General features: G+C 71.3%; 51 protein-coding genes, 1 other RNA gene and 2 pseudogenes (2 of these 54 only partly in view). 18 read left to right on the top strand and 36 right to left on the bottom strand.

All coding sequences use genetic code 11. From position 1 onward, the window contains the following. On the bottom strand, nt 1-719 hold the 5' portion of the coding sequence (locus ACH5AC_RS08845) for a DEAD/DEAH box helicase (RefSeq protein WP_398861022.1). Its footprint begins 1,084 nt before the window's first position; only the first 719 of its 1,803 coding nucleotides appear in the window; the start codon lies at nt 717-719; its stop codon lies beyond the left edge, outside the window. 43 nt (nt 720-762) lie between these two features. Here ACH5AC_RS08845 and ACH5AC_RS08840 point away from each other — a divergent pair, with 43 nt between their 5' ends. Next, entirely contained in the window at nt 763-966 is a 204-nt protein-coding gene (locus ACH5AC_RS08840) for a hypothetical protein (protein WP_398861021.1), read from the top strand. Here ACH5AC_RS08840 and ACH5AC_RS08835 read toward each other — a convergent pair. Then, nucleotides 935-2,764 carry an MFS transporter gene (locus ACH5AC_RS08835; protein ID WP_398861020.1) on the bottom strand — a complete coding sequence of 610 codons (1,830 nt, stop codon included), beginning with the start codon at nt 2,762-2,764 and terminating at the stop codon, nt 935-937. The two genes, ACH5AC_RS08840 and ACH5AC_RS08835, sit on opposite strands and share 32 nt — an antisense overlap. 262 nt (nt 2,765-3,026) lie before the next feature. Here ACH5AC_RS08835 and ACH5AC_RS08830 point away from each other — a divergent pair. Continuing rightward, nucleotides 3,027-3,256, top strand: a pseudogene (locus ACH5AC_RS08830) (IS3 family transposase); the annotation flags it as partial. An 85-nt stretch (nt 3,257-3,341) separates the two neighbouring features. Here ACH5AC_RS08830 and ACH5AC_RS08825 read toward each other — a convergent pair. The 3 genes from ACH5AC_RS08825 to ACH5AC_RS08815 all read right to left on the bottom strand — a co-directional run bounded on the left by ACH5AC_RS08825 (nt 3,342) and on the right by ACH5AC_RS08815 (nt 5,577). Beyond that, the gene (locus ACH5AC_RS08825) at nt 3,342-4,523 is read right to left on the bottom strand and encodes an SUKH-4 family immunity protein (RefSeq protein WP_398861019.1); all 1,182 of its coding nucleotides are present in this window, start codon (nt 4,521-4,523) and stop codon (nt 3,342-3,344) included. Between the two features lie 273 nt (nt 4,524-4,796). Then, entirely contained in the window at nt 4,797-5,105 is a 309-nt protein-coding gene (locus ACH5AC_RS08820; RefSeq protein ID WP_398861018.1) for a beta-Ig-H3/fasciclin, read from the bottom strand. 76 nt (nt 5,106-5,181) lie between these two features. After that, a complete protein-coding gene (locus tag ACH5AC_RS08815; protein WP_398861017.1) occupies nt 5,182-5,577 on the bottom strand; it encodes a peptidoglycan-binding protein in 396 nt (131 codons plus the stop codon). Between the two features lie 164 nt (nt 5,578-5,741). Here ACH5AC_RS08815 and ACH5AC_RS08810 point away from each other — a divergent pair, with 164 nt between their 5' ends. Next, nucleotides 5,742-6,734: a helix-turn-helix domain-containing protein gene (locus ACH5AC_RS08810; RefSeq protein ID WP_398861016.1), complete on the top strand. Its 993-nt coding sequence runs from the start codon at nt 5,742-5,744 to the stop codon at nt 6,732-6,734. 52 nt (nt 6,735-6,786) lie between these two features. On the opposite strand, the gene ACH5AC_RS08805 is transcribed toward ACH5AC_RS08810, so the two are convergent. The 6 genes from ACH5AC_RS08805 to ACH5AC_RS08780 all read right to left on the bottom strand — a co-directional run bounded on the left by ACH5AC_RS08805 (nt 6,787) and on the right by ACH5AC_RS08780 (nt 14,925). Next, nucleotides 6,787-9,096 (bottom strand): xanthine dehydrogenase family protein molybdopterin-binding subunit, encoded by a 2,310-nt coding sequence (locus ACH5AC_RS08805; RefSeq protein ID WP_398861015.1) that lies wholly within the window; start codon nt 9,094-9,096, stop codon nt 6,787-6,789. After that, complete coding sequence (locus ACH5AC_RS08800; RefSeq protein WP_398861014.1) at nt 9,093-11,063, bottom strand: 2Fe-2S iron-sulfur cluster-binding protein; 1,971 nt, start codon at nt 11,061-11,063, stop codon at nt 9,093-9,095. Before ACH5AC_RS08800 ends, ACH5AC_RS08805 begins: the two co-directional genes overlap by 4 nt. Further along, entirely contained in the window at nt 11,060-11,953 is an 894-nt protein-coding gene (locus ACH5AC_RS08795) for an FAD binding domain-containing protein (protein ID WP_398861013.1), read from the bottom strand. Before ACH5AC_RS08795 ends, ACH5AC_RS08800 begins: the two co-directional genes overlap by 4 nt. A gap of 278 nt (nt 11,954-12,231) precedes the next feature. Beyond that, the gene (locus tag ACH5AC_RS08790; protein ID WP_398861012.1) at nt 12,232-13,878 is read right to left on the bottom strand and encodes a beta-N-acetylhexosaminidase; all 1,647 of its coding nucleotides are present in this window, start codon (nt 13,876-13,878) and stop codon (nt 12,232-12,234) included. Between the two features lie 126 nt (nt 13,879-14,004). Further along, a complete protein-coding gene (locus ACH5AC_RS08785; protein ID WP_398861011.1) occupies nt 14,005-14,301 on the bottom strand; it encodes a DUF3039 domain-containing protein in 297 nt (98 codons plus the stop codon). Nucleotides 14,302-14,352: 51 nt separating this feature from the next. Continuing rightward, entirely contained in the window at nt 14,353-14,925 is a 573-nt protein-coding gene (locus ACH5AC_RS08780; RefSeq protein ID WP_398861010.1) for a YqgE/AlgH family protein, read from the bottom strand. A gap of 243 nt (nt 14,926-15,168) precedes the next feature. Here ACH5AC_RS08780 and murA point away from each other — a divergent pair, with 243 nt between their 5' ends. Next, complete coding sequence (gene murA / locus ACH5AC_RS08775) at nt 15,169-16,509, top strand: UDP-N-acetylglucosamine 1-carboxyvinyltransferase (RefSeq protein ID WP_398861009.1); 1,341 nt, start codon at nt 15,169-15,171, stop codon at nt 16,507-16,509. A gap of 187 nt (nt 16,510-16,696) precedes the next feature. On the opposite strand, the gene ACH5AC_RS08770 is transcribed toward murA, so the two are convergent. The 10 genes from ACH5AC_RS08770 to ACH5AC_RS08725 all read right to left on the bottom strand — a co-directional run bounded on the left by ACH5AC_RS08770 (nt 16,697) and on the right by ACH5AC_RS08725 (nt 28,581). After that, on the bottom strand, nt 16,697-16,978 hold the full coding sequence (locus tag ACH5AC_RS08770; RefSeq protein WP_004000874.1) for an HU family DNA-binding protein: 282 nt from the start codon (nt 16,976-16,978) through the stop codon (nt 16,697-16,699). Between the two features lie 292 nt (nt 16,979-17,270). Then, nucleotides 17,271-18,686, bottom strand: coding sequence for an NAD-dependent malic enzyme (locus ACH5AC_RS08765; protein ID WP_398861007.1), 1,416 nt, complete (start codon nt 18,684-18,686; stop codon nt 17,271-17,273). Nucleotides 18,687-19,020: 334 nt separating this feature from the next. Next, nucleotides 19,021-21,957, bottom strand: coding sequence for a HelD family protein (locus tag ACH5AC_RS08760; RefSeq protein ID WP_398861006.1), 2,937 nt, complete (start codon nt 21,955-21,957; stop codon nt 19,021-19,023). A gap of 64 nt (nt 21,958-22,021) precedes the next feature. Further along, a complete protein-coding gene (locus tag ACH5AC_RS08755) occupies nt 22,022-22,798 on the bottom strand; it encodes an anti-sigma factor family protein (RefSeq protein ID WP_398861005.1) in 777 nt (258 codons plus the stop codon). Nucleotides 22,799-22,848: 50 nt separating this feature from the next. Then, nucleotides 22,849-23,370 (bottom strand): sigma-70 family RNA polymerase sigma factor, encoded by a 522-nt coding sequence (locus ACH5AC_RS08750; RefSeq protein ID WP_010039908.1) that lies wholly within the window; start codon nt 23,368-23,370, stop codon nt 22,849-22,851. 288 nt (nt 23,371-23,658) lie between these two features. Further along, nucleotides 23,659-24,261 (bottom strand): CGNR zinc finger domain-containing protein, encoded by a 603-nt coding sequence (locus ACH5AC_RS08745; RefSeq protein WP_398861615.1) that lies wholly within the window; start codon nt 24,259-24,261, stop codon nt 23,659-23,661. Between the two features lie 119 nt (nt 24,262-24,380). Then, nucleotides 24,381-25,532 carry a uroporphyrinogen-III synthase gene (locus ACH5AC_RS08740; RefSeq protein ID WP_398861004.1) on the bottom strand — a complete coding sequence of 384 codons (1,152 nt, stop codon included), beginning with the start codon at nt 25,530-25,532 and terminating at the stop codon, nt 24,381-24,383. Between the two features lie 141 nt (nt 25,533-25,673). Then, complete coding sequence (locus ACH5AC_RS08735; RefSeq protein WP_398861002.1) at nt 25,674-27,053, bottom strand: nitrate/nitrite transporter; 1,380 nt, start codon at nt 27,051-27,053, stop codon at nt 25,674-25,676. A gap of 151 nt (nt 27,054-27,204) precedes the next feature. Continuing rightward, the gene (locus ACH5AC_RS08730; protein WP_398861001.1) at nt 27,205-27,723 is read right to left on the bottom strand and encodes a PT domain-containing protein; all 519 of its coding nucleotides are present in this window, start codon (nt 27,721-27,723) and stop codon (nt 27,205-27,207) included. Nucleotides 27,724-28,074: 351 nt separating this feature from the next. Next, nucleotides 28,075-28,581 (bottom strand): ATP-binding protein, encoded by a 507-nt coding sequence (locus tag ACH5AC_RS08725; protein WP_398861000.1) that lies wholly within the window; start codon nt 28,579-28,581, stop codon nt 28,075-28,077. A gap of 233 nt (nt 28,582-28,814) precedes the next feature. Between ACH5AC_RS08725 and ACH5AC_RS08720 the strand changes: the two genes are divergently transcribed. The 8 genes from ACH5AC_RS08720 (at nt 28,815) to ACH5AC_RS08685 (ending at nt 32,957) form a co-directional block, all read left to right on the top strand. Then, nucleotides 28,815-29,669, top strand: a complete 855-nt coding sequence (locus ACH5AC_RS08720) for a helix-turn-helix domain-containing protein (RefSeq protein WP_398860999.1) — start codon at nt 28,815-28,817, stop codon at nt 29,667-29,669. Between the two features lie 12 nt (nt 29,670-29,681). After that, entirely contained in the window at nt 29,682-29,876 is a 195-nt protein-coding gene (locus ACH5AC_RS08715) for a DUF397 domain-containing protein (protein WP_398860998.1), read from the top strand. Nucleotides 29,877-29,965: 89 nt separating this feature from the next. After that, complete coding sequence (locus tag ACH5AC_RS08710; protein WP_398860997.1) at nt 29,966-30,193, top strand: hypothetical protein; 228 nt, start codon at nt 29,966-29,968, stop codon at nt 30,191-30,193. A 43-nt stretch (nt 30,194-30,236) separates the two neighbouring features. After that, complete coding sequence (locus tag ACH5AC_RS08705; protein WP_398860996.1) at nt 30,237-30,695, top strand: DUF6879 family protein; 459 nt, start codon at nt 30,237-30,239, stop codon at nt 30,693-30,695. 6 nt (nt 30,696-30,701) lie between these two features. Then, a complete protein-coding gene (locus ACH5AC_RS08700) occupies nt 30,702-31,553 on the top strand; it encodes a helix-turn-helix domain-containing protein (RefSeq protein ID WP_398861614.1) in 852 nt (283 codons plus the stop codon). A gap of 93 nt (nt 31,554-31,646) precedes the next feature. Beyond that, nucleotides 31,647-31,838, top strand: a complete 192-nt coding sequence (locus ACH5AC_RS08695) for a hypothetical protein (protein ID WP_398860994.1) — start codon at nt 31,647-31,649, stop codon at nt 31,836-31,838. A 283-nt stretch (nt 31,839-32,121) separates the two neighbouring features. Further along, on the top strand, nt 32,122-32,355 hold the full coding sequence (locus tag ACH5AC_RS08690; protein ID WP_398860993.1) for a DUF397 domain-containing protein: 234 nt from the start codon (nt 32,122-32,124) through the stop codon (nt 32,353-32,355). Between the two features lie 83 nt (nt 32,356-32,438). Beyond that, complete coding sequence (locus ACH5AC_RS08685) at nt 32,439-32,957, top strand: hypothetical protein (RefSeq protein WP_398860991.1); 519 nt, start codon at nt 32,439-32,441, stop codon at nt 32,955-32,957. Between the two features lie 93 nt (nt 32,958-33,050). Here the strand turns inward: ACH5AC_RS08685 and ACH5AC_RS08680 are convergent, their stop codons facing one another. Both ACH5AC_RS08680 and ACH5AC_RS08675 read right to left on the bottom strand, forming a co-directional pair. After that, complete coding sequence (locus tag ACH5AC_RS08680) at nt 33,051-35,300, bottom strand: FG-GAP repeat domain-containing protein (RefSeq protein WP_398860990.1); 2,250 nt, start codon at nt 35,298-35,300, stop codon at nt 33,051-33,053. A gap of 26 nt (nt 35,301-35,326) precedes the next feature. After that, complete coding sequence (locus ACH5AC_RS08675; RefSeq protein WP_398860988.1) at nt 35,327-37,588, bottom strand: VCBS repeat-containing protein; 2,262 nt, start codon at nt 37,586-37,588, stop codon at nt 35,327-35,329. Nucleotides 37,589-37,689: 101 nt separating this feature from the next. Between ACH5AC_RS08675 and ACH5AC_RS08670 the strand changes: the two genes are divergently transcribed. Further along, nucleotides 37,690-38,226 carry a hypothetical protein gene (locus tag ACH5AC_RS08670; RefSeq protein WP_398860986.1) on the top strand — a complete coding sequence of 179 codons (537 nt, stop codon included), beginning with the start codon at nt 37,690-37,692 and terminating at the stop codon, nt 38,224-38,226. Nucleotides 38,227-39,119: 893 nt separating this feature from the next. Here ACH5AC_RS08670 and ACH5AC_RS08665 read toward each other — a convergent pair. Beyond that, nucleotides 39,120-40,127 (bottom strand): LysR family transcriptional regulator, encoded by a 1,008-nt coding sequence (locus ACH5AC_RS08665; protein WP_398860984.1) that lies wholly within the window; start codon nt 40,125-40,127, stop codon nt 39,120-39,122. A 111-nt stretch (nt 40,128-40,238) separates the two neighbouring features. Between ACH5AC_RS08665 and ACH5AC_RS08660 the strand changes: the two genes are divergently transcribed. Both ACH5AC_RS08660 and ACH5AC_RS08655 read left to right on the top strand, forming a co-directional pair. Then, nucleotides 40,239-41,621, top strand: a complete 1,383-nt coding sequence (locus ACH5AC_RS08660; protein ID WP_398860983.1) for an MFS transporter — start codon at nt 40,239-40,241, stop codon at nt 41,619-41,621. Between the two features lie 8 nt (nt 41,622-41,629). Next, a pseudogene (locus ACH5AC_RS08655) lies at nt 41,630-41,743 on the top strand (LacI family transcriptional regulator); the annotation flags it as partial. A gap of 95 nt (nt 41,744-41,838) precedes the next feature. Here the strand turns inward: ACH5AC_RS08655 and ssrA are convergent. The 6 genes from ssrA to ftsE all read right to left on the bottom strand — a co-directional run bounded on the left by ssrA (nt 41,839) and on the right by ftsE (nt 47,676). Beyond that, nucleotides 41,839-42,207, bottom strand: a transfer-messenger RNA (tmRNA) gene (ssrA, locus tag ACH5AC_RS08650). A gap of 115 nt (nt 42,208-42,322) precedes the next feature. Continuing rightward, a complete protein-coding gene (smpB, locus tag ACH5AC_RS08645) occupies nt 42,323-42,865 on the bottom strand; it encodes an SsrA-binding protein SmpB (protein ID WP_398861613.1) in 543 nt (180 codons plus the stop codon). Between the two features lie 67 nt (nt 42,866-42,932). Then, nucleotides 42,933-44,561, bottom strand: a complete 1,629-nt coding sequence (locus tag ACH5AC_RS08640; protein ID WP_398860982.1) for an IS200/IS605 family accessory protein TnpB-related protein — start codon at nt 44,559-44,561, stop codon at nt 42,933-42,935. Between the two features lie 219 nt (nt 44,562-44,780). Then, nucleotides 44,781-45,962 (bottom strand): S41 family peptidase, encoded by a 1,182-nt coding sequence (locus tag ACH5AC_RS08635; RefSeq protein ID WP_398860981.1) that lies wholly within the window; start codon nt 45,960-45,962, stop codon nt 44,781-44,783. A 68-nt stretch (nt 45,963-46,030) separates the two neighbouring features. Then, nucleotides 46,031-46,948 (bottom strand): permease-like cell division protein FtsX, encoded by a 918-nt coding sequence (gene ftsX / locus ACH5AC_RS08630; RefSeq protein ID WP_398860980.1) that lies wholly within the window; start codon nt 46,946-46,948, stop codon nt 46,031-46,033. A 38-nt stretch (nt 46,949-46,986) separates the two neighbouring features. Further along, nucleotides 46,987-47,676, bottom strand: a complete 690-nt coding sequence (ftsE, locus tag ACH5AC_RS08625; protein WP_398860978.1) for a cell division ATP-binding protein FtsE — start codon at nt 47,674-47,676, stop codon at nt 46,987-46,989. A gap of 237 nt (nt 47,677-47,913) precedes the next feature. On the opposite strand from ftsE, the gene ACH5AC_RS08620 reads away from it, so the two are divergent. Continuing rightward, a complete protein-coding gene (locus tag ACH5AC_RS08620; RefSeq protein ID WP_398860977.1) occupies nt 47,914-48,105 on the top strand; it encodes a hypothetical protein in 192 nt (63 codons plus the stop codon). 79 nt (nt 48,106-48,184) lie between these two features. On the opposite strand, the gene ACH5AC_RS08615 is transcribed toward ACH5AC_RS08620, so the two are convergent. From ACH5AC_RS08615 to ACH5AC_RS08600, 4 genes are all read right to left on the bottom strand, one after another. After that, nucleotides 48,185-48,955 (bottom strand): hypothetical protein, encoded by a 771-nt coding sequence (locus ACH5AC_RS08615; RefSeq protein WP_398860975.1) that lies wholly within the window; start codon nt 48,953-48,955, stop codon nt 48,185-48,187. 293 nt (nt 48,956-49,248) lie between these two features. Further along, nucleotides 49,249-50,355 (bottom strand): peptide chain release factor 2, encoded by a 1,107-nt coding sequence (gene prfB, locus ACH5AC_RS08610; protein ID WP_398860973.1) that lies wholly within the window; start codon nt 50,353-50,355, stop codon nt 49,249-49,251. Between the two features lie 51 nt (nt 50,356-50,406). Beyond that, nucleotides 50,407-50,523, bottom strand: a complete 117-nt coding sequence (locus tag ACH5AC_RS08605) for a DUF397 domain-containing protein (protein WP_398861612.1) — start codon at nt 50,521-50,523, stop codon at nt 50,407-50,409. Beyond that, nucleotides 50,486-51,430 carry a Scr1 family TA system antitoxin-like transcriptional regulator gene (locus tag ACH5AC_RS08600; RefSeq protein WP_398860972.1) on the bottom strand — a complete coding sequence of 315 codons (945 nt, stop codon included), beginning with the start codon at nt 51,428-51,430 and terminating at the stop codon, nt 50,486-50,488. Before ACH5AC_RS08600 ends, ACH5AC_RS08605 begins: the two co-directional genes overlap by 38 nt. 113 nt (nt 51,431-51,543) lie before the next feature. On the opposite strand from ACH5AC_RS08600, the gene ACH5AC_RS08595 reads away from it, so the two are divergent. Beyond that, nucleotides 51,544-52,176, top strand: coding sequence for a hypothetical protein (locus tag ACH5AC_RS08595; protein WP_398860970.1), 633 nt, complete (start codon nt 51,544-51,546; stop codon nt 52,174-52,176). A gap of 48 nt (nt 52,177-52,224) precedes the next feature. Here ACH5AC_RS08595 and ACH5AC_RS08590 read toward each other — a convergent pair whose 3' ends face one another. Together ACH5AC_RS08590 and ACH5AC_RS08585 are read right to left on the bottom strand one after the other, a co-directional pair. Next, on the bottom strand, nt 52,225-53,466 hold the full coding sequence (locus tag ACH5AC_RS08590) for a serine/threonine-protein kinase (protein WP_398860969.1): 1,242 nt from the start codon (nt 53,464-53,466) through the stop codon (nt 52,225-52,227). A 122-nt stretch (nt 53,467-53,588) separates the two neighbouring features. Further along, the gene (locus ACH5AC_RS08585) at nt 53,589-55,337 is read right to left on the bottom strand and encodes a serine/threonine-protein kinase (protein ID WP_398860968.1); all 1,749 of its coding nucleotides are present in this window, start codon (nt 55,335-55,337) and stop codon (nt 53,589-53,591) included. Nucleotides 55,338-55,728: 391 nt separating this feature from the next. Here ACH5AC_RS08585 and ACH5AC_RS08580 point away from each other — a divergent pair, with 391 nt between their 5' ends. Further along, on the top strand, nt 55,729-57,065 hold the 5' end (the start) of the coding sequence (locus ACH5AC_RS08580; RefSeq protein ID WP_398861611.1) for an FHA domain-containing protein. Its footprint extends 2,149 nt past the window's final position; the window shows 1,337 of its 3,486 coding nt (coding positions 1-1,337); it begins with the start codon at nt 55,729-55,731; its stop codon lies beyond the right edge, outside the window.

Raw genomic sequence — 57,065 nt, 5'->3', positions numbered from 1 at the left:
TCGTCACCGGCCTTGGTGCGCCAGCGCATGTTGCCGCTGTAGGAGAGGAAGATGACCGGACGGACGACGTGGTCGGCGAGCGCGTTGCCGTACCCGTAGGTGTAGTCGGCGGAGGAGCGGCGGATCCCGTCGGCCCCCTCCTCGTACGCCACGAAGGGGATCGGGTTGGTGTCGGACCGGAACGGCGTACCGGTCAGCGCCAGCCGCCGCGTCGCCGGCTCGAACGCCTCAAGACACGCCTCGCCCCACGACTTGCTGTCCCCGGCGTGATGGATCTCGTCCAGAATGACCAGCGTCTTGCGCTGCTCACTGCGATTGCGGTGCAGCATGGGCCGCACGCCGACACCCGCGTACGTCACCGCGACACCGTGGTACTCCTTGCTGAGCGGCCCGGCGCTGTACTCCGGGTCCAGCCGGATCCCTATCCGGGCCGCGGCCTCCGCCCACTGCTTCTTCAGGTGCTCGGTGGGCGCCACCACGGTCACCTGCTGCACGACGTGGTGGTGCAGCAGCCACGAGGCCAGGGTGAGCGCGAAGGTCGTCTTGCCGGCGCCGGGCGTGGCGACGGCGAGGAAGTCACGCGGCTGCTCCTGGATGTACTTCTCCATCGCCCCCTGCTGCCAGGCCCGCAGCTTGCTGGCGGTACCCCAGGGAGCGCGGCCGGGGAAGGCCGGGGAGAGGTGGTGGGAGTGGGAGGAGGAAGCGGCGGTGGTAGTCACGGTCTCCGGGTTCGGTGGGTCTGGGCCGGGCTCTCGGCTACGTATGACAACCGGGCCACCCTACCGGCGCCCCGACGATGCCACCGCGCGGACGCCCCCGCGCCACCACCGGGTGGGACCCACATCACAGCCCCCGCTGGTTCCGGTCGACAAGCGGATGATGCGCGGCGAGGGCATGCAGCAGGGCCGCGGCCTGCTGCCGCTGTCGAGGAACGTCACCTGGTGCGGTCCCGCAGCCGCCGCGTGACCCACGCGCCCAGCAGGGCCACGCCCGCCATCGGCAGGAAGACGGCGACGAAGGCGGTGGGGTGGGAGCCGGAGGCGGCGGCTTCCGTGGCTGTGTGGGCGATGGAGCCGCCGCCCAGGGCGGCGAAGGCGGCGCCGCCCGCGGCGAGGAGGAGGACGTTGGAGAGGGCGTCGGAGATCTGGAGGGCGGCGGAGTTGGTGCCGGCCTCCTCGGGGGCGGACAGCTGGAGCAGGAGCACGCTGACGGAGGAGATGACCAGCCCCATGCCGAAGCAGCCGAACCCCCAGGCGACGGCCACGGTCCACACCGGTACGGAGTCGATGAGCACGCTCGGCGCGGCGACGATCGCGGCGGCGGTCAGCAGCATGCCGGCGGTCATCAGCCGCTCCCGGTACGGCGCCACGCGCGGCCGCGCCTGCACCCAGGAGCCGAGCGCCCAGGTCGCCCCGCCGGCCGCGAGCGAGAACCCGGCGAGGGTCGGGGACAGCCCGCGCTGGGTGACCAGCATCAGCGGCACGAAGGACTCGGCGGCGATGAAGGACCCGGCGGCCAGCCCGCGCAGGAGCACGACGGAGGGCAGCCCGCGGGCCGCCCGCCAGGTGCCGCGCGGGAGAAGCCCGAGGACGGCGGGGACGAGCAGGGCGGCTCCCACCACCCCGGGCAGCAGCGACAGCGGGCGGAGGTCCTGCGCGGCGTACTGCAGCAGCCCCGCGCCGAGGGACACGGCGAGGGCGAGCCGAATCCGACGCCGGTCGACGGAGCCGGACGGGGAGTCGGTGTCAGCACCGGCCAGGGAACCGGCCGAGGAGCCGACGCCAGAACCGGCCGACGAACCACTCGGCGAACCCCCATCGGAACCGACCGAGGAACCGACCCCAGAGCCGACCCCAGAACCCGCCGAAGAACCAACACCAGAACCGGCCAACGAACCAGCCGGCGAACCCCCATCGGAACCGACCGAGAAACCGACCCCAGAGCCGACCCCAGAACCCGCCGAAGAACCGGCCGCGGAAGCGACGTCGGCGCCAGCCGAGGAACCAACGCTGGTGCCAGCCGCGGAATCAACGCCAGAGCCAGCCGAGGAGTGAGCCGTGGGACCGGGCGAGGAGCCGATGACGCCCGAACCAGTCGAGGCACCGCCCCCGGCCCCGCCCCTCGCTCCGTCCCCGCCCCCCACCGGACCCCCCGCCCGCCGTCGTATCTGCGGCAGCGCAAGGGCGAGGGGGAAGACGACGAGGGCCGGGATCCCCAGGAAGACCCAGCGCCAGCCGGCATGCTCGGTGATGGCGCCGGATGCCAGGGGGCCCACGACCGACGGTACGACCCAGCTCGCCGCGAAGGCCGCCATGATCGCCGGGCGGAGCGGCTCCGGGTAGGCCCGCCCGACGACGACGTACAGGGCGACGATGACCAGCCCGCCCCCGAGCCCCTGGACGGCCCGGCCGGCGATGAAGACCCACATGGCGCCGGCGGTCCCGCACAGCACCAGTCCGCCCGCGAAGGCGCCGATGCCCCAGGTCAGCGGGGAGAGCGGGCCCCGCCGGTCCGACCACTGCCCGGCGAGAACCATCCCGAAGAGGCTGGTGGTGAAGAACCCGGAGAACGCGAAGGCGTACACCGACACTCCGTCCAGCTCCCGGGCCACCACCGGCATCGCGGTCCCCACCGCGGTCGCCTCGAAGGCGATCAGCAGCACGACGGACACGATGCCGACGCTGAGCGCCCGGTACGTGCGCCCGAGCACGGTCACGGCAAGGTCATCGGCGACGGCGGCGGGGCTGGGCTTGAGGACAGTCACGCCCGCCAGAGTAAGGCCCGAACCCGGCTTTGACCCCTGTCGGAGGACGGGGCCTCAGCTCCACCGTTGGTCCTAAGCCCTCTCGGCTACCGGGATTTCGTTCGCAGTGCGTCGGCTTGAAGGACTCTGCTGGGAAAGCCGTGATTCGAGCTGTCAGGCCGCGAGCATGAGGGCTTCGAGGCGGGAGGTGCGGGTGCCGCAGAGTGGGGTGCCGGGCAGGTTGCGGTAGCGGGTGCGGCGCAGGCCGGTGACACGCACGTCCGCCCGGATCAAGGCGCTAAAGCAGGAGAACGCCGAACTCAAGCGGGCCAACGAGATCCTGAAGGCCGCGGCGAGTTTCTTCGCGGCCGAGTTCGACCCGCCACACACACGCTCGTAGCGTTCATCGACGAGCACCGGGACCGCTTCGGTGGCGTCGAGCCGATCTGCAGAACGCTCACCGAGCACGACTGCAAGATCGCCCCTTCCACGTATTACACCCACAAGAAACGCCTTGGAGCCCCCTCCGCCCGTTCCGTGCGCGACGAGAAACTCAAACCAAACCCGGGGCAGTTCAGGGACGTGGTTGGTCTCACCGTCAAGCGTACAGCCCGCCCCCCGCCTCGTCCTCGAACATGCCCGGCCAGTAGCGCCAGCCGTCGTCCGTCGGGCTGGTCGGGGTCGGGTCGCAGGCTATGCGGTCGACCGTGGCGAGGGTGCGGGTCATGGTGTCGGCGAGTTGGTCGTAGGTCTCGGTGAGGTCGTGGAGAGCGTCGAGGGAGCGCTCGCGGTGGATCAGCCAGAGAGTGAAGGCGAGGGTGGAGACGTCGGCGTTGAGGGGGCGCAGGACGGCCTCGGGTTCGCTCCAGGCGAGGACCGCGCCGGTCGCGCCGTCCACGACCAGGCCGGTGTCCTCCAGCAGGTGGCCGAGGCGGATCAAGGTGTCGGCCCGGGGCGGGAGTTCGACGGTCGGGTCGTCGCAGTAGTGCTCGGCGAGGGTCGGCAGCGGGGCGTCGGTGTCCAGGGAGAACCAGACGCACTCCTCGGGCAGCCCGACCTCCCGCAGGAAGCGGCGGGTCGGCTCGTGCGTGAGCGTGGACGGGAAGTCGACGTCCTCGAAGCGGACGATCGCGCGGACACCGAACTCCTCGTCCAGGAGGCGAGGCGGGAGGTCCAGGGCCAGCTCGGAGCGGGTGCCCGGGCCGGCCATGAGCGCCAGCGGGCGGATGACGGCGGTCAGGCGCCAGAACGGCGGCACGTCACCCTCCGCACCCGCCTCGTACAGCGCGAGGAGCTGCGCCGACGCCCTGTCCACCACCTCGGGGCCGAACCGGCCCGCGTACGCCGCGAACTGGCCGCGCAGCGCCGCCAGCTCGTCGGCCGCCGTGGCGAACCGGACCAGCTTCTCCAGGGACGGCGCGAGCGGGCGGCGGTCCATCAGGTCGGGGCGGTCGTGGAAGAAGTACGTGGTGGTGACCTCGCCGGTCGCGCCGTCCAGCAGCACCGACTCGGTCTGCGGGCCCTCGACGCCGATCAGCCCGCCTATCACCAACTGGTCGCGCAGCTGCGCGGGCAGACGGTCCGTCGGGTGATCGGCCGTGGCGTCCGCGACCCTGCGCAGACCGTCCACGCGCAGCGCCTCGAACGTCACCAGACCGCCGACGCCCGGCAGTCCGGGACCGGTCAGCCAGCGGCGCGTCGGGGGGTGGGTGACGAACGGGTCGAGGTCGGCCTCGGTCAGCGTGATCACGTTCGTACCGGCCATGTCGGTGCTGGTCATCGCTCCCCCGTGCATGAAGTTCACCCGTCCCGGGCAGGCTGTCCCACTGCCCGAAACACTACGCGCCACCACTGACAACGGCCCCCGAACACCCGTGAACACCAACGGCCCCTGCAATGAAGACGTCAGACCACCCGCGCGCGTTCCCGTCCCGGCGGAATCACCTCCACCACAGCGCGAAGTGGCCACCGCAGACGCCCCGCCTGCCGGACGGGCCGGCCGAGCCCGTCCGGCAGGCGGGGCCGCTCACCGCCGTACCGCCGGGGTCCGCCGTCAGCAGACGGCCGTGCGCTCGTACGAGCCGAGGCCCCAGTACGTGTACACCTTGACGGACCTGTCCGGCATGACGTAGCAGGGGCTGTCCGTGCCCGAGGCTATGACGACCTGAACCCGCATCGTCCGCTGGCAGTAGTTGGTGAGGTGCACCTTCAGGGAGCCGTCGTCCGCGCCGTGCACGTACCGCATGATGCAGGCCGGAGCGGTGCCGCCGGCTGCGTGAGCCACGGGAGCCGCGGCCACGGAGAGACCGCCGGCCGCCGCTGTGACAGCGGCAGCAGCCGCGAGTGTCTTGCGAAGAAACATGATCACGCACTCCTTGGATCTCTTGGTCGTAGGGTCCGCTCGCACAGGCGTGAGCGGTGGGGACACGGCGGATGGTCTACGCGCTCGGCGTGCGCAGGTAGGACCAGGTGGTCGGGCCGACGATGCCGTCCACACCGATCCCCCTGGACCTCTGGAAGCGCTCGACGGCCCGCTCGGTGCCGGCTCCGAAGACACCGTCCACGCCTGAAGAGCCCACGGAGAATCCCTTGAGGACGAGAAGCGCCTGGATCTCCTTGACCTTCGCTCCGCGGTCGCCGCGGTCGGCGTAGGTGTTCTGGATGTGGTATCCGCAGTACCAGCCGACGAAGTCCACGAGCCGGCACCTCACGGTGCTCACCTCCGAGGCCCATGTCGCCGGTGCGGCGGTCGCCGTCCCCACCGCGGGCACCGAGAGCGCCCCGGCCGCTCCCAACGTGACTGCTGCCACGGCCATTCCGAGCCTTCGTCTCATCACCGTCTCCTGCTTCTGGGGTGCGATTCCTTTGGCGCGAATGACTCTTGCCGTGCCCCGAGGCGGACAACAAGGGTGAACGTCGTCCGAGACATGTCCCGGACACGACAGGCTGGATGACGTGCGGCTTTGCTGGTGACCGGGACACAAGGAGGCAGCGGTACATGGGGGAGCGGTCCCTTCCACCGGACCCGGCGACAGCCAGCGACGCGACGGAGTACGTGGCGCTGTTGCGCGCGCTGAAGGAGTGGTCCGGCGTGACCTACCGGCAGTTGGAGACCCGGAGCGAGGCGCTGGGGAGAGTCCTTCCGCGCAGCACCGTGGCGAACATGCTGCAGCGGCCGGTCCTGCCGAACGAGGACCAGACACTGACGTTCGTACGCGCCTGCGGCTGCTCCCCGGCAGAGACGACGGAGTGGCTGACCGTGTACAAGCACATCGCCTCTTCCCAGGGCGCCCGCGCGCGTGCCGAGCCGGAGGTACTGCTGCGGAAGGACGACGACGCGACGACCGCGCCGCGGTCCGCGCCAGGGTCGTTCACCCACCGTCGACGGCCGCGCTCCGGTGTCGTGATCGCCGTCCTGGCGGCGTTGGTGATCACCCTGGCCGGGGTGATCGTCGGCCTTCAGGTCACGGGCGACGACGAACGCCCCCGAGCGGGAGAGAACGCGTCGCCGACCGTGTCCGCATCCACCGACGCATCGCAGCTTCCGAAGCCCGGGCCCTACAGGGTCCGTGTCGCCCACTCCGGGCTATGTCTCACCGAGAAGGCCGGCACGGATCATGGGCGGGTCTTCCAAGCCTCCTGCACGAACACGATTCCTCGCTTCTCACTGGAAGCCGCGGACAACGGCAGCTGGCGCATAGCCACCGACCACCCGGAGTTCGGCCTCGGCTGCATGGGCGTGCGAGGGCAGGACCACGCGATCGGCGCGTCAATGGAGAACGCGGTGTGCGGCGAGCGAGGCGACGCCGAGGCTTTCGACCTGGAACGGACCACCCACCCGGCTCGCGGTTTCCGACTGCGCCCCCAGCACACCGACCTGTGCCTCGGCATCCGCGACGGATCGCGAGATCCCTGGGCGGAGCTCCTCCAACTGCCTTGCTCGGGTGAGGACGTGGGGCAGGTCTTCGTGTTCGACGCGGCCAGGAATTGAGCGGCCGAGGCCGCTTGCGAGGAGGAGGGCAGCCCCGTTCACCCGGAAGCCGTCACCGCGCCGTCACCACCGCCGCCTGCGGGCGGATCGGGAGGCGGTTGACCGGGCGGCCGGTCGCGGCTCGTACGGCGGAGGCGACGGCCGCCGGGGAGGTCACCACCGGTACCGCGCTGACCGCCTTCGCGCCGAAGGGGGCCACCACGTCCCGCTCCTCCACCAGCTTCACGATCTGGATGTCCGGTACGTCCAGGGCCGTGGGGAGGGCGTAACCCGTCAGGTCGGGATGGCGGATCACCCCGCGCGCGGTGCGCAGGTTCTCGGTGAGCGCGATGCCCACGCCCTGGGTGACACCCGCCTCGATACGGGCCGCCAGCTGGGTCGGGTTCAGGATCCGGCCCACGTCCTGGGCGACCGCCAGCTCCACCACCCGTACCGAGCCCAGCTCGATGTCGACGTCGACCACCGCGCGGATCGCGCAGAAGGCGAGGCCCACGAAGGCGTCGCCCTGGCCGGACTCGTCGAGCGGCTCGGTGGGGTGGGGGCGGCACTGGGCCGTCGCCCACAGCTCCTTGCCGTGCATCTCCTCGGTGACCGTGGTCGACAGGACGCCGTCGTACGACGTGATCTTGCCGTCCGTGATCTGCAGCAGCTCGGTCGACATGCCGAACTTGTGGGCCAGGGGCTGCAACAACTGCGTGCGGACCATCTTCGCCGCGCGCTCCACCGCACCGCCGGAGACCCAGGTGTGGCGGCCCCGGCAGCCGGCGCCCGCGGGGGGCTGGTCGGTGTCCACGGGCGCGACGTGCACCTCGTCGATCCCGAGGATCTCCTGGACGATCTGGCGGGCCAGCGTGCTGAAGCCCTGCCCGGTCTCGACGGCCGCGCACAGCACGGTCGCGACCCCGTCCTGGACCTTCACGGTCGCCGTGGAGACCTCGTCCGCGCCCTCCGCGCCGAGCATGTGCACCATGCCCAGCCCGTAGCCCACGCCCCGGCGCACCGCGCCCGGTTCACCCGCGCCCTCGGGGCCGCCGGGCAGCAGCCACTCCTCCTCGGGCGTGTCCTTGGGGAGGGGCGGCAGGGGGAAGTCCCGTACGGCCTGGAGCAGTTCCGCGACCGGCGCCGGGCAGGTCACCGTCTGGCCCGTCGGGAGCACGTCTCCCGTCGCCAGCACATTCCGCAGCCTCAGCTCGGCCGGATCCAGGGCGAGTTTCTTCGCCAGCTTGTCCATCTGCGCCTCGTAGGCGGCGCACACCTGCATCGCGCCCTCGCCGCGCACATGGCCGGAGGGCGGGTTGTTGGTGCGTACGGCCCAGCCCTCGATGAAGGCGTTCGGGACGACGTACGGGCCGCAGGCGAAGGAGACCGCGGCGGCGAGCGCCTCCGCCGAGGTGTCGGCGTACGCGCCCGCGTCCAGCAGGATCTGCGCCTCGACCTTCACCAGCCGGCCCTCGGTGTCCGCGTGGTGGCGGTAGCGCAGCAGGGTGGGGTGGCGGTGGACGTGGCCGAGGAAGGACTCCTCGCGGGTCGCCGTCAGCTTCACCGGGCAGCCGGTCCGCAAGGCCAGCAGACCCAGCGGGAGTTGGAAGCCCTGGTCCTCACGGTCGGCCGTCGCGCCCGGCACGCCGGTGACCACGATCTTCACGTGCTCGGGCGGCAGACCGTAGACGGCCGCGGCCGTGTCGCGGTCGGTGTGCGGGTCGGTGGAGGCCAGGTACAGCTCCACCCCGCCGTCGGGACGGGGCACGGCGAGACCCGCCTCGGCGCCGATGGGGGCCGGGTCCTGGCGGCCGATGCGGTACAGGCCCTCGACGACGATCTCGGCGGCCGCCGCCGGGTCGCCGTGCCGCAGCGGGATGTGCCGGATCAGATTGCCGTCGGGGTGCAGCGGCTCGGCCTCGAACGCCTGCTCGGGGTCGGTGACCGGGTCGAGGACCTCGTACTCGACGATGACGGCGGCCGCCGCCATCCGCGCGGTGTCCGGGTGGTCGGCGGCGACGGCGGCGATGGGCTCACCGTGGTGGCGTACGACGTCGGAGGCGAACACCGGGCGGTCCGCCGTGCCACGCCCGTGCAGCGCGCTGCCAGGCACGTCCTCGTGGGTGATGACGGCCCGTACGCCGGGCATCTCACGCGCGTGGGACGTGTCGATGGACACAATGCGCGCGTGCGGGTGCGGCGAGCGCAGCACCGCCGCCCAGAGCAGGCCCTCGGCCCACAGGTCCGCCGCGTACGGGAAGGTGCCCTCGGTCTTGGCGCGGGCGTCGGCGGGCGGCAGGGAGGAGCCGAGCCCGTGCGGGAGCGACTCGGGGGCCGGGGCGGCCTCCGCCGCGGTCGTCGCGGTGGCGGCTTCGTTGCTCACGCCTGGCCTCCGTCCGTTCCGTACGACTGGTCGGGCGCCTCCATGGCGCCGGGCGCCTCGAAGACCGAGGGTCCGCCCTGGTGGGGGATACGCACCTCGTCGCCGTCCTGTTCGCCCTCGCCGGCCGCCGTGTGCTGTGTCTCCCGCTCGGCGACGACCTCCTTGACGGCCCGCAGGACGCCCCGGTAGCCGGAGCAGCGGCACAGGTTGCCGCACAGCGCCTGGCGGGTCTCCAGCTCGGTCGGCGCCGGGTTGCCCTCCAGCAGGTCGTGCAGGGTCATCGCCATGCCCGGCACGCAGAAGCCGCACTGCACCGCGCCGCACCGGGCGAGCGCCCGCTGTACGTCCGACGGCTGCCCGTCGGCGGCCAGGCCCTCCACGGTACGGACCTCGCTGCCGGCCGTGGTGACCGCCGGGACCAGGCAGGACGCGACCAGACGGCCGTCCACCTGCACGTTGCAGGCCCCGCACTCGCCCTGCGAGCAGCCGTCCTTCGCACCGGCCAGCCCGAGCCGCTCACGCAGCACGTAGAGCAGCGACTCGCCGATCCAGGCGTCGGTGACGGGGCGGTCGGAGCCGTTCACGCGCAGGACGTACGAGGCGAGGGGGTGCTCGTCGGCGAGGGGCGCCGGGACGTCGGCGGCACCCTGATCCGCCTGGCCCGCGCGCGGGTCGGCCGCCTCGGTCGCGGTGCCCTCGGGGGAAGCGGGGTCCTGCGGGGCGTCGGCTGGGGGCGCGTCCGTGCTGTCCGCGCCGTCCGTGGTGTCCGGCACGCGCGCGTGGGCGGTGTCGGGCGTGGCCTCCGCGGTCTCCGGGGTCTCCGCGGTTCCCGTCGTGGCGGCGGTCTCGGCGGCCCCGTGAGCCTCCTCGGCGGCCTCTCGGGGCCCGCGTACGTCGTCGTCCGCCCGAGGGGCCTCAGCGTCCCCGGGGGCGTGCTGGACGGCCTCTACGGCGGCGGGGGCGGGCTCGTACGACGGCTCGGGCGCCGGGGGCGCGGCAGCGGCCGGGTACGGCGGCTCCTGGTGCCCCTCGCCGGCAGGCTGCGGCGCGTCGCCGGTCGAGTGAGGCACGCCGGAGCGCTGCTCTCCCATGCCGTGCGGCGCGGCCCCGTGATCCGGGCCGCCCGGGTGCTGTGCCTCGCCTGCGTGCTGTGCCCCGCCGGCGCCCAGCGAGTCACCCGCGTGCGGCGGCTCCCCGGGGTGCCCGAGATGTCCGGGGTGCCCCGGCGCCAAGCCCTGCTCACCGCCGTACGCGCCCGCGTGGCCTTCCTCGGCACCGGCGTCACCGCCGCCGTACTCACCACCGCCGTACTCACCGCCCGGCCCCTGCTCGGCCACGGGTTCCTGCCCCCACGGCCGACCGGAGGCCCCGGTGGCCCACGGTGCCGGTGCGCCGCCCGGCAGCGTGGCCGGCGGGGTGCCGCCCCACTGGTCGATCAGGGAGGAAGTGGTGAACTCGCCGGATTCGTCCGGAAGGTCACCCCCGGCGACGGGGATGGACCACTGCCCGGTCACGTCCTGGCCGGGCGGGGATGCCGATGCGGCGGGCTCCTCGAAGGTCCACTGCCCGGTGGCGCCGGGGTTGTACGTGAAGCGGTCGTCACCGGTGGGCTGCCCCGCGGCGCCGGCGGGCTCGGGCCACTCCGCGCCGCCCGCCGGCATCGCCCACGAGCCCGTGGCGGCCGCCGCCGGGTCGGTCGCGCCGGACGGGGCGGGGGCCACCGTTATCTGCGGCGGCACATACCCGTGGCCGGGCGCCGCGAGCGGGCTGTCCCCGGAGAGCAGGGCGTCGATGCCGCCCTCGGGGAGCTCCACGAAGGCGGTGGCGCCGTCGTCGTAGTCGCCCTGGGGCAGCGGGTCCCAGCGGCCACCGCTCGGCGGCGGTGTGCCCTGGCCCGGCTGACCCGGCTGACCGGGCCGGCCCGGCCGGCCCTCCCGCCCATGCTGTCCGTGCTGGTCGTCGGTCACGACAGCGCCCTCCCCAGTGCTCGTCGGGCCAGCGCGGCGACGGTGCGCCGCAGGTGCAGTACGGCGGGCGGCAGCTCCGCCACGGAGCCGTCCTCCGCCGGGGGCTGGTCGGGGATGCAGGCCGCGGCGACGTACTCCCCGAAGGCGGTCAGTGCCTCGGGGACGATGGTGCGGCTGTTGTCCCAGTCGATGAGCCGGGCGACCCACTGCTCGGCGTCCAGCGGCCGCAGCGGCATGGGCGCTATGGCGCCGACCGCGCACCGCACCCCGCGCCGGGCGGGGTCCAGGACGAGCGCGACGGAGGCGACGGCGCGCCCGGGGCCGGTGCGGCCGGTGGCCTTGAGGAAGACCTGGGGGGCGTGCAGCAGCGGCACGCGCACGTATCCGATGAGTTCGCCGGCGCGCAGCCCTTCCATGCCGGCCAGCAGGTGCGAGACGGGGATCTCCCGGCGGGCGCCGTTCGGGCCCGCGATGATCAGGGTCGCCTCCAGGGCGGCCAGCACGGGCAGCGCGTCGCCGGTGGGAGCCGCCGAGGCGATGTTGCCGCCCAGGGTGCCCGCGTTGCGGATGTGCGGCGGTCCGGCGGCGCGGGCGGCGGCGGCCAGCGCGGGGATGAGGGCGGCGAAGTCGGGGCGGCCCATACGCGCGTGCGTGAGACCGGCGCCGAGCAGGGCGTGTCCGTCCTGGTACTGCCAGCCGCGGATCTCGCTGATGCGGCCGAGTCCGACCAGGGCGGCGGGTCTGAGCTGCCCGGAGTTGACGGCGGCCATCAGATCGGTGCCGCCCGCGACGGGCACGGCGGCGGGCATGGCCGCGAGGGCCGCCACGGCCTCGTCCAGTGTCGTGGGCAGCGTGACGGCCTGCGCCGCCTGCGGTGCGTGCGTGGTCAAAACCGGCTGCCCCTTCCCGCTGCCCCACCTGGTCCCACCTGTTGCGCCGTACGGTACGTGCTGACAGGGCGGACGTGGCAACTCTGGCACATCTTCGCGACACCCGAAGACGGGGGTCCGCTAGGAGGCATTCGCCCACCTCACCGGGGAGATGGTCCGATTTCGCACGGCATCACCGGTCCGTGCGAATTGCCACTCTTCGGTGACCCTGCCGGGGTTTTTCCAGTGCCTGTTCGGGACCTGTAGTACGACCTCCGCGCACCCGACCGCTCCGGCACCTACCGCTCGGGCGGCGGCCCCTGCTTCGGCCGCCCCAGCACCCCCGGCCGCTTCTGCCACGGCTTCGGCCCGTCCGGCGGGCGGTAGCCGACACCGAGCGCGTCAAGGCGCGCGTAGTGCGCGGTCATCCGCCGCTCGAAGTCGGCGAAGTCCCGTTCCTCGGGCGCCGGCAGGTCGCTCCACGCCACCTCCGCGAAGGCGGCGAGCCTGGGGAAGGTCTGGTAGTCCACGCGCGCGTGGTCCTCCGTCACCTCGGTCCAGACGTTGGCCTGCGTGCCCAGCACATGGCGGGCCTGTTCCTCCGTGAGGTCCGGCGGCACGGGCTCGAAGCGGTAGACGTCCTCCAGGGTGCGCACATGGCCGATGGGGACGGGCTCGTCGTCGCCGTCGGCCTGCCGGTGGTCCAAGTACACGTGCTCCTCGGGGCACATGACGACGTCGTGCCCGGCCCGCGCGGCGGCGATCCCGCCCGCGTAACCCCGCCAGGAGGACACGGCGGCACCGGGCGCGAGCCCGCCCTCCAGAGTCCCGCCCTCCAGGATCTCGTCCCAGCCGATCAGCCGCCGCCCGCGCGCGCAGAGCCACGCGTCGAAGTGCCGGACGAACCACGCCTGCAGTTCGTCCTCGTCCGCCAGCCCGAGCTCCTTGATGCGGGCCTGCGCGGCGGGCGAGGCCCGCCACTGGTCCTTGGGGCACTCGTCACCGCCGATGTGCACGAACTCACCCGGGAAGAGTTCCAGGATCTCCTCGAAGACGTTCTCGTAGAAGCGCAGGGTGGTGTCAGTGGGGGCGAGTACGTTGGGGCTGATTCCCCAGTTGTCCCAGACGGTGAGGGCGGTGGTGTCGATGACATCGGTGTTGCCGAGTTCCGGATACGCGGCGATGGCGGCCTGCGAATGGCCCGGTACGTCGATCTCGGGCACCACGGCGATATGCCGCTCGGCGGCGTAGGCGACGATCTCGCGCAGGTCGTCCTGGGTGTAGTAGCCGCCGTGGGGCCGCTCGTCCCACAGCGGTGAGGCCCGGTGTCCGACCTTGGTCCGCGGCCGCCAACTCCCCACCTCCGTCAGCCGCGGATAGCGCCGGATCTCCACCCGCCAGCCCTGGTCGTCCGTCAGGTGCAGGTGGAGCACGTTGAGTTTGTGCGCGGCCATCAGGTCCAGGTAGCGCAGCACACCGTCCTTGGGCATGAAGTGCCGGGCCACGTCGAGGAGCAGCCCGCGCCGGCGAAAGCGGGGCGCGTCCTCGATGACCTGGTGCGGGATGCCGTAGCGGATGCCGGGCCGTACGGGGGCGCGGCGGAACGCCTCCGGGCCGAGGAGCTGACGCAGGGTCTGCGCGCCCCGGAAGACACCGGCCGCGTCCCCGCCGCGGATCTCGATGCCCCGGGCGGCGGTGGCGGTCAGCCGGTACGCCTCGGGCCCCAGCCTGTCGTCCAGCAGCAGCTGTATGGAGTCGCGGGCGCCCCGCGGGCCGGGCCGCAGCGGCATGCCGAGGGCGGCGCCGAGCGTGGCGCGCAGCCAGCGCTCCGTGGTCTGCGTGCCGGGCGCGGCCCACAGCGTGGTGGAGTCGTCCACCACCGCCCCGCCCGGCAGGGGCCCCTCGATCGTGCGCGGTGCCGGAATCAGATCGCTCGGTTCGCTCACGTCGCTCCCCCGGGCCGGGCTGAACAGGCGGACGGCACGAAGACCTCCGGGGCGCGCCACGACAGCGCGCCCCGGAGGCCGTAAGACACAGCAGACGAAAGAGATGAAAGGGGACGAAAGGAACGGCTACTTCTTGCCGTCGCCCTTGCCGCCCTTGCCCTTGTCGTCGCCACCGGAGCCCATGGACTCGTAGATCTCCTTGCACATGGGGCACACGGGGTACTTCTTCGGGTCGCGGCCGGGCACCCAGACCTTGCCGCACAGCGCCACGACGGGCGTCCCGTCGAGGGCGCTCGCCATGATCTTGTCCTTCTGGACGTAGTGGGCGAAGCGCTCGTGGTCACCATCGCCGTGCGACACCTGTGGCGTCGGCTCTACGAGGGTCCCCGTACCGGTTCCGCGCTCGGGCTCGAGAGTGCTCATACCGCCAAGCGTACTGAAGCCCATCCGAATCAGTTGCCCGAAGGGGCGTCATCAGTTCAGCGAAGGGTCGTCCGGGTACGTGGCCACCATCGCCAGCTCGTTGCGCTGGCGGCGCAGCACCTCACGCCAGAGTCTCTCGGGGGACGGGGAGGAGACATCGCCGGGCTCGGACTCGACGACGTACCAGGCGCCCTCCACCAGCTCGTCCTCCAGCTGACCGGGGCCCCAGCCGGCGTATCCGGCGAAGATCCGCAGGGAGCCGAGGGCGGCGGCGAACAGCTCGGGCGGGGCCTCCAGGTCGACCAGCCCGATCGCGCCGTGCACCCGGCGCCAGCCGAGCGGATCGCGCTCGCCCGTGCCGCCGCCGGGGATCACCGCCACGCCGAGCGCCGAGTCGAGGGAGACCGGGCCGCCCTGGAACACGACGCCGGGTTCGCCGGTGAGGTCCGCCCAGCCCTCCAGGATGTCGCCCACGTCCACCGGGGTGGGGCGGTTGAGGACGACACCGAGCGAGCCCTCCTCGTCGTGGTCGAGAAGGAGCACCACCGCACGGTCGAAGTTCGGGTCCGCCAGGGCGGGCGTTGCCACGAGCAGCCGCCCTGTGAGCGAGGACACCTCGGTCATGCCAGACATGATCCCGCATCTTCCCCGCGTGTGGGGAGGCAATGCCCGCACGGGAGGGAAGGCAGGTCAGGGCTGACCGGGGCGCGCCTGGCTCCGGTGACCCCTTGTGCCCGGTCGGCAGCGGCTCGTGTTGTGACACAGCCATGACGGGTCGCGCGCCCTCTTCGCTTACTTCAGGGGGCCGCACGGCCATTACTCTGTTTCTCCTCTGGCCCCTGCTCCACTCCACGGAACGCGAGATACATGACCGTCAACGACGATGTCCTGCTTGTCCACGGCGGCACCCCGCTGGAGGGCGAGATCCGTGTCCGCGGTGCGAAGAACCTCGTACCGAAGGCCATGGTCGCCGCCCTGCTGGGCAGTGCGCCGAGTCGGCTGCGCAACGTTCCGGACATCCGTGACGTGCGGGTCGTACGCGGCCTGCTGCAACTGCACGGTGTGACGGTCCGTCCGGGCGAGGAGCCGGGCGAGCTGGTGCTCGACCCGACCTACGTCGAGAGCGCGAACGTCGCCGACATCGACGCCCACGCCGGCTCCAGCCGCATCCCGATCCTGTTCTGCGGTCCGCTGCTGCACCGCCTCGGCCACGCGTTCATCCCGGGCCTGGGCGGCTGTGACATCGGCGGCCGGCCGATCGACTTCCACTTCGAGGTGCTGCGCCAGTTCGGCGCGAAGATCGAGAAGCGGGCGGACGGCCAGTACCTGGAGGCCCCGCGTCGGCTCCGCGGCACGAAGATCCGACTGCCGTACCCGTCGGTGGGCGCGACCGAGCAGGTGCTGCTGACGGCCGTCCTCGCCGAGGGCGTCACCGAGCTCTCGAACGCGGCCGTCGAGCCGGAGATCGAGGACCTCATCTGCGTCCTGCAGAAGATGGGCGCCATCATCGCGATGGACACCGACCGCACCATCCGCATCACCGGTGTGGACAAGCTCGGCGGTTACACCCACCGCGCCCTCCCGGACCGCCTGGAGGCCGCCTCCTGGGCGTCCGCGGCGCTGGCGACCGAGGGCAACATCTACGTCCGTGGCGCCCAGCAGCGCTCGATGATGACGTTCCTGAACACCTACCGGAAGGTGGGCGGTGCCTTCGAGATAGACGACGAGGGCATCCGCTTCTGGCACCCCGGCGGCCAGCTGAAGTCGATCGCCCTGGAGACGGACGTCCACCCCGGCTTCCAGACGGACTGGCAGCAGCCCCTGGTGGTCGCCCTGACGCAGGCGACGGGCCTGTCCATCATCCACGAGACGGTCTACGAGTCCCGCCTCGGCTTCACCTCCGCGCTGAACCAGATGGGCGCCCACATCCAGCTCTACCGCGAGTGCCTGGGCGGCTCCGACTGCCGCTTCGGCCAGCGCAACTTCCTGCACTCCGCGGTCGTCTCCGGACCCACCAAGCTGCAGGGCGCCGACCTGGTCATCCCCGACCTGCGCGGCGGCTTCTCGTACCTCATCGCCGCCCTCGCGGCCCAGGGCACGTCCCGCGTCCACGGCATCGACCTCATCAACCGCGGCTACGAGAACTTCATGGAGAAGCTCATGGAGCTGGGTGCGAAGGTGGAACTCCCGGGCAAGGCCCTCGGGTAGCAGCTACGCGCATACGTCGATGGGGCGGTCACCGGACTCCGGTGACCGCCCCATCGACGTTTACTGCAGCGCCGCTGAAAGGGGCGCGGGGCTGTGTCAGTCTGCGGCTCCGCCGCGCGGGCGCGACCAGCCACAAACCAGCCCTCAGCCGCCCACGGCGCCAAGCCGCAGCGGCGCTGATGCGCCCTTACTTACCCTTGGCCGCTTCCTTGAGCTTGCTGCCCGCCGACACCTTCACGCTGTAACCGGCCGGAATCTGGATCGGGTCCCCGGTCTGCGGGTTGCGAGCGGTGCGAGCGGCACGGTGGGTGCGCTCGAAGGTCAGGAAGCCGGGGATGGTGACCTTCTCGTCGCCCTTGGAGACGATGTCGCCGACGACCTCGGCGAACGCGGCCAGCACGGCGTCGGCGTCCTTGCGGGTCACCTCGGCGCGGTCGGCCAGCGCGGCCACCAGCTCACTGCGGTTCATGTTCTTACTCCCGTGTTCTTCTTGCCGTTGGGGCGCCCCACGCGGCGGAGCCGCATAGTAGGCACTGCGATGCCGATGCGCTCGCGCCCAGGGACGCATCCTGCCCCCACCTGCGGCGGGAAAGCCAATCCGGCACCCTTGGGGGGTCGTGAGAACACCCTAGGGAGTCACACGAAAAGCACCTGCTCGGCCGCCCACCATAGAGTGCGGCCGAGCGTACGGGGTTCCACGACGCGCCGGTTTCCCGGCCCGCCGTGGTGATCCTCACAGCCACGGACGGCCCGCGGAGGGGTCAGACAGTGGCCCCGGCCGCCTTCGCCGCCTCCCGCACCGCGCCGGCCACGGCGCCCGCGACCTTGTCGTTGAAGACGCTGGGGATGATGTAGTTCGGGTTGAGCTCGTCCTCGGTGACGACGTCCGCCAGGGCCTTCGCGGCCGCGAGCATCATGTCGGTGTTGACGGTGCGGGACTGGGCGTCCAGCAGGCCGCGGAAGACGCCCGGGAAGACCAGCACGTTGTTGATCTGGTTCGGGAAGTCGGAGCGGCCGGTGGCCACCACGGCGGCGGTCTGCCGGGCCACCGCGGGCTCGACCTCGGGGTCGGGGTTCGCGAGCGCGAACACAATGGAGTCCTCGGCCATGGCGGCCACGTCACCGCCGTCGATCACGTTGGGCGCGGAGACGCCGATGAAGACGTCGGCGCCGCGCACGGCCTCCTTGAGGGTGCCGGTGAGGTTCTCCGGGTTGGTGTTGTCGGCGATCCAGCGCAGCGCGGAGTCGGCGGGGGCGTCCACCAGGTCCTCGCGGCCGGCGTGCACGACGCCGTGGATGTCGGCGACGACGGCGTTCTTCACGCCCGCCGCGAGCAGCAGCTTGAGGATGGCGGTGCCGGCCGCGCCGGCGCCGGACATGACGACGCGGACGTCGCCGATGCCCTTGTTCACCACGCGCAGGGCGTTCGTCAGGGCCGCCAGTACGACGATGGCGGTGCCGTGCTGGTCGTCGTGGAAGACGGGGATGTCGAGGGCCTCACGCAGCCGGGCCTCGATCTCGAAGCAGCGCGGCGCGGAGATGTCCTCCAGGTTGATGCCGGCGAACCCGGGGGCGATGGCCTTGACGATCTCGACGATCGCGTCGGTGTCCTGGGTGTCCAGGCAGATCGGCCAGGCGTCGATCCCGGCGAACCGCTTGAACAGCGCCGCCTTGCCCTCCATCACGGGCAGCGCGGCCTTCGGGCCGATGTTGCCCAGTCCCAGCACCGCCGACCCGTCCGTCACGACCGCAACGGAGTTGCGCTTGATGGTGAGGCGGCGGGCGTCCTCGGGGTTCTCGGCGATCGCCATGCAGACGCGGGCCACGCCCGGCGTGTAGACCATGGACAGGTCGTCACGGTTGCGGATGGGGTGCTTCGACGCCATCTCGATCTTGCCGCCGAGGTGCATCAGGAACGTACGGTCGGAGACCTTGCCGACGGTGATGCCCTCGATGGTGCGCAGCTGCTCGACGATCTCGTCGGCGTGGGCGGTGGAGGAGGCCGCGATGGTGACGTCGATACGGAGCTTCTCGTGGCCGGAGGCGGTGACGTCGAGGCCCGTGACGGAGCCTCCGTGGGACTCGACGGCGGTGGTGAGCTGGGAGACCGCCGTTCCGCCGGCGGGCACCTCCAGCCGGATCGTCATCGAGTAGGAGACGCTGGGCGCCGTTGCCATGGCCGACTTCCTCTTTCACCGTGTGACGCTGGGTATCGCTTGGTATGCCGTCCGATCGTCGCACCTACTGATGAGTAGGAGTAAGCCCGGCCTGGATTGCGAACGTATTGTTCGCCACGTCTTCGCATGCGAAGAGGCCCACGTCACACACTGACGTGGGCCTCTTCGGCTCCGTTCATGACACCGACCCGCCATGCTCGCCTCGCGGCAAGTGGTCGCTCGTAGCGACAAAGGTTGGGCCCGGGGGCTTGGATCGAGCCGGTGCCGTACCCAGGCTAACAAACGGATCCCGTACGGCCATTCCCGTACGGCGCCTTCAGCGGAATCCGTCAGGTCAGTCCCGGAGCAGATCCGGTACTCCGGACGCGTCCGGCTCGTCGCGGTCGCCCGAGACGACGGTCAGCTGCTGGGTGGCCCGGGTCAGCGCGACGTAGAGGACGCGCAGGCCGGCCGGGGACTCGTCGGCGATCTCGGCGGGCGAGACCACCACGGTCGCGTCGTACTCCAGGCCCTTGGCCTCCAGGCTGCCGAGGGCCACCACCCGGTCACCGAGCCCGGCCAGCCAGCGGCGGGCCTCCTCACGGCGGTTCATCGCGACGACGACGCCGACCGTGCCGTCGACCTGGTCCAGCAGCCGGGCGGCCTCGGCGCGCACGGTCGCGGCGAGGGAGTCCCGTGTGCCTGACGGCGTTACTTCGTTGACGACGCTGAAGCGGGGGACGACCCCCGTGGACCGTACGGCGGACGGGGACTCGGCGCCGGGCATGGCCAGGGCGAGCACCTTGGCGGCCAGGTCGGCGATCTCGGCCGGGTTGCGGTAGTTGACGGTGAGCTGGAAGCGGCGGCGCGGGCGGGTGCCGAGGGCCTCGTCGCGGGCCTCGGCGGCCTCGTCCGGGTCGGACCAGGAGGACTGGGCGGGGTCGCCGACGACCGTCCAGGTGGCGTGCCGCCCCCTGCGGCCCACCATCCGCCACTGCATCGGCGTCAGGTCCTGGGCCTCGTCGACGATCACATGCGCGTACTCGGTGCGCTCGGCGGCCAGCCGCTCGGCCCGCTCACGCTGTGACTCCTCGCGCACGGGCATCAGTTCCTCCAGACCGGTGAGCTGGTCCAGCGGATCCAGTTCGCGCCGCTTCTTCGGGCGGGCCGGGGTGCCGAGGATGGCCTGGAGCTCGTCGAGGAGCGCGATGTCGTGCACGGAGTACCCGTCGCGCCGCAGCGAACGGGCCACCCTGCGCACCTCGCCCGGGTTGAGGATCCGCCGCGCCCACCGTCCGAGCCGCCGCTCGTCGGCCATGGCGGCGAGGACGTCCTTCGGCGTCAGCTCGGGCCACCAGGCGTCGAGGAACGCGGTGAACGCGTCCTCCCCGGTCACGTCCTCGTCGAACGACGACCGCAGTTCGGCGGCCAGCTCCGGGTCGGTGTGCCGGGAGCCCGCGCCGGACTGCTCCCACAGGGCGTCCAGCAGCAGCCTGCGCGCCCGGGGCCGCAGCAGGTTCACCGGCGCGGTCCCGCCGAGCGCGGTCCGGCGGATACGTTCCAGCACATCCCGCTCCAGCTCCAGCCGCCGCCCGAAGGCGACGACCCGCAGCCGGGTGGGAGGACCGGCGGGGGCGGGAGCGGGGCCCTCGTCGCCGAAGGGGAGCCGACCGGTGGCCCCGGACGTGCTGGGCGAGTCGTCACCGAAGCCGAGCTGACCCGTGGCACCCCGCGCGCCGGACGAGCCATCGCCGAAGGAAGTCTGCCCAGCGGGGACAGCCGCACCGGAGCCGCCATCACCGAAGGCCAGCTGCTCGACCGTGTCCGGCGTCGCGGCCGGGCTTGCCGCGGCATCCCGGCCCGCGGTCCTGGCAGCACCCGAGCCCTCACCCACTCGCAAGCCCTCACCCCCGCTCGCCCCACCACCGGCACCCGCGGAACCCCCAGCAACCAAGGAACCCCCAGCACCGCCCACGCCCCGGCGCCCCGCCGAGTCCCCGCCGCCCACCGAGCCCGCACCACCGGCCGAACCAGCACCCCCAGCCCCGCTCGCCCCACCGCCGGCACCGGTCCCCCCGGCACCCCCGGCAGCCGAGGAACCCACAGCACCGCCGGAACCCCTGCGCGCCCCGGACATCGCGCCGACGCCCCGGCGCCCCGCCGAGTCCCCGCCGCCCACCGAGCCCGCACCACCGGCCGAACCAGCGCGCCCAGCCCCGCTGGGCCCACCGCCGGCACCCGGTCCCAGCTCCAGCGCCCCCCGCGCGGCCTTGCGCAGGACCTTCAGCATGCGGGAGGAGCCCTTGGCGCGGGCGGTGGCAGGGGAGTCGTAGAGGGTGGCCTCGATGCCGTCGACGAGGGAGCCGATGGCGCGGATGGCTACCTGGCCCTCTTCGCCGAGGGAGGGCAGGACGCCTTCGGTGTACGCCACCAGCAGCGGGGTCGGGGAGACGATGAGGATGCCACCCGCGTAGCGGCGCCGGTCCTGGTAGAGGAGGTAGGCGGCGCGGTGCAGGGCCACCGCCGTCTTGCCCGTGCCCGGGCCGCCCTCGACATAGGTGACGGAGGCGGCGGGGGCGCGGATCACGAGGTCCTGCTCGGCCTGGATGGAGGCGACGATGTCCCGCATGGTGTGGGTGCGGGCCTGGCCGAGGGCGGCCATGAGGGCGCCGTCGCCGATGACGGGCAGGTCGTGGCCGTCGAGCCGCGCCTTCAGTTCGGGGCGCATCAGGTCGTCCTCGACACCGAGCACCCGGCGGCCCTTGGAGCGGATCACGCGGCGGCGGACGACCCGGCCGGGGTCGACGGGGGTGGAGCGGTAGAAGGGCGCGGCGGCCGGCGCCCGCCAGTCGATGACCAGCGGGGCGTAGTCCTCGTCGAGGACACCGATCCGCCCGATGTGCAGGGTCTCGGCGATGTCGGCCGTACCGTCGTCGCGGACCGCGCCCTCGGCCGGCTCCACGGCGGTGTAGGCGCCGTCGGGCCCCTTCTTGCCGTCCTTGCCGAGGAGCAGGTCGATCCGGCCGAAGAGGAAGTCCTCGAACTCGTTGTTCAGCCGGTTGAGGTGGACGCCCGCCCGGAAGACCTGCGCGTCCCGCTCGGCGAGCGCGCCGGGCGTGCCGACCTGGCCGCGCTGGGCCGCGTCGTTCATCAGGAACTCGGCCTCGTGGATCTTCTCCTCGAGGCGCCGGTAGACCCGGTCGAGGTGTTGCTGTTCGACGCTGATCTCCCGGTCCCGGAGCGAGTCCTGGGCCGTGTCGAGCGCGGCATCCTGTTGAGCCTGAGCGGCCACCGGGCCCCCTTCTGACGTGCTGGGCAGCCGTCAACCGTACGCGAAGGGGACCCGTGCGCGGAAGTTACGCGTCGATCTCCAGCAGCTTCTTGCCGTCGAAGGTCATGACTTCGTAGTGGTCGATCTCGTTGGTGTCGAAGGACGTGCCGCCCTGGATGTAGAGGGGGTTCTTGCCCTGTTCGCTGGTGGCGCCGGGGATGCCGTAGCCCCACTCCGGGACGGTCCAGGAGCTGGAGGTGTCGCGTTCGCCGTTCTTGCCGACGGCGATGAGCGAGCACCGCTCCGGGCCCTTGACGTTCTTCAGCTCCAGTACGACCTCGGTGCCCCACGGCTTCGACTGGGTGGCCACGGTCCCGCTGACCTCGGTGGTCGGGTCGGTGCCGGTGACCCTGTCGGGCATCCCGTCGAAGACGTCCTTGGCCGAGCTGGCGAACACCCGCGGCTGCTGCGGCGTGCCGCCGTCGCCGCCGCTCACCGCCATCGCGGTCAGCGGGCCCGCGATGATCATCGCGACCGAGGCCGCGATCATGTAGAAGGAGCGGCGGCGCTTGAGCGCACGGCGTTCGGACACCTCGTCGACGAGCCGCTCCACCAGCCGGGGCCCCGGTTTGGCGGACAGGGACTCGCCGATCGAGGGCGTGCCGGAGCCCGGCAGGTCCGCGAGGGCGGCGAGCATCGGCTCCATCCCGGCGAGCTCGTCGAGTTGCTGGGCGCACCACTCGCAGCCCGCGAGATGCGCCTCGAAAGCGGTTGCCTCGGCGTCGTCGAGGATCCCGAGGGCGTAGGCGCCGACGGTCTCGTGTTCGCTCGGGCTCGGAGATCCCTGCACAGCTCCCTGCATGGGGCCTGACATACCCGAACCACCCGTGCCGTATCCCCCGTACATACTCATCACGCCGTCACCCCCCGCTCCTCCAGCGCCAGCTTCATCGACCGCAGGGCGTAGAACACCCGTGAGCGGACGGTGCCACTGGGGATGCCCAGCGTCTCGGCCGCCTCATTGACCGTACGCCCTTTGAAGTACGTCTCGACGAGCACTTCCCGGTGGGCCGGGGTCAGGTCGTCCAGCGCGTCCGACAGCGTCATCAACCAAAGCGCCTTGTCGATCTCGTCCTCCGCGGGGATGACCTCCAGCGGCGACGGGTCGACCTCCTGCGGCCGGGCCTGCCGGCTGCGGTGGCCGTCGATGACGATGCGGCGCGCGACCGTCACCAGCCAGGGGCGTACCGATCCGGTCGCTCGATTGAGCTGGCCGGCGTTCTTCCAGGCACGGATGAGTGTTTCCTGCACGACGTCCTCGGCGCGCTGCCGGTCTCCGGCAACCAGGCGAAGGACATACGCAAGGAGGGGTCCGGCGTGCTCGCGATAGAGCGCACGCATCAGCTCCTCGTCAGGTTCCGAGGGCTGGGACATGCGATGTCGGGCCCTCGTTCCACGTTCATTGGCCACGGCCGCATCCTTGCGCACGCCCACCTCCGGTGTCCGGGGGTTCCCCCAGTCGGTCGCTCCTCCACCCGTACGCAGAGGGGGCGTTGAGCGTTCAAACCGAAGCGGCGGATTTCTTCGAGGTGGCGCGAAGAGGGGGGACATGAGCGCACATTCCCCCACCATTGTCTTTACAATTCCGCCACATCGACAAGATCGGCCGGGATCAGCCGGGCTGCCCGCGAACCGCCGCGCGGAAACGGAGTGTTATCGAAATCACTTCGGCAGAGCGCCCGTTGTGACGGCCGTACGACGCCGATGGCGGGCCACGCGCTCCCGGTTGCCGCACACTTCGCTGGAGCACCAGCGCCTGCGCCGCCCCCGTGACGTGTCGACGTACACGATCCGGCAGTTGTCCCCCGAGCACTGCCGCAGCCCCGCCCGCGCGACCGGATCGGTCAGCAGCGCGATCGCGTCCCGCGCGACCGCGGCGAGCAGCCCGGGACAGTCCGGCGGCGCGTCCAACTCCCGTACGAGGGTGCCGTCCTCGGCACGTACGGCGCGGGGGGCGGGGGGAGCGGCACGGGCGAGGTCGTTGACGCGGGCGAGCGCGGGCCCGTACGGGTCACGGCCACCGAGCCGGCCGTACGTCAACTGCCCGATCTGCCCGCGCAGTTCCCGGAAGCCGACCAGCCACGAACCGTCCGCCGCCGCCAGCGGCGTCCCTTCCGGGACGAGGCCGCTGCCGATGATCCAGGCGCGCAACGGGCCTGTGGAGTCGAGCCGTTCGACGGGATGCGCGGTCGCCAGCAGATCCAGACAGACCCGCCCGGTGTCGAACCGAAGCTCGTACCGTCCCGTGGCCGCACCCAGTGCCAGTGCCATGCGCCCGTCACCGCCTAGGTAGGAGCAGTGCTCCGAGGAGCACCCCGTAAGGGCAGACCTCTCCCACAGTGCCTGCCCGCTCCCGCTCCCGTAACCCCTCAGGGCCGCGGCCGTCAGGCGTCGGCGTACTTGGCGTCCGCCGCCGGGTCCAGCGCCAGCCGGTAGCCCCGCTTCACCACCGTCTGGATCAGCTTCGGCGCCCCCAGGGCCGTACGCAGCCGGGCCATCGCCGTCTCCACGGCGTGCTCGTCACGGCCGGCGCCCGGCAGCGCCCGCAGCAGGTCGGCGCGCGGCACCACCCACCCCGGCCGCCGGGACAGCGCCCGCATCAGGGACATCCCGGCGGGGGGTACGGGTTTCAGGGCGCCGTCCACCAGCACCGCGTGGCCCCGGATCTCCACCTGGTGCCCGGCGATGGGCAGCGACCGGGCCCGGCCGGGCAGCTCCTGGCAGAGCAGTTGTACCAGCGGGCCGAGCCGGAAGCGCTCCGGCTGGACCGTGTCCACGCCGCGCGCCTGCAACGGCAGGGCGGTCACCGGCCCGACGCAGGCCGGCAGGACGTCGTGGTGGAGGGCGGAGAGCAGCTCGGGCAGCAGGCCGCGCTCCTCCGCGCGGGAGAGCAGGGAGGCGGCGGCGGGCGCGCTGGTGAAGGTCACCGCGTCCAGGCCGCGGGAGACCGTCGCGTCCAGCAGCCGGTCCACCGGCCCGATGTCCTCCGGCGGCATCCACCGGTACACGGGCACGCCCACGACCTCGGCGCCGCCCTCCCGCAGCGCCTCCACGAAGCCGGGCAGCGGCTCCCCGTGCAGCTGTACGGCGACCCGGCGGCCGGCGACGCCCTCGCCGAGCAGCCGGTCGAGCACCTCGGCCATGGACTCGCTCGACGGCGACCACTCCTCGGTCAGCCCGGCTGCCCGGATGGCGCCCTTGACCTTGGGGCCGCGTGCCAGCAGCTCCACCGTGCGCAGCCGGTCGAGGAGCGCCTCGCCCAGCCCCCAGCCGTCGGCGGCCTCGACCCACCCGCGGAAACCGATCGCGGTGGTGGCGACCACGACATCCGGCGCCTGGTCGATGAGGTCCTTGGTGGCCGCGAGCAGCTCGCCGTCGTCCGCGAGCGGCACGATGCGCAGGGCGGGCGCGTGCAGGACGGCCGCACCGCGCCGCTGGAGGAGCGCACCCAGTTCGTCGGCCCGGCGTGCGGCCGTCACGCCCACGGTGAACCCCGCCAGGGGTCCGTGTTCCGGTCGCTGTTGTTCGTCGTACATAACTCTCGTCCCGCACTCGAGTCGTGTTGCTGCAGGTACTGCAGGAGGTGCAGCAGGAGGTACAGGCGGTACCCACATGCCGATCGAGCCTGTCAACGGTGCGTGACAGGCTCGGATCGGCTTCATGTCGCCGGTGTTACGTCACACCTCGGCATAGCTGAGCTGCGGCTTCGCCTCTGTGGCGGAAGTGGCCTGGGGTGCGGTGGCCGGGCGGCGAAGGTATACGGCCCAAGTGACCGCGAAGCAGACCCCGTAGAAGGCGAGGAAGGCGACGAAGGCGCCGGTTCCGGTGCCCGCGGTGAGGAAGGACTGGCGGAAGGCGAGGTTGATGCCGAGGCCGCCGAGCGCGCCCACGGCCCCGATGAGCCCCATGGAGGCACCGGACAGCCGGCGCCCGTAGGCCGCGGCCTCCTCACCGGTGAGCCCCTTGGCGAGCGCCTTGGTCTGGAAGATGCCGGGGATCATCTTGTACGTCGACCCGTTACCGAGCCCGGTCAGCACGAACAGGGCGATGAAGGCGACGGTGAACAGCGGCAGCGACGCCTGCATGCTCGCGACGATGATGACGCCGGTGGCGGCGGCCATGGCGACGTAGTTCCACAGGGTGATCTTCGCGCCGCCGTAGCGGTCGGCGAGCCAGCCGCCGACCGGGCGGATCAGCGAGCCGAGCAGCGGGCCGATGAAGGTGACGTACGCGGCCTGCAGCGGCGTACGGCCGAACTGGGTCTGCAGGACGAGACCGAACGCGAAGCTGTAGCCGATGAAGGAGCCGAAGGTGCCGATGTAGAGGAAGGACATGATCCAGGTGTGGCCCTCCCGCACGGCGTCCTTCGCGGCACCGGTGTCGTTCTTCATGGTCGCGAGGTTGTCCATGTAGAGCGCGGCGAGGACGGCGGCGACCACGATGAACGGGATGTAGATCCCCAGCAGCACGCGCGGGCCGCCGCTGGCGCCGATCACCGCGAGGGCGACCAGCTGCATCACGGGCACGCCGATGTTGCCGCCGCCGGCGTTCAGGCCGAGTGCCCAGCCCTTCTTCCGCAGCGGGAAGAAGGCGTTGATGTTGGTCATGGAGGAGGCGAAGTTGCCGCCGCCGACACCGGCCAGCAGGGCGCAGACCAGGAAGGTGGAGTACGAGGTCCCCGGCTCCATCACGATGAACGCCGCGACCGTCGGTACGAGCAGCAGGCCGGCCGAGACGATGGTCCAGTTCCGTCCGCCGAAGAGGGCGACGGCGAAGGTGTACGGCACCCGGACGAGGGAGCCGACCAGCGTCGCCATCGACACCAGGAAGAACTTGTCGGCGGGGGTGAGCCCGTACTCGGGGCCCATGAACAGCACCATCACCGACCACAGGGTCCACACGGAGAACCCGATGTGCTCGGAGAGGATGGAGAAGAGGAGGTTCCGGCGGGCGATCTTCTCACCGGTGGTGTTCCAGAAGGTCTCGTCCTCCGGGTCCCAGTGCTCGATCCAGCGGGACCCCTTATGGGGCTGGCTGGTGGTGGTCGGGGCTGTCATCTCGGGCCTCCACGGTTCTCCGGGGCTCAGTCGCGCTGGGGTGGCTGAGTCCCGAAGGTAGGGAGAGCGCGTTTCCGCCCTGTGGCTGTGGGTGACCGGAAGGGAACTTTGCTCTCACCTCGGGCGGAGGGCGGGTGAGAGGTGGGCGCCGCTAGCCGACCCAGTCCAGGGTGTCGGTGCCGCCCTTGTCCCAGGCGATCTTCACGGCGTCGCCGACGCGGGTGCAGGTCCCCGCCCGCAGTTCGCCCTTGTCCTCACTGCCGTACGGCGCCACCGCGATCCGGAAGGCTCCGCCACTGACATCAGCGCCGATGCCGACGAGGATCCCCTCCTCACTCCCGATGATGTTGACGTGATGCTTCCCCGCGTACTCGCCGGAGGCGTACTTCTCCCCCACGGTGAGCAGCACCCCGCCGGTTTCCCGCCACTGCCCGACGAAGCCTGTGGCGGGGGCGGGACCGGGGGCGTCGAGGGGGTCGTCGGAGGGCTCGTCGGAGGGCTCGTCGATCGGCTCGTCGGAGGGCTCACTGCTGGGCTCGTCGGTCGGCTCGCCGCTCGCGCTCTCCGAAGCGGTCGGCGAGGCGGACACGGTGCTGTCACTCTGCACGCCGCCATCGTCCCCGCCCTTCGTCGCCAGGACCACGCCGCCCACGACCAGTACGAGGGCCACGACGGCACCGCCGATGATCAGCCCGGTACGACGCTTCCGGGTGGGGGGCGGGGGCGGGTAGGGGGCACCGCCGTAACCGTACGGGGGCTGCGCACCGTAGCCCGCGGGCGGGGCCCCGTACGGCCCGGGTATCGGCGCCGTGGGCTGCCCATATCCCGAAGACGCCCCGTACGGATTCGGCTGCTGCCCCGCACCCGCCCCCTGAGGCGGCGGCCCGTACGGCCCCGGCCCACCTCCATAGCCGTACCCGTGTCCAGGGCCCTGTCCATCCTGCGGCGGCTGCGCGGGAGGCTGCGTCATCGCTGGGTGTCCTCCTTGTCGGGTCCCGGAGGACCAGCGGCACTGTGCGGATCACGTGCCTCGCAACTCTCCACGCCTCACCCGCACGGCACGGTTCCTTCCGGCCTCCGCGCGCGTCCCGCCCACCTCGAACCACAACAACTTCCCGCCACCGCGACCGAACGGCCCCTCACCGAGGGACACCCCGCCCCAGCAGTCGGCGTATTCCTGTACGAGCCGCAGCCCGCGCCCGTCGCCGGCGCGCGCCGGGGCAAGCGGAACCCGGTCGTGGGGCGGCCGGTCGAAGGGCGCGGGAATACGGGGTTCGGTGTCCCAGACCCCGACGCGGAGCCGCGCGTCGGCGAGCGCGGTGAGGCGGAGGGATGCGGGCCCGTCGGTGTGCAGGAAGGTGTTGGTGACCATCTCGGAGGTCAACAGCTCGACGACATCACGCACTTCGTGTCTGCCGTACCCGTCGAGCACGGACCTCACGGTCGTACGTGCGACCCGTGCCGCGCGGGGGTCGTGGGGCAGGCGCAGGGCGTACACCCAGGTGTCGGACGGGGATACGGTGCCCATGGAAACCTCCGGAGACGTGGCAGGAAGGGGATTTGGGCCCGCTCAACGACCACGCCGGGCGGTGGCATTGCCTGGGTTGGTGCGCTTCCGGCTTACGGGCGAGGTGGGTTGGGCGGTATGGGTCCTAAACTAGAGGCACAACGGAAGATGTATCTCCCAAACCTTAGAGAGATGTCCGCGATTACTTCGTGTGGGTTACAGGAACGCCGCGTTGCGGCCTGGAAGGAGGCGCCTTGCCACCCACCAATAACCCGACACTGCGCCAGCGGCGTCTCGGCGCCGAACTGCGCAAACTACGTGAACGCGCTGGGCTCACCGTCACCGAGGCCGCCTCGCAACTGGGCGTCAATCAAGGGCGCGTCAGCATGATCGAAACCGGCCGGAGCTCTCTGAGCGCCGACCGTGTCCGAGCAGTGGCATCCGCCTACGACTGCTCGGACGAGGCCCTGATCGAGGCCCTGGCTGCGATGACGAGGCGCCGGTCGCGCGGCTGGTGGGAGGAATACCGCGAGCATCTGCCCGCCGCGCTGGTCGACCTGGCCGAACTCGAACATCACGCCACTGGTCTGCGGGTAGCCCTGGCGATGCACATCCCGGCACTGCTACAGACCACGGACCACGCCCGCGCCCTCTTCCATGCCGTGGTACCGCCCATGCGGCAGTACGAGATCGAGCACCGCCTCACCTACCGCATCAAACGGCAGGGCATCCTGCACCGTGAGGAGCCGCCCCCGTACTCGGCGATCATCCACGAGTCGGCCCTGCGCATGAGCTTCGGCGGCCCCGACGTCAAGCGCGGTCAGCTCAAGCATCTCCTCGGCATGAGCGAGCTGCCCAACGTCACCATCCGGGCGATCCCATTCGACTCGGAGCACTACCCGAGTACCGGGCAGTCCTTCGACTACGTCGAGGCTCCGGTCCCTCAGCTCGACACTGTGCAGCTCGACACCCATCACGGCGGCTGCGGATTCCTCGACGCGGAGGCACAGCTGAGCAAGTACCGTGCCGTGCTCGACCACATGGAGTCCTGCGCCCTCGGCCCAGCCGAGTCACGCGACTTCATCCACAGCCTCATCCAGGACAGCTGAGAGAGACCGACCGTGCAGACCCTCCGCTGGCAGAAGTCCACTTACAGCGGCGACAGTTCGAACTGCGTCGAGATAGCCACCGCCCCCGCCACCATCCACATCCGCGATTCCAAATCCACCACTGGCCCCCACCTCACCTTTCCCCCCACCACCTGGTCGGTCTTCCTCCGATACGCGCGGAACACACGACACGTCTCGCCCGGCTGATCCACATGCAAGTTCTTGCAAGTTCCTGTTTCGGGTTCGGCATTGAGCGCAAGATCGAGCACTGAGGCCCAACGACAAGGGAGGAAGCGATGGCTCTGATCAAGCTTGGCCAGGATCCCGAGAGCCCGGAAGGCAAGTCCCCCACCATCTACCTCGACGACGAGAAGGGCACCTATCTGGTGCAGGGCTGGAAGGTGGACGACGAGGACCGGCGTTCGCAGCTGGACCTCCCCGGCCACGAGGACGTCATCGAGATCCCGAAACGCATGGTGCAGTTCTTCCCGGAGGTGAAGAACGGTGGCAGTGCCGACTCTTGAGGACCGGCTGCGACGCTGCACACGCTCCGCAGTCCATTTGGAGATGCGCGACGAGTACATGCGCTCCGACCCTCGGTTCATCTCATGGCAGAACGGCGTCCGTGACGATCCCTCCGAAAGAGACCCGGAGCGTCGGCCGTGGCTACGGCTCATCGCCGACCTCGTCGCCCAGGGAGTTGAAATACGCAGGGCCCGAATCGTGTCGGAGCCCGTGTCGGACTACATCCGATTCGAACATCACCTGACCGGCCCCACCGTGGAGGCTGGTGAGCAAGTACGCTGGCTGCCTCGCCGTCGCGCATCCGGGCTGGCGCTGCCCGGGAACGACTTCTGGCTCTTCGACGACAGCTCAGTGGTCTTCCACCACTTCGCTGGCAACGGCGAACTCGCACCGGAGGACGAGGAGTTCACCGACGATCCCGCCGTCGTGAAGCTGTGCGCGGATGCGTTCGAATCAGTCTGGGCCCTAGCGGTGCCGCATGCGGCCTACAGGCTCGCCTGATCCACAATCCCCAGCGTGACTTCATCTGGTGTTCAGCAGGCACGGCAGGCCCTTGGTCGGCGTCTTCGCGAGATTCGCAAGGACGCCGGCCTCACAGCTCGGGAGCTGGCCAGACGTGCCGACTGGCACGAGTCAAAGTGCTCGCGACTTGAGAACGGGCGCACACCTCCATCCGACGCGGACATCCGGACGTACACGACGCTTTGCGCCGCCCAGGATCAGACCGCCGACCTGATCGCCACGGCACGTGGCATCGAGGGCGCGTACGTCCAGTGGCGGCGCATGGAGCGGGCGGGCCTGCGGCGCGTCCAGCAGTCTGTGGCGCCACTCTTTGAACGCACCCGCCGCTTCCGCGTCTACCAATCCTGGGTGATCCCTGGCTTGCTCCAGTCGGCCGCCTACACCCGCGCCGTACTCAGCACCGTGGCCCACCTCCGAGATGTACCCGACGACATCGACGACGCCGTGGCCGTCCGCATGGACCGGCAGCGCATCCTGCACTCTGGCAACCACCGGTTCGCCATACTCGTCGAGGAATGGGTGCTGCGCACGGTCATCGGCGATAACGGCACCATGGCCGGAGCACTCGGCCACCTGATCTCCGTCGCGTCGCTGCCTTCCGTCAGCCTGGGCGTCATCCCGCTCGGCACTCCGCGCGGTGCCGGATGGCCCGTCGAGTCGTTCACCATGTACGACGACGCACAGGTGAACGTGGAACTCGTCTCCGCGCACCTCACCGTCACCCAACCCGGCGAGATCGCGGAGTACGCGAAGGCGTTCGCCGAACTGTCCGCCATTGCCGTGTACGGCGCACAGGCCAGGTCGCTCATCACCGCCGCTATCGACGCCATCGGGTGATCGCTGCGCAAGCTCATGCAAGTCCATGGATCGGCAACCCGCTGCCTCCATACGTTCGTTGCAGCGAGAGCCGATCAGCCGTGGAGGCGACGTATGGAAACGCAGAAGCTGCAGGATTACGACCTGACCGAGCTGCCTGCCGAGCTCTCCGCCGTACCCGGCTGTGCCATGTGCCTGTCCTTCGTGGTCACCAGGCAGAACGCTCGGTCCAGCGGAGACTACAGCGCCGTTCCCGACGCCAACGTACGGATGCGCCTGCACCACGAAGAGGCACACGCGTCATGAGCAGGGGAACGCGCGATCTCTTCGCCGACCGACCGCTAATGACGATTCGGGTTTCCCGCGACTCAGGGCAGACCTGGGGGCCCGAGCTGGCCGTCCGCGCCACGCACGATCTTCCGCCTCTGCTCGCGTCCGCTTGGCCGCCGTGCGAGTGCCGACGCTGCACGGAACGCGGTCGCGATTCCCGGCACTGAGTTCCCTTCTCCCCTCTCCCCATCAACTTCTGCCCATACATGGGCGGTTGGCGGTCCGGCCACGGCCGCGAAGACGATCAGGAGGCACGCTGATGCAGAACGGCACCGACCTGTACGCCCTCGACATCGACACCGCTGTGTTCGCCAAGGCGTGCGGCGGCAACACCCACCCCGACGGCGAGTCCTGCGTCACCCTCGCCCGGATCGGCGACGACGCCTGGGCCCTCGGCGACAGCAAGCGGCCGGACACGCAGCCGCTCCGCTTTACCAGGGCTGAGCTGGACGCCGCCGGCATCGACCCGGCGCGCTTCGGGCTCAACGCCTGACCCTCGCCTCACACCGGCCGGGCCGGGTCCGTCCCCCGTCTCCGGACCGTGCCCGGCCGGCACGTCTCGAACGGGAACGACCAGTGCACCACCACGGCTACCTATGGACCGGCCCCAAAGAGCGCTTCGACCAGGAAGCCGTGCGACGGCCCCCGCACCCCGAGCCTCCTCCAGCCGGAAGCAAGCCGGAGCTGATCCAGCGCTACCGGGAAGTGGCGGCGGAGTTCCCCACCATTGATCTGCCTCCGCTGGAAACGGCGTACTGGCTGATCAAGCCGCGCTCCCTGGTGTGCGGCACATGGCACGAGCCGAAGGAAGCGGCGGCCTGGCTCGGGGAACGGCTGGCGGAGTACGCACCCCGGTTCGCCTCGGACCGGGACCGTGACACCACCCGTCTGACCGTGCTGTTGAACACCACTGCTGAGCGGCTGGAGTCAGGCACGGACGTCTCACTGGGCTTCTACCTCGAACGCCCCTCGTTCCTGTCCTTGGCACTGGTGACGTGCTCCCCGAACCATTCGAAGCCCGAACTGGCCTGTCCGGCCCCCCGAAATGAATCTCCAAGCGGTCACCGCAACGCCGAGCAAGCCGGTCGCCAGTGAGGCAGCCGACGCCGGCTGGGCGCGGCGGCGGCCGGGGCGGAGTGCGGGGACCGGTGCGGTGGGTGGTGCTCGGCTTCCGGTCCCCGGCTCTGGTCATGCGACGATGTCGATCGGGTAGTAGTAGTCGATCGGATGCACGGCCAAAGAGCCTGTCCGCGGCCCGAACGGCGCTTGCCAGTCGCCGGTGCCGCTGTAGAAGTAACTGTCGTGGCGGCTCCCCGGGTATGCCAACAGGTCAGGGCGGCCGTCGCGGTTGCCGTCGCCGATACCGACCAGGTCGCTGTAGACGTTCCAGCCGCCGCCGATCCTCACGCGGCTCGCGAAGGTGCCGTTGCCGTAACCGAGATAGAGCCACAGCACGCCGTCACGGTCACGGGCGAGCAGGTCGCCCGCGGCAGCGCCGCCGACGTTACCCATGGCGGTGATGTCGTTATAGATGCCCCAGCCGCCACCGACCTTCACTCGAGTGGCGAAGGGGGCACTGTAGTTGCCGGTGCCCTTGTAGAGCCAGAGCACCCCGGAGGTGTCGGTGGCAAGGAGGTCGGCCTTGCCGTCGCCGGTGTAGTCGGTGCCGCCGGTGAGCTTGTCGTAGATCTGCCAGCCGCCGCCGATCTTGATGCGGCTCGCCAACGTGCCGTCGCCCTTGCCGAGGTACAGCCACAGCACACCGCTGCCGTCGCGGGCGATCACATCGGCGTGGGCGGCACCGCCGACGTTGCCGACGGTCTCGATCCGGTCGTAGATGTTCCAGCCGCCGCCGATGAGCTTCGTCCCTGCCACCCCCAAGGGTTCGGAGGGGTTGAGCGAGTGCGTGTCCCTGTTCCACAGGCGCCCGGCGGTGTCCCGCGCGAGCGTGTTCGGCGTGCCGTTGTCGTCGAAGTCGTGGGGCTGGGTGCGGACGACCTTGAACGTGCCGGAGGCCGTGAAGCCATCGCCGATGGTGTTGAGCGGCTGGACGTCGATCAACCACGTGTAGTCGCCGTTGTGGGCGCTGGCATACGCGGAACCCAGGTCACCCTGCCAGTCCCAGCGGACGGTCGCCCCCGGGTTCGTCAGGTAGATGGACCGGGTCTTCCCCGTGCGCACGTGCCGCAGAGTGATGTCCACGGCCACGTTGCCTCGGGACAGGTTCCAACCCAGGGTCGCCTGACCGCCATTGCGGTCCAGGTCGACCACGGCCGGGATGGTATGACCGGTCAGCGTGACCTCGGTGAGCTCGCCGGTGCTCGCGACCAGAGTGGCGGCCGGGACGCCGTCCTCACCGGGCGCGATCCGGTACACGCCTTCGTTGTCCGCGATGGTGCCGCCGCGTGCGAACAGCGTGCCGTCGGGGGCGATGGCGGCGGAGGTCAGATGGTGGAGGAGCCTGGGCTCGGGTCCATAGGACCTCAGGTGGTACGCGGTCAGACCGTCCTCGTAGGACCAGTCAACGGAGTCGAGGCTGCTGCGGTTGCCGAACATCAGCCAGTCGCCCTGCAGGGCGATCTCCACCGCCCTGGGCCGCGCCCTGCCCACCCAGACGTTCTCGGACGTACCCGTGGAACGCTCCGTGGCCACCACAGTGGCCTCGGCGATCTTGGTCGGGTCGGTGTACTCGACCCAAGCCACGTCCGTAGCCGACACCGCGATGTCCGAGCCCTCGGCGGTGGCCGGCAGCTCGTAGGTCTCCGTCACCGCGCCGGAGGCGAGATCGAGGAGGCCGAGGAAGCGCTTGGTGTCCGGCCCCGTGCCGGTGGACCAGGTCACCTGGGCGTGGGCGGCGGTACCGGCCGCGACCGTCACGTCGGCGGCGGTCTCCGGAAGGCCGGCCACCGTCCGCAGGGCCTCGCTGTCGCTGTGCATGCGGAGGGTCTGGCCGCCTGCCGAGTTGTCCAGCGTGGTGAACAGGGAGGTGCCGGCGGCGCCCGCGTAACCGACACCGCTGTCGGACGGGCCGAGGTTGTAGGCGTGGACCGTCGATCCGCTCGCCATGTCCATGAGCTTGGCGGTGGCGTCGCCGGGGGTGTACCTGGCGACGAGATCACCGGTCCCGGTGCCCTGGACGGTGGTGTTCCCGGCCCATTGCGCCCCGAAGCCGCCCGAGGCGGGCAGCCAGCTCCGGGTATCGGTGGCATCGTTCCGGGTCAGGTAGCCCGTGGCGGTCGCGCCGTCCAGGACATCACCCTTCGGGAACGGGATGACTGACTGCGCCTCAGCTCCCGTGGTCGCAGCGACGGCGGCGGGCGCGGCAGTCGCCGGGGCGGTGGTCAGGCCGGTGCCGAGTCCGGTGGTAGTGAGGGCGAGGACGGTGGCGACGGCAGTGGCGAGGCGTCTTCTGGCGGCGGTTCTCTGTACGGAACGCAAGGGGAGGGTCCTTCGAATCGTGTGACTCAGACGAAGAGGTTGTACGTGCGGATCGCGTTGAAGGAGCGGAAGACGTCCGCGCGGCCGTTGAGCGGTCTGCGCCAGTCGCCCGTGCTCGTGTAGAGGTAGGGGTCGGGGCTCTCGTACCGCAGGCCGGTCGCGTACACGTCGGGGCGGGCGTCGCGGTTGCCGTCGCCGATGCCGAGGAGGTGCTGGTAGGTGTTCCAGCCGGCGCCGATCCGGGTGCGCGGGGCGAAGGTGCCGTTGCCGCGGCCGAGGTAGAGCCACAGCACGCCGTCACGGTCGCGGGCGACCAGGTCACCGGCAGCGGCACCCGCGATGTCGCCGGTGGCGGCGATCTGGTCGTACGTGCCCCAGCCGCCGGAGCCGATCTTCACTCGGGACGCGAACGGGGCTCGCCAGTTCCCGGTGCCCTTGTAGAGCCACAGGGCGCCGGCCCTGTCGGTGGCGACGAGGTCGGCGCGGCCGTCGCCGGTCAGGTCGCTGCCGCCGGTGAGCTGGGTGTACGTGTTCCAGCCGCCGCCGATCCGGACGCGGGACGCGAACGGGGCCTTGACGTTGCCCGTGCCGAGGTAGAGCCAGAGCACGCCGTCACGGTCCCGGGCCACCAGGTCGCTCCCGGGCGCGCCGCCGAGGTTTCCGGACGCCTCGATGCGGTCGTAGATGTTCCAGCCGCTGCCGACGAGGGTCTCGGGGTACTGGTGGAAGCCGCCGTACTCCAGCGCGTCGTAGGTCTTCTTGAGCCACAGCCGCCCCGTCGTGTCCCGTGCGAGGACATCCGGGTAGCCGTCGGCGTCGTAGTCGTGCAGGCCGGGCTTGCGGGCGACCGTGAACGTTCCCGAGGCGGCCAGGTTCGGGCCGATGCCGTCGAGCGGCCGGGCGTTGATCTGCCAGGTGTACGAGCCGCTCCTGGCACCGGAGAACATGCCGGAGGCGCCGTTCCACGAGACGTCGCCCTCCCAGTCGAAGTAGACCCGGTGCGGGTCGTCGTAGCTGACCGACAGGGGATACACGGTCTCCCGCTTCGTCTCCCCGGTGCGCGTGTTGCGCAGGGTGACGTCCACGACCACGTTGATCCGGGACAGCTGCCACTCCAGCCGGAACCGGCCGCCGGTCCTGTCCAGGTCGATCACCGCGGGGATCTTGTGGCCGAGCAGCATCACCCTGGCCGGATCGCCGGTGCTCGCCACGAGCGTGGCGGCCGGCGCCCCGTCGGCGCCGAGGACGATCCGGTACAGGCCCACGTCCCCGGTCGCGGTGGCGCCGCTCGCGTGCAGCGTGCCGTCGGGTGCCGTGGCCGTCTGCCGTACCTGGTCGAGGACCTTGCGGGTGGCGTTCGTGGTGAGGTTGCGCGCCGTCAGCGCGTACAGCGGGTTCGGGTCAGACGCGACCTCTCCGCCGTCGATCCCGTACGTCACCCAGTCGCCCACCAGGCCGACCGCCACCTTCTCGCTGGTCAGGCCGAGGGGGATCCGCTGATCCGCGCCGGTCCCGCGAGGGGCGACCACCACGTGCTTCTTCCCGGTGGAGTCGGTCTCGTCCCAGGCGACGCGCGTCCCCGAGACGGCGACGGAGTCGGGGGCGGAAGCCATGGCGTGCGTCTTGACGACGGTCCCGGCGGAAACGTCGACCAGCGCCCACTGGCGGCCACGGGGGGTCTGGTAGACCAGCACGGCATGGGTGGGGGTGCCCGCCCGGACGGTCGGGTCCGTCGCGTCCTGCGGCAGGCCGGTCACCGTACGCTTCGACAGCTCGCCGTCCGCCTTGCCGACCAGGTGGACGTCGTGGCCTCCGGCGCCGTTCGAGGTCCGTACGAAGAGGGTGGCGCCGACCGCGCCGACGGCCTGGCCCTGCGGCCCCATGTCGCCCGGGTTCAGGGTCAGTACGGAGGTGCTCGTGCTCATGTCGCGGAGTTCGACGAGGCCGCTGGACTTGAGGATCAGCACGACATCCGACGCCCTGGAGGCCATGGCGACCCACCCGGGCTCCGCCAGGTGGGTGGACGAACCGTCAGCGAAGCTGGTCCACCGGTCGAGGCCGTCGTTGCCCCAGGTCAGGAACCCGGTCGAGCCGACACCGGCGAGCGTGGTCCGCCCGCTCGGATACGGCACCACCGTCTGCTCCCCCGCCTCGCCGGCCGTCGCGATGACCGACCCGGGCGCCGACGCGGGCGCGGCCGTGGCCGCGTGGCCCCCGACCAGGGTGGTTGCCAGGACCACACCGATCGCGGCAGTGAGGCGCAGCCGGAAGACATGGGTACGGCGCAAGACGACGGTCCCTCCCCTGAAACGGACCGCGGCGAACCGCAGCCGCGCGGAGGTGACCGGCCGGGATCCCTCCCCCTCGGCCGAAGAAACGTCACCTCGCGATGATCTGCTGGAGGGTATCAGCGCCCTCCGACACCGGCATCAGGGATACGGCGGCCGCTGTTCAGGCGCCGTGCGCCACCGTCATTATCTCCGCCGGCGATGACGGCGAGGCGTCCGGCGACGGCTCGGCGCTGCTGGGCGGCGGTGAGGCGGGCGGGGATTCCACCGGCGGGTCGGCCGGGCCGGTCGACGGCGGCGCGCTGCTCGCCCCCGTGCCGGGCTCCGGCGCCGATCCGCTCGGCGAGGGGCCGCCCGGCCCCGGCACGGTGGCGGAGGCACTGGGGGGCGCCGGGGCCGCGGAGGCGGTCGGTGCGGTACTCGGCCCGGGGTCGGCCGTGGCAGGGGCGGAGGGGGACGAGGTCGTGCGCGAGGTCACCGGAGCCTGGGCTCCCCGACGGGGGTTCGTGGAGGAGACGGGCGGCTGCGAGCCGTCCACCTGCCCCGCCGCCGACCTGCCGTCGTCCCGCCCGGACTCCGGCAGCCACTGCGTGCCGGGGCCGCCCGGCAGCAGACTCCCGACGAAGGCCGCCGCGTAGGCCCCGCAGCCGAGGGCCGTGATGATGCCGATGCGCTGGAGGGCACGTCCGCGATCGAATCCACGGCCACGACCGGACGACGTACGACCACGGCTTCCGCCCTCGCCGACAGGGTCCCCGGCGCCACCGGCCCGCTCAGGCCCGTCGAGGCCGCCGACGCCCGTCGAGCCGGCGGGCCCCTCGGGACCAGGACCGCCAGGACCGAGCACACCAGACCCATCGGACCACTCAGGGCCGCCGGACCGCTCAGGGCCGCCGGGCCGCTCAGGGCCGCCGGGCCGCTCAGCCCCATCGGACCACTCAGCCTCACCGGACCGCTCAGGGCCACCGGACCACTCAGCCCCACCGGACCACTCAGCCCCACCGGACCGCTCAGCCTCACCGGGCCGCTCAGGGCCGCCGGGCCGCTCAGCCCCATCGGACCGCTCAGGGCCACCGGACCACTCAGCCCCACCGGACCACTCAGGGCCACCGGACCACTCAGGGCCACCGGGGCCAGTAGGTCCACCGGGCCCAGTCGAGCCACCGGGGCCAGTCGGGCCACCGGGGCCAGTCGGGCCACCGGGGCCAGTAGGGCCAACGCCCCACCTCCCTGGCGCACCCACCCCTTCAGGGCCGTCGAGGCCCGCAAACGCCTGCGTGTCCCCCACCACCACCGGCACCTCCCCCGTCGGCAACGCCGCCTCGGGCCAGACCGGTTGGGCCTCTTCCCGCCAGTTCCTCACGTGCGCACTTCCCCCACGGGACGGTTCGGGGTGCGCGGACGCCCCGGGCACACGTCGATCGCACCGGCCCCCGCCCGGTCCGCCCGCTCTTGCACCCCTCTGTGCCGTCTGTGCCCGGGTCGACGAATCTAGCGCAGACATGTCCCCCCGTGTACGGGATGCACTCATTTAGACATCGTCGTCTTGTACGACGGAGACAGCTGGGGACACATCCGGCCGAGCCATCACCTCCCTGTCGACGTCCGGAACCCACCCCCCGTCAGGCACCCGCAACCAGCCCTCCTCCCCCGCGACCCCGGCCGCCGCCCCCCGCAGCGCGTCCAGGGCCGGATGCACCAGCCCTTTCCGCCACACCAGCGACACCGGGGACAGCGGGACCGGGTCGACGAGCGGCCGCGACACCGTCCCCGGCATGGCCGGAAAGCCCACCACCGCGAGCACCGGCGTCCCGCTCTTCTCGATGATCCGCCGGAACTCCTCGTCCCCGACGGCCAACGGAGCCGGCGCCGCGACCTCGATGCCCCGCCCGTCGAACAGCCGGTGCGCGAGGTCGGTCCACTCCGGGGTGCGCGGATTCCCGGCCCCGGCATACACCCGCTCCCCCGCCAGCCCGGCCAACGGCACCTCCGTCAGCCCGGCCAGCCGGTGGTCCTCGGGCAGTACGACGGCCATCGGCTCGTATCGCACCGGCTGATGCTCCAGCCCGGACCGCAGCGCCGGGTCCAGCCCCGCGAACCGCCCGAACGACGCGTCCAGCCGCCCCGCGAGCATCTCGGCCGCCGCGCCGGTCAGCCCGCTCTCGTAGCGGGCCATCAGCTCCAGTTCGGGGACGAGTTCGCGGGCCCGCGCCAGTACCCGGCGCCCGGTGGCCAGGCCGGGCGAGTTGAGGTCCACCAGCAGGGGACGCGCCTGGGAGAAGGCGTTCAACAGCTCCTCCTGCGCCGCCAGCACCCGGCGCGCGTACGGCACCAGCCGCTCCCCGTCGGGCGTGAGCGTCACCTGACGGGTGGTCCGTACGAACAGTTCGGCGCCCAACTCCCGCTCCAGCCGCCGCACATCGCGACTGAGCGCCTGCTGGGCGACGTAGAGACGGGCCGCGGCCCGGGTGAAGTGCAGCTCCTCGGACACGGCGAGGAAGGCGCGCAGGAGGCGGGGGTCGAGGTGAGTGGCGGGCACCTGGTGAACGTACAACGCGGCCGCCACGCAGCGCCATTGACAATTGAGGTGCGTGAATCGGCCCCCATCAGGTGTTGGACGCGTTGATCGCTCCGGCGCGACGGTTGATCCATGCCGCCGTCACCCACCCCGATACTCACGGTCACCGCCGACACCCTGGTGGCCGCCGACTTCACCCCTCGAATCCCCAGTCGCACGCCCGGCCCGTACCGCCGCCTCCTCGCCACCCCCGGCGCCCGCGCCTTCACCGCCGCCGGCCTGCTCGCCCGGCTCCCCATGGGCATGCTCGGCATCAGTGCGATCCTGATGGTCGCCGACGCCCGCGGCTCGTACGCCCTCGCCGGCGCCCTCACCGCGACCGGGCTCGCGGCGACCGCACTGGTCGCCCCCTGGATCGCCCGGCTCATCGACCGGCACGGGCAGGCCCGGATCGCCCTTCCCGCCACGCTCCTGGCGACGCTGAGCTCCGTCGCCCTGCTCCTCTGCCTGCGCCACAACGCCCCCACCTGGACGTTGTTCGCCGCGTACGCCGCGACCGCGACCATCCCGAACATCGGCGGGCTGTCCCGCGCCCGCTGGGTCCACCTCCTCAAGGACGACAAGGACGACAAGGACAACACGAGCGGCAAGAGCGACAAGAACAGCAAGAGCGGCAAGGAGGACCCCCGGTCCCTGCACACCGCGAACTCCTTCGAGCAGTCAGTCGACGAGCTGTGCTTCATGCTGGGCCCGGTCCTCGCGGCCTTCCTCTGCGAGGCCCTCTTCCCGGAGGCCGGTGTGCTGGTCGCCCTGTCGCTGCTGGTCACAGGCGTGGCCCTGTTCACCGCCCAGCGCTCCACGGAACCCCCGTCCCAGCCGTTGCCGCCCGCCTCGCGGAGCCGGAACACACCGCTCCGCGCTGTCGGCATGCGCCCCCTGCTGGCCGTCTGCCTCGCGATGGGCGCGGTGTTCGGCGCGACGGAGGTCGTCACCATCGCGTTCGCCGACGAGCGCGGGCACCGCGCGGCGGCGGGGCTGATCCTCGCCCTCCAGGCCGCCGGTTCGTGCGCGGCGGGCCTGCTGTACGGGGCGGTGAGCCGGGCCGGCTCCGCCGAGCGCCGCTACCCGTGGTGCATCGCCGCGATGGCCGCCCTGCTGACGCTGCCCCTGCTCGCCGCGGCCCTGACCGGCTCGCTGACGGTGCTGGCGGGCGCGGTGCTGATCGCTGGTATGGCGACCGCTCCCACCATGATCACCAACATGGCCCTGATCCAGCGCCGTACCCCCGAGGGCCGCCTCAACGAGGGCATGACCCTGGCGGTGACCGGCCTGCTCGGCGGCATCGCGGGCGGGAGCGCGGCAGGGGGTTGGATGGTGGAGCACGTCTCGGCGACGGCCGGGTACGGCGTACCACTCGCCGCGGCGACCATCGCCCTCCTCGCCTCACTGATGGCTACCCGACCTCTGGCCGCCCCCGGGCAATCCCCTTGCGCCATTTCCCGCACCACCCATTGACACGGCTCGAGCAGCTCGGCCTGCGGCGGGTCCCCGGCGATCTGTCGGTCACCGCGATCTGCCCCGACGACCTCGCGGAGAGCCGCATACCGGTCACGTCCGTCGCCCTGCCGTCGGCCGAGAGCACGGCGCCACGACCGGCGTGGACGTTCGTTTGACGTCAACGCGAAAGCCCCGCTGCTCGGGAAGGAGCAGCGGGGCTTTCGCCACATGGGATGAGTGGAGATGGCGGGAATCGAACCCGCGTCCAACGGTGCGGAACCAGGGCTTCTCCGTGTGCAGTCTGGTGCGAGTTTCTCAGCCCTCCGGATCACCCAGACAAGTCCGGAACGGGCTCAGTCACTGTTTGATTTCCCTCTTCACCCCGTGACCGGGATCAAGGTTTAGTTCCCTAGCTGATGCCAGGATCCGGGTCGGGAACAGCCCCGGGCTGACACTTCGCAAGTCGCTACTTAGGCAGCGAGGGCGAAGGAATCGCGCTTGGTGTTGGCGATTATTGGTTTCGGCCTGTGGTTTACGAGATCATGGCCGCTTCCTCGACACGCTTCCCCTGCTTCGACAGCCGCTGTCGAAACCGATCATCCCCATGTTGATTTTTCAAACCCTGTACCCGCTGTGGGGTACAGGCGCCATCGTACGTGACCAACGCACGCCGATGCCAGCGTATTCCCGCCCCCCTGGGCGCCCTGCTCCACGCCCCGCTACGCGCCCCGCTGCCGCCGCTTCGCCGCCGCGATCGCCCGGTCCGCCTCGCGCCGGTCCTGCTGCTCACGCAGGGTCTGCCGCTTGTCGTACTCCTTCTTGCCCCGTGCGAGCGCGATCTCGGCCTTCGCGCGTCCGTCCTTGAAGTACAGGGCGAGCGGCACGATGGTGTGCCCCGTCTCGTCCGCCTTGACCGCCAGCTTGTCGATCTCCTCGCGGTGCAGCAGCAGCTTGCGCTTGCGGCGCGCGGAGTGGTTGGTCCAGCTGCCCTGGCTGTACTCGGGGATGTGCGCGTTGAACAGCCACGCCTCGCCCCCGTCGACCTGGACGAAGCCGTCGACCAGCGAGGCACGGCCCTGGCGCAGCGACTTCACCTCGGTGCCGGTGAGCACCAGCCCGGCCTCGTAGGTGTCGATGATGGCGTAGTCGTGGCGGGCCTTCTTGTTCTGCGCGACGATCTTGCGCTTGCCGCCCTTCTCGCCGTCCTTGGCCTTGGCGGCCGTCCCGCCCTTCTTGGGCTGGGACTCCTTGGGTACGTACATTCCCTTGCTCATAGTGCCGTCCATTTTCGCACCACGGAGGGGGCCGACGGGAAGCCATTAACCGTTCCTAGAGACTGAGTGGGAGTGAGTCCTGTTGCCAGGACTCGTGCTCAGCCGAGCGCCCCGAACGGTGTTGGGCGTTCTGGTCGACCGCGTTCGCTCCGCGTCCGGCGTACACGGATCGTGTCCGTGGTCCGGGGATGCGGGGGCGGTTTCCCTCACGCCCCGGGGCCACCGGTTCGGCCTGGTCGGTCCGATGCCCCGCACGATCGCTCCGGTCGTGCGGGGGCGGTGCCGTCCGTCGCCGGATCGGGTGTCCCAGGGCGCGTCTTGCGATCGCCACGGCGGCCGCGTCGTGGCGAGAAGTCTTCCTGTTCTTGCTGGTGAGGGGCTTCTGCCAGTGCTGGGCGCCCCACTTGCTGGTGTAGGCGGGGTCGACGGCGACGACGGGGATGCCGAGTTCGGCCGCCATGGACACCAGCCGGGCGCGCAGCCTGCTGACGGGCATGCCGGAGATGAGGTGGCGGAACCGTTTGCGGCGGCCGTGCTTCTCCCGGGTGGTCTCCGCCTGGAAGTCGAGGTCTTCGAGCGCGATGGCCAGGCCGTGGCGCTCGGCCCAGTGCAGCAGGCGGATCAGGGCGTGTCTGACCTGCGCGTCGCGGTGCCGGCTGGTGCCGGACAGGTCGTAGAAGAAGCGCCGTGGGTTGCCGATGGGGTTGCCGTGTGTGTCGAGGCGCCAGGCGGCGAGGTGGTCGGCGTTGGTGTCGAAGCCGATCAGGCCACCGGCACGGGCCGCCTCCAGCGGCACCGTCTGGGCCGGGGGGATCGTCCAGGACGCGCTCAGGTACCAGCGCCCGCGGATCACGTCCTCGTGGATGCGATAGGCCACGGCCCGGTTCGCCGCCACGCGGTCGGCCCACTGCTCACCCCGGTGTGCGAACGCCACACGGGTGGTGAGGACGTACCGGCCGTGCGGGGCGTTCGCCAGGTGCGTCAGCGGCGCGGGAAGCCTGATCGAGACCTCGCCGTCGTCGGTGACCCGGATGGTCTCGTTGCCGAACCGCTTCCCGGACTCGCCATCGGCCTGCAGGAACCGGCGCCCGGCCTCCCACCGCTTGCGCCACTGCTCTTCCGTGAGCTGCGCCTGTTCCAGGTGGTGGCGGGTGTTCATCAGCCGTTTCCCACCGCGCACCACGCGCACCCGCCCGGCCTCACGCTCCGCCCGGGCTGTTTGAAGCCGGTCCTCCAGCACACGCAGGCGGCGGGACTTGGCGAACCATTCCTGCCTGCTGCGGTAGCCGCCCGGAGCCTTCTTGCTGCCCTTCGCCCCCACGGGCAGGGACAGCCGGTGCCCGATGGTGTCGATCCCGGCTTGAAGGCTCTGGATGTGCGCGAGCTGGCCGCGCCGGGCGAGTGCCCACTGGTCGTGGGTGGCCTTCGTGACCGACCCGGCCCAGCGGGAGGAGGACTCCTGCGTGAGAGCGCGCTTGCGCTCGGCCCACTGCTCACCGCCGTGCTCCGGCCCGGCCGCGCACCGTGCCTTCAGATCACGGGAAGCGAGCGAGCCGAGGTGGTCGCCGACCAGACGCAGTACCGTCTCGTCCCCGGCGGTCAGGTGCTTGAGCCGGGTCCGGATCGCGACCCCCGAGGGGCCGGGCACCACGAACGGCGCCGCCACCTCCCGCAGCCCACCCACCCCTTTCACCCCCCAACCGGTGTCGCGGAAATCCGTCACCACACCCAACGACCACCACCGGCAAAGGTCACACATCCGATACACGAACTCCCGTTCCCCACCGGAATGCGGGATGCCAACCACTGCCCGGAAACTCACACCTGCACGCCAGAACACGCTCAAGCGCCGTCAGTCGCCACCTGTTCACAACCCCCGAGCCGTCGCCCCCGGCAGGGCCCGCTACCCGCCCAGCCCGCTGAGCACGGTCTCCGCCTGCCGCAGCGCTGCGGTGTCCGAACCGTCCGCCTCCAGGTCCGGCGTGATGCCGGTGCCGTCGACGGTGTGGCCGGAGGGGGTGCGGTAGTGGCCGACGGTGAGCTCCGCGACGGAGCCGTCGGGCAGGCGGCTCGGCATCTGCACCGAGCCCTTGCCGAAGGTGCGGGAGCCGACGACGACGGCGCGGCCGCGGTCCTGGAGGGCGCCGGTGAGCAGCTCGGCCGCGCTCATGGTGCCGCCGTCGACCAGGGTGACCAGGGGCCTGGTGGTGTCGCCGCCGGGCTCGGCGTGCAGGGCGCGCTGGTCGCCGTCGACGTCGTACGTGGCGACGAGCCCTCCGTCGAGGAAGGCGGAGGCGGTGCCGACGGCCTCGGTGACCAGTCCCCCGGAGTTGCCGCGCAGGTCGAGCACGAACCGGGCGCCGGCGGGGGCCTTCCGTACGGCGGTCCGTACGGACTCCCCGACGCCCTTGGTGAAGGCGCCGATCCTGATGACGGTGACCTCGTCGGCGAGCTTCTGCACGGTGACCGAGTCGGTCGACAGGCTGGCCCGGCGCAGCGTCTGGCTCCACGCGCGCGTGCCGCGCTCCAGGCGGAGCGTGACCGGCGTACCGGCCGCCGCGTCGGTGGCGTCACCGCGCAGTAAGGAGACGACGTCGGTGACGGGCAGCCCGTCCACCTGCCGGCCGTCGACACTGATCAGCCGGTCCCCGGCCCGGAGCCCGGCGGCCGCCGCGGGCGACCCGCTCTGCACCCGGGTCACCTCGATACGGCCGTCCCGCTGACGCCGCGCGCCCAGCCCGACGCCGGTGTAGCGGCCGTCGAGGGCCCGCGCGAACTCCTCGTACTCGCCCTCGGAGTAGACGGCACCCCAGCGGTCCCCGCTCCGGCTGACGGCGCGCTCGGCGGCCTCCACCGGTGACTTCCCGTCCGCCATCGCCTCGGCGGCGGCCTCCGCGACCTCGGCGTGTCGGCTGCTCGGCGCGACGGCCTGCCGCGCCTCACCGTCCGTGCCCCGCGGCTCACCGGTGGTCCCCGGCAGCGACCCGGTGGCCGCCCCGGCGACGAGCACACCGGCGAACACCAACGTCAGGACGGCCCCGCGGCCGACACGGCGGGGCTGACAGAACAGGTCACGCTCTGACATGGCGGTGAGTCTAGGGGAACGCAAAAGGGCCGTACGGGGACTTGCCCGTGCGGCCCTCTTGGCGTGCGTCACACCTTGAGGTACTTGCGCAACGCGAAGAACGCCGCCAATGCGGGCATCAGCAGGCTGGTGGCCAGGATGAGCGGAAGCTTCGTCAGAACGGCGTCCCAGCCGATGAAGTCGATCAGCTCCAGCTTCTGGGACAGGGCCAGGCCGTGATCGATGATGAAGTACCGGGCGATCACCAGGAAACCGCAGGCGACGGCGCCTCCGATGAGTCCGGCGACCGCGGCCTCCGCGATGAACGGCGCTTGGATGTAGAAGCCCGAGGCACCGACGAGGCGCATGATCCCGGTCTCGCGCCTTCGGCTGAACGCGGAGACGCGCACCGTGTTGACGATCAGCATCAGCGCCACGACGAGCATCAGCGCCATCACCGCGCGCGCGGCCCAGTTCATGCCGTTGAGCAGCTGGAAGAGGTTGTCGAGGGTCTCCTTCTGGTCCTCCACGGACTGCACCCCGTCCCGCCCGTCGAAGGCGGTGGCGACGACCTGGTACTTCTCCGGGTCCTTCAGCTTGACCCGGTACGACTCCTGCATCTGGTCCGGCGTGAGCGAGGCGGCCAGCGGGGACTGGCCGAACTGCTCCTTGTAGTGCTTGTACGCCTCGTCCTGCGACTCGTAGAGGACCGTGTCGACCGCGGGCATCTTCTTCAGGTCGGCGAGGATCTCCTTCTTCTGGTCCTCGGTGACCGCGCCCTTGGCGCAGTTGGAGTCCACCTCGGCGTCGCTCTTGTTGCAGAGGTAGATCGAGACGTTGACCTTGTCGTACCAGTAGCCCTTCATGGTGTTGACCTGGTCGCTCATGAGCAGCGAACCGCCGAAGAGGGCCAGCGACAGGGCGACGGAGACGACGACGGCGAACGTCATCGTCAGGTTGCGGCGGAGACCGACACCGATCTCGGACAGTACGAACTGGGCGCGCATGGCGTCTGGTTAAGCCTTTCCGTGGAGCGTGTCAGCGGTCAGTGCTGGTAGCCGTAGACACCGCGCGCCTGGTCGCGGACGAGGCGGCCCTTCTCCAGCTCGATGACGCGCTTGCGCATCTGGTCCACGATGTTCTGGTCGTGCGTCGCCATCACCACGGTCGTGCCCGTCCGGTTGATCCGGTCCAGCAGCTTCATGATGCCGACGGAGGTCTGCGGGTCGAGGTTGCCGGTGGGCTCGTCGCAGATGAGCAGCTTCGGCCGGTTGACGAAGGCCCGCGCGATGGCCACACGCTGCTGCTCACCGCCGGAGAGCTCACCGGGCATCCGGTCCTCTTTCCCGCCCAGCCCGACGAGGTCGAGCACCTGCGGCACGGACTTGCGGATCTCGCCGCGCGACTTGCCGATGACCTCCTGCGCGAAGGCGACGTTCTCGCCGACCGTCTTGTTCGGCAGGAGCCGGAAGTCCTGGAACACCGTCCCCAGCTGGCGGCGCATCTGCGGCACCTTCCAGTTGGAGAGGCGCGCGAGGTCCTTGCCCAGGACGTGCACCTGCCCGTGGCTGGCCCGCTCCTCGCGGAGGATCAGCCGCAGGAAGGTGGACTTTCCGGAGCCGGAGGATCCCACGAGGAAGACGAACTCGCCCTTCTCGACCTCAAGGGACACATCCCTGAGGGCGGGGTGGCTCTGCTTGGGGTAGACCTTGGAGACGTTGTCGAATCGGATCACGGGTGCACCACGGGTCGCCGGGGGTAGATGGCGTGACCATACGCGACCGGGGCCCGCAAGCGCAGGCGCCGTACGGGGTTCGGTGGGGCTTGTGCGCTTTTGCCCGGTGTTCTGTACAAGGTCTCCACTCCGGGACGCCCCGCGCGGGCCTTGCGGGAACCTGGCACAGTGGTGGGGGAACGTTCGGGTTTCCGTGTGCGTTGTATGGAGCAGAACCGGTGCAAGGAGGGCGAGCGCATGACGTACGACCGGTTGGTGTGCGCGAACTGCGCCGCGCCCGTGAGCGAGGGCCGGTGCCCCGTGTGCCGTGCGAACCGCGAGCGGCTGCAGCAGGAGAACTTCTTGGCGGGCCTGAACCCGATAGCCCTGATCGCGCTGCTGGCGGTGCTGGTCGCGGCGGTGGCGCTGCTGGCGCACCAGACCGCGTGAGTACGTAAACCGAGTACGTAACCGAAGAGGCCCGGAGCTGGCTGCTCCGGGCCTCCTTCGTAGCTACTTGTGCCTACCGTCAGGCGGCAGCGGCACCCCGGCCGGCCGCGAGGCGCGGAAGGACGCGGAAGCCGATACCACCGGCGATCATGGTGGCGGCGCCGACGATCAGGAAGGTCGTCTGACCGGCACCGGTCTCGGCCAGCTCCTTGTCGCCGCCCTGGGCGGTGTTGTCGGACGAGCCCGAGGTCTGCGAGGTGTCGGTCAGCGCGGAGCTGCCCACGTTCTGCGCGGAGTTGTTGTTACCGCCACCGTTGGTGTCGGTGTTGCTGCCGCCGGTACCGCTGCCGGAACCGCCGGTGCTGCTGTCGGAGCCACCGTTGCCGTTCTCGGACCCACCGTTGCCGGAGCCGCCGTTGTTTCCGGAGCCGCCGTTGTTGCCGGAGCCGCCGTTGCCGTTGGAGCCACCGTTACCCGGGTTCGTGGGAGGGACCTCCGGGTTGGTCGGGGGCACCTCCGGGTTGGTCGGAGGGACCTCCGGATTCGTGGGAGGGACCTCCGGGTTGGTCGGGGGCACCTCCGGGTTCGTGGGAGGCACTTCCGGGTTGGTCGGGGGCACCTCCGGGTTCGTGGGAGGCACCTCCGGGTTCTCACAGTCCGGCGTGACGACGATGTCGCACGGGTCGTTCTCGTTCTCGTTCTGGACCTCGAGCGTCGCGACGAGGCCGCTCTCGCCGCCTTCGTTGCCGTCGATTGCCTGGGCCGCGCCGGCCACGGTCAGCGAGGCGCCCGCGGCGATCACAGCGCCGGCGGCGATGCGCGCGACCCGGATCCGCGTCTTATTGGTCATATGGTTGCTACCCCCAGTAGCTGTTCGTCAATGAGGCCGCGCTCGGGGCCGTGATCAACGGAGGCAGCTGAGTTGTAGCGAAGTCCCCCGGCTCACATGCGCCCCAGAGATACGCATGCCAGCCTTCACCCTTCCCATTTTTCAAAGCAGCGTCAAGGCCGTTGCGCACGCAATGTCCAGCTCCGTACGCAATGCCGGGTCTCAGACCTGTGAGTGTGATGTAAAACCCAGACAAACAACAACCGCCCGCGAATACCGAGCCGGTATGGCGGGCGGTTGTCATGTCGACAAATTTACTTCTCCTGCTGCTTGCGCCAGCGAATGCCGGCCTCCAGGAAACCGTCGATCTCGCCGTTGAACACGGCCTCCGGGTTACCGACCTCGAACTCGGTGCGCAGGTCCTTGACCATCTGGTACGGGTGCAGGACGTAGGACCGCATCTGGTTGCCCCACGAGTTGCCGCCGTCGCCCTTGAGGGCGTCCATCTTGGCCTGCTCCTCCTGTCGGCGGCGCTCAAGGAGCTTCGCCTGGAGGACGTTCATCGCGGTGGCCTTGTTCTGGATCTGCGACCGCTCGTTCTGACAGGAGACGACGATGCCGGTGGGCAGGTGGGTGATGCGCACGGCGGAGTCGGTCGTGTTCACACCCTGGCCACCCGGCCCGGAGGACCGGTACACGTCGATCCGCAGCTCGCTCTCGTCGATCTCGACGTGGTCGGACTGCTCGACGACGGGGAGGACCTCGACACCCGCGAAGGAGGTCTGCCGACGCCCCTGGTTGTCGAACGGGGAGATCCGGACCAGCCGGTGCGTGCCCTGCTCGACGGACAGGGTCCCGTAGGCGTACGGCGCCTGCACGGAGAAGGTGGTCGACTTGATGCCGGCCTCTTCGGCGTACGACGTCTCGATCAGCTCCGTCTTGTAGCCGCGCTGCTCGGCCCAGCGCAGGTACATCCGCTGGAGCTTCTCGGCGAAGTCGGCGGCGTCCACGCCACCGGCCTCGGCGCGGATGTTGACGAGCGCCTCACGGGAGTCGTACTCACCGCTGAGCAGCGTCCGGACCTCCATCTCGTCCAGCGCCTTCTTGACCGCCGCGAGCTCGGACTCGGCCTCGGCCCGGGTGTCCGGGTCGTCCTCCTCCTCGGCCATCTCGAACAGCACGACGAGATCGTCGATCCGTCCGCGCAGCGCCTCGGCCTTCCTCACCTCCGCCTGGAGGTGGGACAGCTTGCTGGTGATCTTCTGCGCCTCGTCCGGGTTGTCCCACAGGGACGGCGCGGCCGCCTGCTCCTCGAGCACGGCGATGTCTGCCCTCAGCTTGTCGAGGTCCAGAACGGCCTCGATCGACTCCATGGTCGAGGAGAGGGACTTGAGCTCTTCGGATACATCGACGACTGCCACGCCCTCCAGCGTAACGGCTCCGCCAGGCGGCATGCCCCGGCGACTACCCGGTCACGCTCCGTAACGCGAGACGAACGCCAGCCAGGCCACCCGGCTGACGACGAGCACCGGCCCGTCGGGGTTCTTGCTGTCACGGACGGGGACGACGTCGGGGATAGCGGGGGCTATTTCGATGCAGTTGCCGCCGTTGTCGCCGCTGTGGCTGCTCTTGATCCAGGTCGCCGCGCTCAGCTCGTACCTGTCCATGCTGCTCGTACCCCTCCATCACGTCGCTGATCAGAGCGACGGACTCGCGGGCCGACGGTACGTCCGCCCTGAGCACATCATAGGCTCGGCTGTGCCGCCTGAAGACGGTTGGATCACTGTTGAAATGACCGCGATCCAGCGACTCCGAGTACACCCACCGCTGCCCGTCGGGCAGTTCGATCAGCGACATGGAGCTGTTGGGACGGATGACGTACGGCAGGTACGAGGGGACCACCTGAATACGGACGTTGGCGCGGCGCGCGACCTCCAACAGGTGCGCGCACTGGCCGCGCATGACGCCCGCGCTTCCCACCACGTTCCGCAGACAGCTCTCGTCCAGGAGGGCAACGTAAAACGGACCGTCGTCGGCCAGGAAGCGCTGCTGTCGGCTCAGTCGGGCGCGGACGCGCTCCTCCGCCTCAGCGTCACTCATGACGCGCGCGAACAGCGCCCACGCATAGTCGGGCGTCTGCAACAAGCCCGGAATGACGCGCTCTTGATACTCGCGCAGATCCACGGCATCCGCGTCCATCCTGGCCCTACGCTCGAACCAGTCCGAATGCTGCACCTCGGGGTACCAGTCGATCTTCCCCCACAACCGCAGCAACACCCCACCGGTGCCCAACAACTCATCGCACATCTTCGCGAACGTGTCCTGCGGCACCCGCGTACCCGCCTCGATGCGGGCGACATGGGACCGGTCGCACGGAATCTGCGCGGCCAGCGCCTCCTGCGTGAGACCGGCGGCTTCGCGGAAGTGCTTGAGCACCTCGCCGAAGACGGCCGGCGCGGTGGCCCCCGCACTCCCTTCCGCATTGCGTCGACTCATGGCCGCCTCCCCCTGTGACAGTCGATCAATGACACGGGTCTGCCGTTGCGACCCGGCACTCCTCTGAGCAACGCTCGATCAACACAGAGTAGTTGGCGATGTGCGGAGTAAGCATGGAAACGACGGCTTTCGAGCCCGGGATGCAGGTCTACGACCCGGCGACGAACAAGGTCGGGGAGTACCAGGGGAAGGCGGGCCCGTACGCCCTGCTGCGCCCGGTGGGCGGCGGCCGGGAGTGGGAAGCCGACCCGGCGCTGATCCGCCCGGCCACGCAGGCGGAGCGGATCGGGGCCGGTGTACGCGCGGCGAACCGCCGTACGCACCGGCCCTCCGACGACCTCGGACGCCCACCCGCCCCCGTCCCCGGCTGCGGCACCTGCACGGACCTGGCCGGCCGACGCGACCAGGCCCGAGCCCGCCACGACGCCAGCGCGGTGACCGACGCGAACGTACTCCTGCGCCGCCACCAGGAGCACGAGCACACCACCACCCGAACCCGCCGGGTCTTCCGCTACGTCCCGTACTCGATCGTCCAGGACGCGACGGCCATGCCCGAGTACGAGGCACGCTGCGTGTCAGGCGACGAGAAGGACTGCGGCGCCGAGTCCGGCGTACGCCACGACCCCGCCCAGGTCGAGGAATGGCAGCGCAAGCACTCCCAACAGACCCACCACCTGCGCTACCGCCGCGTCTTCGGCGACTACGCGGTGCTGGAACCCCAGGAAGAGGCGCGAGGCCCCCGTTGAATGCGGCAGCACCTCGAGATCCTCAGACGGCGCAACGCCCGTAGAGCGCTACGGCGTTGCCGGGGCCGATGTCGTCGTACCGCTCTGGGGCGGGCCGTCGGGTTTGTCGGCTGAGGTTGCCAGCCAGGCGCCTGCGCCCACGGCCGCGGCCAGTGCCGCGGCTGCCACGGTCAGGGTGATCCTGCGGCGCCGGGTGGTCGTGCGGTTGCGGGCCGAGCCCGGGCGGGGGGCTCCTGGGGAGCGGGGGACGCGGGCTGTGCCGTGGGCGCCGCCGGAGAGTTCGTCGGGGCCCGGGACCCTCATCGAGGTGTGGGTGTCGCGGTTGGAGTCGGGCTTGGCTCCGGGGACGAGGGGGACTGCGCCCCGGCGGACGCGGGCGGTCTGAGGGGTCGGCTGGGTGGCGAGGGTCTCGTCGGCGTCGTCGGGCGAGTCCGTGTCCGGCTCGTCGACGTCCAGTGGGGGCATGCCGGACAGCATGGGGAGCAACTCGCGTAGGCGGGTGGCGAGTTCGGAGGCGCGCAGGCGGGAGGCCGGGGCCTTGGCCAGGCATTGGACGAGCAGTTGCCAGAGTTCGTCCGGGATGCCGGGGAGGGGGGCGACCGTCTCCGTGACGTGGCGGCGCAGTACGGCGCCGGGGTGGCCGCCGCCGAACGGCGTGAAGCCGGCGAGGAGTTCGTACAGAACCGTCGCGAGGGCGTAGATGTCGACGGCGGCGCGGGGCGGGAGGCCCTCGACGATCTCCGGGGCGAGGTAGTCCGGCGTGCCGATGATCTTTGTGGCGCGGGTCCGCTTCGGGGTGTCGATGAGCTTCGCGACGCCGAAGTCCGTGAGGAGGGCGCGGTGGGAGCCGCCGGGGCCGAGGGGCCCCTGCATGTCCAGGAGGACGTTCTCCGGCTTGACGTCGCGGTGGACGACCCCGGCCGCGTGCGCGGCGGCCAGCCCCTCGGCGACGTCGGCCACGATCGCGACGGCGGCCTCGGGGGCGAGCCTGCGGTCCCGGTCGAGGCGGGTGCGCAGATCGGTGCCCCGGACGAGGTCCATGACCAGGGCCAGGTCGTTGCCGTCGACGACGAGGTCGCGTACGGAGACCACGTGCGGGTGGTCGAGGCCCAGCAGCGCGGTGCGCTCCTGTACGAAGCGGCTCACCAGCTCCTCGTCCGACGCGAGGTCCTCGCGCAGCAGCTTGATGGCGACGGGGCCGTCGGGACCCTCGCCCAGCCACACCGTGCCGGCGCTGCCCCGCCCCAGGATCTGGTGGGCGGTGTACCGGCTGCCGATCTTCCGTGCCAAGGCTGCTCCTACAGACGCGTGTTGCGGTTAAAAGTACGCGTCCGACGAGCCGGCGTTCACCGCGGGGACGTAAATCACCCGTCAGATGTCGACAAAGCTGCAAACTTGTCGACCTTTGTGCCCTAGCGGCCGCCGCCCAGGTCCTCGAAGAAGCCGGTCACCTCCGTGAACCAGTCGCCGAGCTGCTCCCAGTAGCCCTTGCCGGTGCCGATCCAGTCCTGCAGCGGGGTGAACTCCCAGATCATCCATCCGGCCACGACCAGGATGACGATCGAGAAGAGACAGCCCTTCAGACAGCCGAGGCCGGGGATCTTCATCGGGTTGGCGCTGCGCTGCCGGGGCGCGCGCGGCTCCCGGGGCTCGGGCGCGGGCCGCTGCGCCTGCCGGGGCTGGGGCTCCGGCGCGGGCGGCGGGGCGTAGCGCTGGGGTTGAGGGGGCTGCTGGGGCTGCGGGTACTGCTGCTGGGGCTGCTGGTACTGCTGCGGGTGCTGGGCGTAGCGCTGCGGCGGCTGCTGGGGGGCCTGCTGCGGGTAGCCGTAACCGGCCGGTGGGGCCTGCTGCGGGCGCTGCTGCTGTTGCGGGCGGGCGACCTGGCGCTGCGGGCGGCGGCGCAGCGGGTCCTCGTCAGGGGGGAGGTACTGGACCTGGGTCTGCTCGTTGCGGTCCCGGGCGGCGCGCAGCTGGGTCTGCCAGGGGTGCGGCTGCTCGCCCTGCTGGCCCGGCTGGCCCGGCGGCACCGGCGGCATCACGGCGGTCGGGTCGGCGGCTCCGGCCGGCGCCCCGGTCTGCGGCAGTACGGCGGTGGGGTCGGCGGCGCCCGCCGGGTGCTGCGCGCCGGGCGTGTGCGGCAGCACGCTGGTCGCGGCGTTCGGGTCGTACGCCCCCTGCGGGCCCGCCGCCGAGCCGTGCGGCAGCACCTGGGTGGCGTCGGCGGCGCCCGAGCCGGGCACGGCGGCCGGGGCCGGGTCGGGGGCCAGGACATGGCCCACGCCCTCCGCGGCGGCGATCTGCATCGAGTTCGCGTGCACGCCGATGCCCTCGGCGACGATGCGCAGCCCGCGCGCGAGGCTCATGGCACTGGGCCGTTCGGCGGGGTTCTTGCGCAGGCAGCGCTCGATCACCGTCCACAGCGGGTCGGGCACGGTGGACGGGCGGCGCGGCTCGGCGTTCAGGTGCTGGTGCAGGACCTCCAGGGCCGAGCCGCCGGCGAACGGCGGGCGGCCGGTGACCAGCTCGTACAGCAGGATGCCGGCGCCGTAGATATCGACCGCGGAGGTCTGCGGACGGCCCTCGGCGGACTCCGGCGCGACATACGCGGGCGTGCCGACGAACTCGCTGGTGCGGGTCAGGCCCGGGGAGTCGGCCAGGCGCGCGATGCCGAAGTCGGTCAGCAGCGGGTGCATCTGGCCGCCCTGCTGCTGGAGCAGCACGTTGGCGGGCTTCAGGTCGCGGTGGACGACGCCGTCGGCGTGGCTGGCGGCGAGCGCGTCGGCGACCTGGGCGGTGAGCAGGGCGGCGGCGACGGGGGTGAAGGGGCCGTTCTCACGGAGGTAGCGGTGCAGATCGGGGCCCTCCACGAGGTCCATGACGAGCGCCAGCAGATCGCCTTCCACGACGAGGTCGCGGACCCGGACGATGTTCGGGTGGGTCAGGCGGAGCAGCACCGAGCGCTCCCGCAGGAAGCGCATCACCACATCGGGGTCGCTCGCCAGCTCCTCCTTGAGGACCTTGATCGCGACCGTCTCGCCGGGCTGACCCGCGACGGCCGCCTCCGCGCCCGCGGTCTCGCGCTGACGTCCTCGCCACACCGTCCCTGTGGCGCCGCGCCCCAGCGGCTCCTCAAGGAGGTACTTGCTCCCTACCGGCCGCACGTCATGCGCTCCCTGTTGCTTGCCCTACGTTCCGACCCACTGTAGTGCCGTCGGCTGTGACGGCTCAGTGCGCCGCGTGTACGGCTTTCCGTACCCGTTCCGCACTCGTCCCGTACACGTTCCGGTACACGTTCAAAGGAAAGACGCTCGACTCGGTCCGTGGGTTGCCGAGAGCGGACGTGACCGATCTCAATACCGGTCCCAAGCGGTCGCCGGTGCGGTCCCGGTCAGGCACTTTTGCGGGCAGAGCCGACCAATCAAGATCACTTGCCTCCGGGCGGCGGGCGCGTTGTCGGTGACAGGTGCGAGGATGCGTGCACTACTGGCCGACGTGCTCGTGTGGGGTGGGGGGAGTTCCGCGCCGCCCGCGCAGAAGGGACCGCTGACGGCGATGCAGATCCGGCTGACCGTCGTAGACCCGCAGAGCCCGCCCGCGGATCGGGCGCGGGGGCGCGCCGCGAGCTGCGACGTGCTGGTCACGGCGCCCGCGGGCACGGCCCTGGCGGCGGTGGCGTCGGCGCTCGCCACGGCGGTCTCCGGCGAGGCGGCCGGCGGCGGGGCGGTGGTGCTCTACGCGGGCGCGGAGCGCCTGGACACGCGGCGCAGCACGCTCGGTGAGCCGCCGCTGACCGACGGCGCCGTGCTCTCCCTGGGCGCCCCCGCCGACCCCGAGCCGCATCCCGAGGTCGACGACGCCCCGGCGCGCCTGCACGTGGTCGCGGGCCCCGACGCGGGCGGCGTCCACCTCCTCCATGGCGGCCAGGTCCGCATCGGCCGCTCCGCCGACGCGGACGTCCCGCTCGACGACCCGGACGTCTCCCGCCTCCACTGCGCGGTCACCCTCGGCCCCGACGGCCGCGTCACGGTCGCCGACCTGAACTCCACCAACGGCACCACGCTGGACGGCACCCCTGTGCGCGCCCGCGCGCTCCCCTTTCCTCCGGGCGCCCTCCTGCGCATCGGCGAATCGACCCTGCGGCTGACCTCCCGGGGCGGCCCGGAGACCCGCGTGGCGACGATCCAGGACGGCGAGGGGCACATGCGCGTGCCGTGCGGTGGCCAAGAGAGCGGGGATACGGCAACGGGGGCGGACGCCGATGCCGAGGCCCCCGCGGGAACCGTGGAGCGAGGCCCCTCGGGTCCGACCGGCCACGCCTACGGCACGCTGAACCTGGACGCCTCGGAAGCCTCCCGGGGCGACCGGCCGCACAGCCCGGAAGAGCCGGAACCCGCCGTCGGTGACCGGCACCGATCCGGCTCCCCGGAAGTGCCCCAGGTCCCCGGCCAGGCTCGTCCGCCGCACATCGAGAACCGAGCCGACGTCCAGAACCGAACCGACGTCCGGAACCGAACCGACGGCGAGAACCGAGCCACCCCCCTCGGCCCGACGGCCACCCATCTCACCCCGCCGGACCCCGCTGCCTCGGGGGACACCCACGGTGGGCGTGCCGGTCTCGGCTCGTTCGCGGTGCCCTCCGACACCCGCGGGGCGCATCCGCGGCACGACCTCGAATCGCAGGACGCCGACGCCCCCCATGCCTCCCGCAAGCGCGGCGGCCTCTCGGCGTGGGCGCGGCGTCTGGCCGGTGGGCGGGCCGGCGGGCGGGACACCGACGGCGACGTGTCGGCGTACGGCGACGATGTCGTGCCGTCCCCCACCGGTGCTTCGGCCGGCGCCGCCGCGCTCCCCGAGACCTGGCCCGACCTCGCCGCGCTGCTGCTGACCGC

The organism is Streptomyces sp. NPDC018693, from assembly GCF_044391385.1.
Classification (GTDB): domain Bacteria; phylum Actinomycetota; class Actinomycetes; order Streptomycetales; family Streptomycetaceae; genus Streptomyces.
This window is presented reverse-complemented; position numbering and strand designations above follow the sequence as displayed.

Bases quoted from the DNA above. Each gene is read 5' to 3' on its own strand.
- ACH5AC_RS08820 (WP_398861018.1), bottom strand. From the start codon at position 5,105: ATGTTTCTTCGCAAGACACTCGCGGCTGCTGCCGCTGTCACAGCGGCG.
- ACH5AC_RS08810 (WP_398861016.1), top strand. From the start codon at position 5,742: ATGGGGGAGCGGTCCCTTCCACCGGACCCGGCGACAGCCAGCGACGCG.
- ACH5AC_RS08750 (WP_010039908.1), bottom strand. From the start codon at position 23,370: ATGTCCCAGCCCTCGGAACCTGACGAGGAGCTGATGCGTGCGCTCTAT.
- ACH5AC_RS08780 (WP_398861010.1), bottom strand. From the start codon at position 14,925: ATGACCGAGGTGTCCTCGCTCACAGGGCGGCTGCTCGTGGCAACGCCC.
- ACH5AC_RS08620 (WP_398860977.1), top strand. From the start codon at position 47,914: ATGACGTACGACCGGTTGGTGTGCGCGAACTGCGCCGCGCCCGTGAGC.
- ACH5AC_RS08735 (WP_398861002.1), bottom strand. From the start codon at position 27,053: ATGACAGCCCCGACCACCACCAGCCAGCCCCATAAGGGGTCCCGCTGG.
- ACH5AC_RS08595 (WP_398860970.1), top strand. From the start codon at position 51,544: ATGGAAACGACGGCTTTCGAGCCCGGGATGCAGGTCTACGACCCGGCG.
- murA (WP_398861009.1), top strand. From the start codon at position 15,169: ATGACCGTCAACGACGATGTCCTGCTTGTCCACGGCGGCACCCCGCTG.
- ftsX (WP_398860980.1), bottom strand. From the start codon at position 46,948: ATGCGCGCCCAGTTCGTACTGTCCGAGATCGGTGTCGGTCTCCGCCGC.
- ACH5AC_RS08815 (WP_398861017.1), bottom strand. From the start codon at position 5,577: ATGAGACGAAGGCTCGGAATGGCCGTGGCAGCAGTCACGTTGGGAGCG.
- ACH5AC_RS08765 (WP_398861007.1), bottom strand. From the start codon at position 18,686: ATGGCAACGGCGCCCAGCGTCTCCTACTCGATGACGATCCGGCTGGAG.
- ACH5AC_RS08705 (WP_398860996.1), top strand. From the start codon at position 30,237: ATGCGCGACGAGTACATGCGCTCCGACCCTCGGTTCATCTCATGGCAG.
- ACH5AC_RS08695 (WP_398860994.1), top strand. From the start codon at position 31,647: ATGGAAACGCAGAAGCTGCAGGATTACGACCTGACCGAGCTGCCTGCC.
- ACH5AC_RS08710 (WP_398860997.1), top strand. From the start codon at position 29,966: ATGGCTCTGATCAAGCTTGGCCAGGATCCCGAGAGCCCGGAAGGCAAG.
- ACH5AC_RS08600 (WP_398860972.1), bottom strand. From the start codon at position 51,430: ATGAGTCGACGCAATGCGGAAGGGAGTGCGGGGGCCACCGCGCCGGCC.
- ACH5AC_RS08825 (WP_398861019.1), bottom strand. From the start codon at position 4,523: ATGACCAGCACCGACATGGCCGGTACGAACGTGATCACGCTGACCGAG.
- ACH5AC_RS08725 (WP_398861000.1), bottom strand. From the start codon at position 28,581: ATGGGCACCGTATCCCCGTCCGACACCTGGGTGTACGCCCTGCGCCTG.
- ACH5AC_RS08785 (WP_398861011.1), bottom strand. From the start codon at position 14,301: ATGAGCACTCTCGAGCCCGAGCGCGGAACCGGTACGGGGACCCTCGTA.
- smpB (WP_398861613.1), bottom strand. From the start codon at position 42,865: ATGTACGTACCCAAGGAGTCCCAGCCCAAGAAGGGCGGGACGGCCGCC.
- ACH5AC_RS08740 (WP_398861004.1), bottom strand. From the start codon at position 25,532: ATGTACGACGAACAACAGCGACCGGAACACGGACCCCTGGCGGGGTTC.
- ACH5AC_RS08670 (WP_398860986.1), top strand. From the start codon at position 37,690: ATGATCTGCTGGAGGGTATCAGCGCCCTCCGACACCGGCATCAGGGAT.
- ACH5AC_RS08615 (WP_398860975.1), bottom strand. From the start codon at position 48,955: ATGACCAATAAGACGCGGATCCGGGTCGCGCGCATCGCCGCCGGCGCT.
- ACH5AC_RS08690 (WP_398860993.1), top strand. From the start codon at position 32,122: ATGCAGAACGGCACCGACCTGTACGCCCTCGACATCGACACCGCTGTG.
- ACH5AC_RS08635 (WP_398860981.1), bottom strand. From the start codon at position 45,962: ATGTCAGAGCGTGACCTGTTCTGTCAGCCCCGCCGTGTCGGCCGCGGG.
- ACH5AC_RS08840 (WP_398861021.1), top strand. From the start codon at position 763: ATGACAACCGGGCCACCCTACCGGCGCCCCGACGATGCCACCGCGCGG.
- ACH5AC_RS08660 (WP_398860983.1), top strand. From the start codon at position 40,239: ATGCCGCCGTCACCCACCCCGATACTCACGGTCACCGCCGACACCCTG.
- ACH5AC_RS08770 (WP_004000874.1), bottom strand. From the start codon at position 16,978: ATGAACCGCAGTGAGCTGGTGGCCGCGCTGGCCGACCGCGCCGAGGTG.
- ACH5AC_RS08755 (WP_398861005.1), bottom strand. From the start codon at position 22,798: ATGCAGGGAGCTGTGCAGGGATCTCCGAGCCCGAGCGAACACGAGACC.